Genomic DNA, 56,603 nt, shown 5'->3' with positions numbered 1-56,603 from the left:
GACGTGAAGTCCGAGATCTGGATCGTCGGGCAGATCGCCAAGGCGACGCTGCAGGGCAAGGGCGCGATCGATTGGGACGCGTTCATCGGCAATTACGACCTGATCCGTGACAAGATCGAAGCGGTCTTCCCCGATTTCGCGGACTATAACCGGCGCGTGCGCGAGCCCGGCGGGTTCCACCTGCCCAACAGCGCCGCGCTGCGGATCTGGAACACCGACAGCAAGAAGGCGAACTTCTTGTGCACGCCGACGCTCGAGGACGATTCGACCAACGGCGACCCCAACGTCTTGCGCCTCACGACGCTGCGCGCGCACGACCAGTATAACACCACGGTCTACAGCCTCGACGATCGCTATCGCGGCGTGTTCGGCCGGCGCGACATCCTGTTCATGAACGAACGCGACATCGCGCGCATGGGCTTCGTCGAAGGCGACGTGGTCGATATCGCGACCGCACTCGATTTTGCGCGCGCAGATCGCGTGGTACAAAGACTTACAATCGTGCGTTACGCGCTGCCTGAAGGATGCTGTGCATCCTATTATCCGGAGACCCAGCCGTTGATCGCGCTCGAAGATCATGATCCGCAAAGCTTTACGCCGTCGTACAAATCGGTGCCGGTGACGGTCCGCGCAAGCGGGAGCGACCTCGGCGCCGAGCTGGGCGTAGTCCGCGCCGGCGTCGTCGGTCGATCGAAGCACGTCCCCGCGTGAGCTACGCCCCGACGATCGACACTTACGCCAGGCTCGCCGCGACCAAGGCGGCCGGGCTGCGGCAATCCCCGCTCGGGTTCTTCACCGGCGCGATGCTGGCGGGCACGTACATCGGCATCGCAATGATCCTCGCGCTCAGCACCGGCGCAGGGTTGCCCGCCGGAGTCCGCCCGCTGGTGATGGGCGGAACGTTCGGAATCGGGCTGATCCTGACGGTGTTCGCGGGCGCGGACCTGTTCACCGGCTACGTCATGTATCTCGGCTTCGGGCTCGCGCGACGGACGATCACGCTGTCGGAAGCGATCCAGATGATCGTCGTCGTATGGGTCGGCAATCTGGTCGGCGGGGTCATCCTGTCGCTGGTGTTCGCGGCGGGCGGCGGCGGGGCGATCTTCGCCAATGCCAATGCGATGTTCCACGCCTATGTCGCGCATAAGGTGGAGGCGAGCGCGCTGGCGCTGCTGGCGCGGGCGATCCTGTGCAACTGGCTCGTCTGTCTCGCGATCTGGACCGCGGCGCGGATGCAGGGCGATGCCGCCAAATGCATCGCGATGGCGTGGATCCTGCTCGCCTTCGTCGCCGCCGGGTTCGAGCATTCGGTCGCCAACATGACCGGGCTGACGCTCGGGCTGCTGGTCGATCACCCGTCGATCAGCATCGCGGGCATGGTACGCAATCTCGCGATCGTCTCGATCGGCAATGCGATCGGTGCGTTGGTCTTCGTCTGTGGCGGGTATCTCGCCGCGGCGCGGACCGACGTCGTCGCGATCGCCAAGTAAAGGAATTCCCATGTCCGGTCCCCGCCTCTTCGAACCACTGACGATCGACGGGCTCACGCTCGCCAACCGCATCGTCATCGCCCCGATGTGCCAATATTCCGCGGTCGACGGTTGCATGACCGACTGGCACCTGATCCATCTCGGGCAGCTTGCGCTGTCGGGGGCGGGGTTGCTGACGATCGAGGCGGCTTCGGTGCTGCCCGAGGGCCGGATCACCTATGGCGACGTCGGGCTGTACGACGATGCGACCCAGGCCGCGATGGCCCGGACGCTCGACAGCGTCCGGCGGCATTCGGACATGCCGATCGCGGTCCAGCTGTCGCACGCCGGGCGCAAGGCCTCGACCGACCTGCCGTGGCGCGGCGGTGCGCAGATCGCGCCAGGGTCGGACAATGGCTGGCAGACGGTCGCGCCGTCCGCGGCCGCGTTCGGAAAGGATGACACCGCACCGTTGGCGCTCGACCGCGATGGTCTGACGCGGGTGCGCGACGCGTTCGTCGCCGCGGCGAAGCGGGCCGCCGCCCTGGAGCTCGACCTCGTCCAGCTTCACGCCGCGCACGGCTATCTGCTCCACCAGTTCCTCTCGCCGCTGTCGAACCACCGCGACGACGCGTACGGCGGCAGCCTGGAAAACCGCATGCGCTTCCCGCTCGAAGTGTTCGACGCGGTGCGCGCCGCCTTCCCGGCCGGCAAACCGGTGACGATGCGCGTCTCGGGGACCGACTGGGTCGACGGCGGCTGGACCAGCGACCAGACCGTCGCCTTCGCCCAGGCACTGGAAGCGCGCGGCTGTTCGGCGATGCACGTGTCGAGCGGCGGTCTCGATCCGCGCCAGCAGATCCCGGTCGGCCCCAGCTACCAGGTGCCGCTCGCGCGCGCCGTCAAGCAGGCGGTCGGGATTCCGGTCGTCGCGGTCGGGCTCATCACCAAGCCCGAACAGGCCGAAGCGATCATCGGGACGGGCGACGCGGACATGATCGCGCTGGCGCGCACGATCCTCTACGATCCGCACTGGCCGTGGCACGCCGCCGCGGCGCTGGGCGGGACGGTGGTCGCCCCCAACCAGTATCTCCGCTCGCAACCGCGGCAGTATAAGGACCTGCTGCAGCCGCCCGCCGCGCGCTGACGCGCGCCCCGGCGCGGCGGTCGATTACTTCCGTGGCAGCAACTGCCAGACCTTGACCCGCCCGGTCGGATGCGGCGTTCCGTCGAGCCGGACCGCACGGCGGATCGACACCGGTTGGCGGAGCGTCTCGCCCTTCATCGGGCCTTCGCCGCCCTGGCTCGTCGGCATCGCGAGGATGCGCTTCACCACGTCCATCCCCGCGACGACCTTGCCGAACACTGCATAGCCGGGCGATCCCGGCCGCGCGTCCATGTTCGGGAACGGCCCGGACATCAGCGAGAAGTTGGCGGTCCCTGAATCGAGCGCATCATAGCGCGCCATCGAAATCACCCCGTCGACGTGCCGCAACCCGGTCTTGCTGGTCGGTTCGAGCGGCAAGGTGCCGAGCCGCCGACGCGCATCGGTGCCGATCCCGCCCTCGATGAACCCGAGCCCCGGCTTGCCCGGTCGCCGCGATGCGCGGAAGAAGGCGGTACCATCGAGCCGCTGGTCGTCGACATAGGCAAGGAAATTGGCGGCGGTCTTCGGCGCATGCCGCGTATCGACCGCAACGACGATCGGCCCCGCCGACGTTTCCAGCCGCACCCGGACCATCGGTGGCTCGGCGGGGGCCGCACCCGTCAGCAGCGCCAGCGCCACGATCCCCAATATCCACCGCATCCGTTCGTCTCCGTCAGTCCCCGCCTCCGCTAGGGGAAGAGGATGCCGCGCGGTATCCCCCACCGCCCAGCCGGGGACGTCGCACGATGAACCGAGCGCGCGAACCCCGGTTCCGCCATGACGCCCGCCCGATGGGCGCTGCGAACGTCGTCGCAGCATTGCGACCGATGGGCCGCCCCGCTCTCTATGATGGTGCAACGCCTGGCCGATGGGAGAAGCGCGTGCCGCCGGTTGCCGCCGTATCGAACCTGTCGTCCCCCGCCGTTGCCCCCGCTGCCGAACCCGGCACGGTTCCCGACGGCGCGTTCCAGCGCGCGCTGGGCACCACTCCAGACACCACGCCGGCCACGCTCCCCGTCCCAGCGCCCGTGACGGCGACGATACCCCCGCGCGACACCCCGCTAACGATCGCGGCGACGATCGCGGCGGCGGGAACGGAAACTGCCCGTGGGATCGGCACCGCGGTCACGCCACCGACGCCCGTTTCATCGCCCCCGCCTTCGGAAGACATCGCGCCGCCGTCGGGAGCACCCGCCGAAACCGGCGGTCCCGCGCGCGCGTCCGGCACCGATGGAGCTGTGCAGCCGGTCGTGCGGAATTCAACGGCGTCCCACTCCCCGGGAACGCCCGGCACGACGGACAAAACCGGCACCATCGCGAACGGAGCCGCCGCAACCGACGCAGCGCCACAAGCAGCAGACGCCACCACCCCCGCACCGGTCGATGCGGCGGCGCACGATTCCGCTGCCGCTCCACGGACGGCGGCGCCGCACCGCGCCAAATCGGCGGATACCGCGATCCCGGACGAGATCGCCCCCCCGGACTCCCCGCCGGTCGCGGTGCCAAATGCACCGATCGTCGCGCCGCCCCCGCCCGTTCCCGCTGCACCGGCCGACGCCCGGTCTCGCCCCCTGCCGGACACGACCGCCGCCATCGCCGCGCACCGCGGCGACTCGTCTGGCGGAATGCCCGCCGCGCTATCGACCTCACCCGCGTCGGCGACGGACGACACGGCGATGAAGGCCGATACCACCTTTCTAGCGAGCCCATCGGGGGATCAGCCGAGCAAGCCATCCCCCGCAGGATTGCCTGAGCCGCAAACCGCGTCACCACCCGCCCCCGCTGCCGTGAACACCACGCCAACGCCGCCAGCCGCGCCGGTGGTTCCGCCTGCCCAAGCCCCAGCGGCGCAACCCGGCGTCCCGCCCCCCGCCATCGCCTCACCGCGCCGGACGATCGATGCCGGCACCGCGCGCGCGGCGGTCATCGGGCGTGACGTCGCGCTGGCGATCGCGCGGCATGCCAAAAGCGACGGCGCGAATACGCTGACGATCCGGCTCGATCCGGTCGAACTCGGGCGAGTCGAGGTGCGGATGCAGATCGACGCAACCGGCAAGCTGACCGCTACCGTCTCCGCCGAACACGCGAGCGCGCTCGACCTGTTGCGGCGCGATTCCGCCATGCTCGCGCAAACGCTGTCGCAAGCCGGGGTGCAGGCCGACGCCGGCAGTTTCCGCTTCGACACCCAATCCGGCGGCAACGGTGCGGGTCCCGGCAGCGGCAGCGAACGCGGATGGGCGTTCGCCGCCCCGTCGCGCAGCCCCGACGACGAACCGGACGACAGCCGCAGCGCGCCGTCCCCCACACGCCCGGGCCTGCGCGCCAGCGGGCGGATCAACCTCGTAGCTTGAGGACGCCCCCATGACCACGACCACCGCCGCCACCGCCGCCGCAACCACCCCCACGGCACCATCATCCGCGCTGACGAAGCTGACCAACGATTCGACCACGTTCCTGAAATTGCTGACGACGCAGATGCAGAATCAGGACCCGCTCAAGCCGATGGACACGTCCGAATATACCCAGCAACTTGTCCAGTTCTCGCAAGTCGAACAGTCGATCCAGCAGAACCAGTCGCTGAAGGACATCCTTGCCAAACTGTCGTCCGCGGATCTGTCCAACGCCGCCGCGCTGATCGGCCATGTCGCGAGTTTCGACAGCAGCATCGCGGGGCTGGGTTCGACCGGCGACGCCACCTGGCGCTTCGCCGCCGACCGAACGCCACAAACGATGCTCGCGACGATCAGCGACGCCAACGGCAATACGGTCACGACGCAGCCGGTCGATCCCGCAAGCGGACAGGTCCGCTGGAACGGCACCGACAGCCACGGCGCACGTGCCCCGAACGGTACCTATACCTTGTCACTCACCGCAACCGATGCCGCCGGGTCGAGTATTCCCGTGACGATCGCGGCGGAAGGCATGGTGAGCGAGGTATCCGTCGAAAACGGCAAGCTTACATTACTGGCGAATGGTCAGCAGTACGCCGCCGACAGCCTCGCGCGTCTTGCGGCGACCAGTGGAGCTTAGACCTCCTCCGAATAGCTTACACTGTTCGTATCATAGATTTGCACTCTTTCGATCCGTATACATCGGGTGCGTCTTCGCTGTTCCCCTGTCTCCAGCACATATTGGCCGATCGTGATCATGTGGTCCGTAAAATCCGACGGAAAAAGGCTGTCCGGCCAATCCCGGCGCGATCCCGCACCGGACGACGGCCTTTGGCGACTCCGGCGCGAACCGGTGCCGCAACGACGGCTCCGGCACCGCCGTAGTCGCACCCGGCCACGGCCATGAAAACAGGACGTTAACGCCTATCGTTTAGCGGAATATGTGTCGGGGGTTTTTCGCAATGCCGTTTTCCAGGATCCATCTGCCGCCGGGCGAGCAACCGCTGGTCGTCGCGACGCTGCTGCACTTCCGCCGGCAAGTCCCGTGGATGTACACACTGCTGATCATCAACGCGGTTGCGTTGGCCTATACGCATGCGAACCTCGCCCCGCGGTGGCTGACCCACGCGATCCCGGCGATGCTGATCCTGCTGATCGCCTCGCGCCTGTTCCGCTGGCTGATGCCGCCGACCCCCGACATGCTCACCGAAAACGGGGCACAGCGGGTGATCCGGCAGTCCACCATCCTCGGGTCGGTCATGGCGGTCGCGTTCGTCGCCTGGGCGCTGTCGCTGGGCGCCTATGGCGGCCCGTATGAGCAAGGCCATGTCGTCGTGTTCGTCGGGACGACGGTGCTGTGCTGCCTGTTCTGCCTGACGCACCTGCCCGGGGCCGCCGCCGCGGTCGGCACGCTCGTCAGCCTGCCGTTGGTGACCTATTGCCTGGTCAGCGGGAATCCGGTGTTCGTCGCGGTCGGCATCAATCTCGCGCTGGTCACCGTGGTGTTCCTCGTCATCCTGCGGGATGCGCACAAGGTGTTCCAGGGCCTCGTCATGTCGCGCAATGCGCTGATCGTGGAACGCCAGCAGGCGCAGCGGTTGAGCGACGAGAACCAGCAACTCGCGCATACCGACCCGCTGACCGGGCTCCCCAACCGCCGTTTCTTCTTCGGAGCGCTGGAAGCATTACTGGCCGCACGCGGAACGGCGGCGGACTCGGCGGAAGCGCGCCCCTTCTGCGTCGGCGTGCTCGATCTCGACCGGTTCAAGGCGATCAACGACACCTACGGCCACGTCTATGGCGATCGCCTGCTCGATGCGATCGGGCATCGCCTGGCGTTGCGCGCGGGCAGCGCGGTGACGATCGCGCGGCTCGGTGGCGACGAATTCGGCGTGTTGTTCGACGGACCCGCCGAACAGGCGGAACCCGCGATCGCGGCACTGTGCGCGGCGATCCACACGCCCGTCGCGATCGACGGCATGGAAGTGACGCTCGGGTGTTCCGCAGGGATCGCGGTCTATCCCGAAGCGGGGACGACCGCGCATGCGCTGTTCGACCGGTCCGATTACGCCCTGTACCACGTCAAGGCGCATCATCGCGGCGGATGTGCGGTGTTCTCGCCCGAACAGGAAGCGCTGATCCGGGTCGAACAGCGCGTCGAGGCGGCGTTGCAGGTCGCCTCGCTCGAACGCGAACTGGAGGTCCATTACCAGCCGATCTTCGACACGCGCTCGATGACGATCAGCAGCGTCGAGGCGCTCGCGCGGTGGCGCTCCCCGGTCCTCGGCGAGATTGCCCCGGCCACCTTCATCGCGGCGGCGGAACGGATGGGGATCATCAACCGGGTCACGCTGATCCTGTTCGGAAAGGCCCTGGAAGGGCTGGCCGCGCTGCCCGATCCGATCGCCTTGTCGTTCAACCTGTCGGCGCAGGACCTGATGTCGCCCGCGACGATGCGCGAGATCGTCCGGATGATCGTAGCGACCAACGTCGCGCCGCGCCGGATCGTGTTCGAAGTCACCGAGACGTCGCTCGTCACCGACATGGCGACCGCGCGCGAGGCGTTGCAGCGGTTGCGCAGCTTCGGCGTGCGCACCGCGCTCGACGATTTCGGGACGGGCTATTCAAGCCTGTGTTCGCTCCACGAACTCCCGCTCGACATTCTGAAGGTCGACCGCACCTTCGTTACCGGCATGGCGACCGGATCGGGCCGCAACATGGTCTCGGCGATCCGCAACCTCGCACAGTCGCTGTCGCTCGAGTGCACGATGGAGGGGATCGAGACCGAAACCCAGCTGATCGAGATATCGCTCGCCGGCTACCGCTATGCGCAGGGGTTCCTGCTCGGCCGTCCGATGCCGATCGACGCGCTGTTGATGACGATGCGCGAGCAGACGATGCAACTGCCCGAAGCAACGCGGCTCGGCGTGCGCGGCGCCGCATAAGGTCGAACTGGGCTGCCCCTACTCTCTGCCCCTTACTGTCGAACCGCATCGCGCCGACCGCAGCGGCGACCCCCCTTGTTCACTCCGAAAAGAGGGCCGTCAGCGCGCCTGATCGAAAGCCGCGCATTCTCCTGTTGCACCGCACCGACATTTTCGTATACGTTATATAAAGTTCAAGCGAGAAAGGTCGAGACGCAATGTCGGTTGCATGGAAGGGTGTTTTTCCCGCGGTAACGACGCAGATCCGTGAAGACCTCTCGGTCGATTTGGCGGACACCCAGCGCGTCGTCGATGATCTCATCAAGGACGGCGTCACCGGCGTGATCGCGCTCGGCACGGTCGGCGAGAACAACTCGTTCGAATATGACGAAAAGGTCGAAGTGCTGACCGCAATCGTCGAGGCAGTCGCCGGGCGCGTGCCCGTCATCACCGGCGTTTCGGAATATGACACACGCCGCGCGGTGCGCTACGCCAAGGCCGCCGAAACCGCGGGCGCGGACGGGCTGATGCTGCTCCCGCCGATGGTCTATGTGCCCAAGCCGCACGAACTCGTCGCGCATTTCAAGGGCGTGGCGGAGTCGGTCGGCCTGCCGATCATGCTCTACAACAACCCGCCGGCGTACCGAACGCTGATCGACAATGACGTGCTTGCCGCCTTGGTCGATGTCGCCAACATCGTCGCGGTCAAGGAATCCGCCCCCGACACGCGCCGCTTCACCGATGTGAAGACCGCGTTCGGCGACCGCTACGTGCTCTTCGCCGGCCTCGACGACGTCGCGCTCGAAGGGCTGTATCTCGGCGCGCAGGGCTGGGTCTCGGGCCTGACCAACGCCTTCCCGCGCGAATCGGTCGAGCTGGTCAACGCCTTCGCACGCGGCGACCATGCCAAGGCGATGGAAATCTATCGCTGGTTCATGCCGCTCCTCCACCTCGATGCCGAGCATGACCTCGTCCAGTCGATCAAGCTCGCCGAGCAAGTGATGGGCCGCGGCTCCGAACGCGTCCTGCCGCCGCGCTACCCGCTGATCGGCGAACGCCGCGCAGAAGTGATCGCGATGGTCGAGAAGGCCGCCGCCACCCGTCCAACGCTTGCCCCCCCGGCACCCCTCGCGTCCGCGCACGCCGCCTGATAGCCTCCGCCGATGCGCCATACCTTCTTCTGCATCGACGGCCACACTGCCGGAAACCCCGTCCGCCTCGTCGCGGGCGGGGCACCGCTCCTGAAGGGCGCCTCCATGTCGGAGCGGCGGCAGGATTTCATGACTCGGTTCGACTGGATCCGCACCGGGCTGTGCTTCGAGCCGCGCGGGCATGACATGATGTCGGGCGGGTTCCTCTACCCGCCGACGCGCGGCGATACCGACGTCGGCATCCTGTTCATCGAGACGAGCGGTTGCCTGCCGATGTGCGGGCACGGCACCATCGGGATGGTGACCTTCGGGCTCGAACACGGGCTGATCCAGCCCGCCGAGCCGGGCCGATTGCGGATCGAAGTCCCTGCGGGCGTGATCGACGTCGCCTACGAGACGCAGGGTGACAAGGTCACCGCGGTGCGGATCACCAACGTCCCCGCCTATGTCGCGGCCAAGGGCATTCAGGTCGATGTCGACGGGATCGGACCGCTTACGATCGACGTCGCCTACGGCGGCAATTATTACGCGATCATCGAGCCGCAGGGCGACTACACCGGGCTCGACGCGATCGGCGCGGCGCGCCTGATCGACCTCAGCGGCAAGATCCGCGACGCGGTGCGCGCAGTCTACGAACCCATCCACCCGCTCGACCCGACGATCCGCGGCGTCAGCCATATCCTGTGGGCGGACGTTCCCCGCGAAGACGGCGCGGATGGCCGCAACGCCGTCTTCTACGGCGACAAGGCGATCGACCGCTCGCCCTGCGGGACCGGGACCTCGGCCCGGCTCGCGCATCTCGCCGACCAGGGCCGGCTCGCCCCCGGCGACCGTTTCGTCCACGAAAGCTATATCGGCAGCCGCTTCATCGGCCGGGTCGAGGCAGCGACCACGCTTGGCGACCAGACCGCGATCATTCCGTCGATCGAGGGATCGGCGATTGCCACCGGCTTCAACACGATCTGGATTGATCGCAGCGATCCGTTCTGGGAAGGTTTCCAGGTTACGTGAGCCGCGGCGTCGCCAGCAGCTTCGTCCCTTCCATCGGAGCTGACCGTTCATGAGCATCGTCGTCCGCACTCTGTCCGAACAGGTGTTCGAGATCGTCCGCGAGCAGATCGTTACCGGAAAGCTCGCCGGCCACACCCCGATCCGCCAGGACGCGCTGGCGAGCGAACTCGGTGTCAGCAAGATTCCGCTGCGCGAAGCGCTCGCGCGGCTCGAACAGGAAGGGCTGCTGACCAGCCATCCCAATCGCGGCTATGCAGTCCAGCCGATGTCGGCGGCCGAAGCCGACGACATTTTCGCGCTGCGCCTCAGCATCGAACCCGCCGCCGCTGCCTATGCCGCCACCGTCGCCACCGAAGCGGACCACGCGATCGCGCAGAGTGCCTTCGAGGAACTCGACAGCGCCGCGAGCGACCGGCTTGCCGAAGTGGCGATCCGCAACCGTGTGTTCCATACCGCGCTCGTCCGCCCGGGGCGCCGGTTGCTCACCACGCAAATGGTCGAGCGGCTCGCGATCCTCGCCGAACGCTATGTCGTCGCGCACCTCCAGCCCGCCGGGCGCGAGGATCGCGCGCATCTCGAACATCGTGGGTTGCTGGATGCCTGGCTCGCCCGCGATCAGGCGCTGATGACGACGTTGCTCGCAAGCCACATCCAGTCGACGCTGACCGATCTCCGGGGCCAGCTCGGCACCCAAACGAACTGACGGAGACTGGGGATGGGGACTATGTTCGGACCGCGCAAATCATTTGAGTCCCCCGTTTCCGACAAACATAGCCTCGCCAAGACGTTGAGCTGGCCGCATCTGATCGCGCTCGGCGTCGGCGCGATCGTGGGCACCGGAATCTATACGCTGGTCGGCGTGGGGGCCGAACGCGCCGGGCCCGCCGTCATTCTAGCCTTCGTCATCTGCGGGATCGTCTGCGGGTGCGCGGCGCTTGCCTATACCGAACTCGCGACGCTGATCCCCGCGGCGGGGAGCGCCTATACGTTCAGCTACACCGCGCTTGGTGAAACCGTCGCCTGGGTCGTCGGGTGGAGCCTGATCCTCGAATATTCGCTCGCTTGTTCGACCGTCGCGGTCGGCTGGTCGGGCTATCTCGTCGGCTGGATCGAGGCAGCGGGGGTGCATCTGCCGCACGCCTTGCTGGTCGGGCCGCATGGCGGCGGGCTGATCAACTTGCCCGCGGTCGGGGTTGCGCTCGCGGTGATGGGGATGCTGATCCTCGGCACGCGCCAGAGCGCGACGCTCAACATCATCCTCGTCGTAATCAAGCTCGTCGCGCTGACGCTGTTCGTGATCTACGCGCTGCCCGCGTTCAATAGCGCAAACCTGCATCCGTTCATGCCCTACGGCTTCGGCTCGATCGAAAGCGGCGGGCACAAGCGCGGGGTGATGGCGGCGGCGGCGATCGTGTTCTTCGCTTTCTACGGTTTCGATGCGGTCGCGACCTCGGCGGAGGAAACCAAGAACCCCAAGCGCGACCTGACGATCGGGATCGTCGGGTCGATGCTGGTCTGCACGGTGATCTACATGGCGGTCGCGATCACCGCGATCGGCGCGCTCCCCTTCACCGCGCTCGCCAATTCGCCCGAGCCGCTCGCCCTGGTGCTCCGGCAATTGGGCGAGCCGTTCGCCGCGCAGCTGATCGCGCTGGCGGCGGTCATCGCGCTCCCGTCAGTCATCTTGGTGATGATGTACGGGCAAAGCCGCATCTTCTTCGTGATGGCGCGCGACGGGCTGCTCCCGCGCGGGCTCGCGACGGTGAGCAAGCGCACCGGATCGCCGACGCTGATCACGCTCCTGACCGGCCTGTCGATCGCCGCGGTGGCTGGGTTCTTCCGGCTCGACGAGATCGCCGAGTTGGCGAATGCGGGGACGCTGATCGCGTTCATTTCGGTCGGCGTCTGCCTGATCGTGCTGCGCCGCACCGCCGCCGACATGCCGCGCGTGTTCCGCTGCCCCGCGGCGTATGTCGTGGGGACGCTGACGGTGCTGGGCTGCCTCTACCTGCTCGCGAGCTTGCCGACCTCGACGCTGGTGCGCTTCGTCGGGTGGAACGTGATCGGGCTGGCGCTGTATTTCATCTACGGGCGGCGCCAGAGCAATATCGCCCAAGGGAAGCGGGTGCCCGCGACGATCTGACCCGTGCTCCGGCGCAAGCCGGAGCCCAGGGTTACTGAGGATCGCGCTCCCCCCACACGCCCGTCATCCTGAGCTCGTTTCAGGATCCAGCCCTCCACGAGTCCGGACCAAGCCTGCCGCACGATGGATGCTGAAACAAGTTCAGCATGACGGCAGAAGGGGAGAGGCGAGCGCCAAGAACGATTCCGTTTCCGTGCAATAGCGACTAGGCCAGTCCCATGCCCGCGCAATTCCCCTGGCAATTCGGCTCCGTCCTCCCCTGGCTCGACCTGTTCGGGATCGCCGTCTTCGCGATCACCGGCGCGCTCGCTGCGATCCGGCATCGGCAAACGCTCGTCACCGCGACCTTCTTCGCGCTGATCACCGGCACCGGCGGCGGATCGGTGCGCGACCTGCTGATCGGCGCGCCGGTGTTCTGGGTGCACGACCGGCTCGTCGCGGGAACGTGCCTCGCGGTCGCGGTGCTGGTGTGGACCACCCCGCAACGCTGGTGGAAAGGCACCGCGCTCGACTGGCTCGATGCGGTGGGCTTGGCGGCGTACGCGGTGTTCGGCGCAGCCAAGGCGCTCGCGTTCGGCATCCCCCCCGTCCCCGCCGCCTTGATGGGCGTGGTGACGGCATGCATCGGCGGCGTTATCCGCGACGTGCTCGCAGGCGAACCGTCGATCCTGATGCGCCCCGAACTGTACGTGACCGCGGCGGCACTCGCCGCAGGGTCCTATGTCGCGCTGGTGATGGCAGGCGTATCCCCCAATCTCGCCGCCCCGATCGCCGCAGCCTGCGGCTTCGCACTGCGCGCGGCGGCGATCCGCTTCAAGCTCGCGCTCCCCGCCTATGGCGACCGCTAGCGCGTTTCCTGCGGAACCCTCGTAACCGGCCGCGCGCTTTCCTATTTCCCACTCTGGCGCTCCCATCAGAACAGAAGTAGAACTCGCCTTATGCTGACTCATATTTCCGTGCGCGGCGCGCGCGAGCACAATCTCAAGGACGTGTCGGTCGATATCCCGCGCGATACGCTGACGGTCATCACCGGCCTGTCGGGGAGCGGCAAGTCGAGCCTCGCGTTCGACACGATCTACGCCGAGGGCCAGCGCCGCTACGTCGAATCGCTCAGCGCCTACGCGCGCCAGTTCCTCGAGCTGATGCAGAAGCCCGACGTCGACCATATCGAGGGCCTGTCGCCAGCGATCAGCATCGAGCAGAAGACCACCAGCCGCAACCCGCGCTCGACCGTCGCGACCGTCACCGAGATTTACGATTACATGCGCCTGCTGTGGGCGCGCGTCGGCATCCCGTACTCCCCCGCGACCGGCGAGCCGATCGCCGCGCAGACCGTCAGCCAGATGGTCGACCGCGTGATGGCGCTCCCCGAGGGCACGCGGCTTTACCTGCTCGCCCCCGTCGTGCGCGGACGCAAGGGCGAGTATAAGAAGGAGCTGCTCGAATGGCAGAAGGCGGGGTTCACCCGCGTCCGCATCGACGGCGAGATCCACGAGATCGACGAAGCCCCCGCGATCGACAAGAAGTTCAAGCATGACCTCGAGGTCGTCGTCGACCGCCTCGTCATCGGTCCCGACATCGCGACGCGCCTCGCCGAAAGCTTCGAAGCCGCGCTGAAACTCGCCGACGGGCTCGCCTATGTCGACCCCGCCGATCCGGTCGAGGTCCATACCCCCAAGCAGGAAGTGCTCGGCGACAACGCGCCCCCCGGCCGCATCGTGTTCAGCGAGAAGTTCGCCTGCCCGATCTCGGGCTTCACCATCGCCGAGATCGAACCGCGGCTGTTCTCGTTCAACGCCCCACAGGGCGCGTGCCCCGCGTGCGATGGCCTCGGCGAAAAACTGCTGTTCGACGAGGATCTCGTCGTCCCCAACCATGCGCTCAGCATCAAGAAGGGCGCGGTCGTGCCGTGGGCGAAGTCCAACCCCCCGTCGCCCTATTACATGCAGGTCCTCGGCAGCCTCGCGCGCGAATTCGACTTCAGCCTCGAAACCCCTTGGGAAGACCTGCCGGACGAGGCGCAGCGCACGATCCTCCACGGCACCAAGGGCAAGCCCGTCACGCTGACCTTCATCGACGGCAAGAAGTCGTACGACGTCAAGAAGCCGTTCGAAGGCGTGATCGGCAACCTCAACCGCCGCATGCTCTCGACCGAGAGCGCGTGGATGCGCGAGGAACTCAACAAATATCAGAGCGCCGCCCCGTGCGAAGTCTGCCACGGCGGCCGCCTCAAGCCCGAGGCGCTCGCGGTCAAGATCGGGATGCGCGACATCTCGAGCGTCACGCGGCTCTCGGTCGTCGATGCGCTCAAATGGTTCGAGCAAGTCCCCGCCGACCTCAGCGACCAGCAACGCGCGATCGCCGAGCGGATCCTCAAGGAAATCCTGGAACGCCTCGGCTTCCTCAACAACGTCGGGCTCGACTATCTCAACCTCGATCGCACCTCGGGCACGCTGTCGGGCGGCGAATCGCAGCGCATCCGGCTCGCGTCGCAGATCGGCAGCGGGCTGTCGGGCGTGCTCTACGTGCTCGATGAACCGTCGATCGGGCTTCACCAGCGCGACAATGACATGCTGCTCAAGACGCTGCGGCGTCTGCGCGATCTCGGCAACACCGTGCTGGTGGTCGAGCATGACGAGGATGCGATCCGCACCGCCGATTATGTGATCGACATGGGGCCGGGCGCGGGCGTGCGCGGCGGGCATATCGTCGCGCAAGGCACGTTCGAGGAAGTCCTCGCCAACGAGAACAGCATCACCGCCGATTATCTGTCGGGCCGGCGCGAGGTCGCGGTGCCCAAGACCCGGCGCAAGGGCAATGGCAAGAAGATCACCGTCCACAACGCCACCGCCAACAATCTGAAAGGCGTCACCGCGAGCCTCCCGCTCGGCACCTTCACCTGCATCACCGGGGTCAGCGGCAGCGGCAAGTCGAGCTTCACGATCGACACTTTGTTCGCCGCCGCATCGCGCACCCTGAACGGCGCACGGATCGTCCAGGGCAAGCACGACAAGATCACGGGCTTGCAATATCTCGACAAGGTCATCGACATCGACCAGTCGCCGATCGGCCGCACCCCGCGCTCCAACCCCGCGACCTATACCGGCAGCTTCACCCAGATCCGCGACTGGTTCGCCGGGCTCCCGGAATCGCAGGCGCGCGGCTACAAGCCCGGGCGGTTCAGCTTCAACGTCAAGGGCGGCCGCTGTGAGGCGTGCCAGGGCGACGGGCTGCTCAAGATCGAGATGCACTTCCTCCCCGACGTCTATGTGACGTGCGACGTGTGCCACGGCGAACGCTACAATCGCGAGACGCTCGAGGTGAAGTTCAAGGGCAAGAGCATCGCCGACGTGCTCGACATGACGGTCGAGGATGCGGTCGACTTCTTCAAGGCGGTCCCGCCGATCCGCGACAAGATGGCGATGCTCGAGGAAGTCGGGCTCGGCTACGTCAAGGTCGGCCAGCAGGCGACGACGCTGTCGGGCGGCGAGGCGCAACGCGTCAAGCTCGCCAAGGAGCTTTCCCGCAGGGCGACGGGGCAGACGCTGTACATCCTGGATGAACCGACGACGGGGCTGCATTTCGAGGACGTGCGCAAGCTGCTCGAAGTGCTCCACCAGTTGGTCGAGCAGGGGAATACGGTGGTCGTGATCGAGCACAACCTCGATGTGATCAAGACCGCGGACTGGGTGCTGGATCTTGGGCCTGAGGGTGGGGTCAAGGGCGGGGAGATCGTGGCGCAGGGGACGCCGGAGGTTGTGGCTAAGGCTAAGGGAAGCTTTACGGGGAAGTATTTGGCGCCGTTGTTGAAGGAACGGAAACAACAGCCGAACTGATAATATACCCTTTGGTATATTCTAGCTGCTCGGATACTCTTTCGGGCTAAGGGGCGGATGATGAGCGAATTAGAGTCGGACGAGTTTCTGTTTAGTCTTGCGGGTAGAGTCCGTAATCTGGGTTTCTCACCGTCCCCTATAAACGCACTGTTTCCGTTATTTGAAGCTATAGCAAACGCATTTCATGCTGTCGAAGCTAGGTTTGGCAGGGAGGCACCAAAGCTTGGTCGCATCTCCGTTAAGGTAATAAGGTCGGATAGCGAAGACGAGAATCCGCCAATCCAAGGTTTTGTAGTTGAAGACAATGGCATTGGACTGAATGCAGATAATTGGCGCGCGTTTCGAACTGCTGACACCTCTTCAAAGATAGAGCGAGGCGGCAAGGGCGTTGGTCGCCTATCGTGGCTTAAGGTTTTTGAAAACACTATCGTTTCAAGCGTATTCAGCTCAGATGATATTGTCTTTTCTAGAACCTTTGAATTCCGCGTAAGCGACGATACGGCGGGACCAGTAATCAACCACGCCGTACGCAACGCTGGTGAATTAGGCCAGATTGGGACTAGGATCCATTTGGAGCCATTTGCACCAGACTATATCGCGCACTGTCCAAGAAAGATTGAAACGATAGCGTCGCATATCGTCGGACATTTTTTGAAGAACTTTGTGTCTTATGAAGTACCACTGTTTACTTTAGGGGACAGGGACAACCACATAAAGCTTCTTGAGTTCTTTAGCGAAAACATCGTATCTGAAAAGCATGTAGAGCTAGATGCTGCGCTGTCAGGCGGATTAGAACCAGTAAGCGTTGATGTATATCATATTCTAATCAAAAAGGCTTTGAAGTTCCACGACAGTGGGAAGCATTGGCTTGTTTTTGTGGGCGATGGCCGGGTGGTTCGGCAACAGAAAGTTGATAACCAGCTGGGTTTGGGATTTGTTGGAGATAATCAAGATTGTATTTATGTAGGTTTGGTATCGGGACCATACTTGGACCAACACGTAAATCAGGAACGCACCCGCTTCACCTTCCCTGATGAGAATTTTAAAATGCTGCACACAGCAGCTCTCAACTCAGCAAAAGAACACCTTTCCGATTACATCTCTGCCGTGAGAGCCAAGCAGGCAGAAACTACGCTAGACGTTATTAAAGAAAATCCACAGTTTCTCTCGGTAACGAGAGACGTAAATAAGTTCGTTAACGAACACCTCTCTCTGAATGCCCAGGATGATGAGGAAATATTTCTTGAGTTAAGTCGGCAGCGCCGGCGTCAACGCCGTGAAACGAAACGAGATATCCGCGATTTGGCGACTGGTCCGTCTGAGAGCCTTGCTGAGCGCGTACAAAAAATCGCAGATGCGATAAATGCCGATAAAAAGGGATCTCTTGCAGAGTACGTTGTTAAACGAAAAGAGATTTTAGATCTTCTCGATAAGTCGATATCGTATGCTGATCCGGAAAAGAGAGACTATCTTCGAGAAGAAATTGTTCATGATATCATTATTCCAATTCGCTCTGACAGCGAAGCATTGGAATACGAAGACCACAATCTATGGCTCCTTGACGATAGATTAGCATTCTATAGTTATTTTAAGTCTGACAAGCCTTTTAAAACGTTTTTAACTGAATCAGATAGCGGCAAAGAGGCTGACGTTGCCGTTGTGTTTGACCGATCGTTAGCGTTTGATCGTGAAGGGACGGACGAGCCTGTTGTCATTATTGAATTCAAAAGGCCTGGCAGAAAGGCCTACGCGCCTGGCGATGACCCAGTAAAGCAAGTCTTAGACTACGTTAAAATATTCAGAAAAGGCGGCAATTTTGTCGATCGAACAGGTAAAGTCCGAAAGCCAATTCCTGTTTCGACGCGCTTCATATGTTTCGTTGTTGCCGACTTCACCGACAATCTGGTGGACATTCTAGAGACCTCAATTGCCCAACATCGCAGCACTGACGGTGAAGGCTTTTTCGGCTTCTCTTCACCTCATAACGCATATGTTGAAGTTATTCCGTATTCAAAAATGCTTCACGACGCGAGACTTCGCAATGAGGCGTTTTTTGCAAAGCTGGGACTTCTGTAATTACTTGATGCGGAATAAACCGCGACGCTAACGTTCCAAGAGCGGCGAACCGAAACAAGTCTCGAACGTCACGATCGGGCGCTCAAACGTCTCCTACAACCCCGCCGCCTTGCGCAACACCGCATTCACCCGCCCCTGCCACCCCGGCCCGTCGGCGCGGAAGCGGTCGATCACGTCGAGGTCGAGCCGCAGCGTCCCTTACAGCTAGTCGACCGTGCGCTGCGCCGGGCGGCCGCGCACGACGCCGTGCGGCCCGAGATACCCCGTCGCCGGGCGAATCACCGCCCCGCCGACCGACACTTCCGCCACGTCGAGGAGATCGTCCGTCAGCTCGGGCGCATCGTCCGCGGGGTCAAGCCAGCCGGGATCGGAATGTCGCACGCTCTCGGTCATTGGCCTTCCTTATCATAAGGAGCCGGCGTCCGCGCGGAGGAAGCAACGCCACGACTTCGGGGCGCACGCCCTCCCACCCCCGCCGTCACCCTGAACTTGTTTCAGGGTCCACCGCTCCACAGGGACGGTCCGAGCGTGTTGCGCCGTGGATGCTGAAACGAGTTCAGCATGACGGAAGAAGGGGGATCAGCGCCGTCTCGGCAAAGTCGCGCCCGCGCGCGCGCGGCGTGGCGTCGCGCCTGGCCGGGTCGAAGCTGATCTCCACCTGCCCTTCATGGAACTCCGCAAAGGCGCGAGTCAGCCGACCGCGCACCCTTCGCCCCAGACGTTCTCTCCCGTATCCGCGCCGCGCCTCCGCCGCTGTCCTACACGCCCCCGAAAGCCTAAGCTCCCGCCCGCTCTTTGACAGCGTCGCACCCCAAGGTTTCGCCCGACCCACCGGGCGATCCGCACCCCACGTCCGTCCGACGCCTACCCTTCCGAAGCGCCCGCCGCCCCCGTCGCCAGCACCGACCGCCGCCGCGAATAGCCGAAGTACAGCGCCGCCGCCCCGCCCAGCCACACCGCGAACAGCAGATACGTGTCCTTCGGCAACCCCGCGATCAGGTACAGGCAGAAGGCGGCGCTCGCGATCGGCAGAACAGGGTAGAAGGGCACGCGGTAACCGCGCGGCAGGTCCGGGCGGCTGCGGCGGAGCAGGATCACGCCGATCGACACCGAGGCGAAGGCGATCAGCGTCCCCATGCTCGTCAGATTGACCAGCACGTCGAGCGGCACCAGCGCGGCGAGCAGCGCGACCCCACCCGCGACCACCCAGGTGTTCTGCCTAGGCACCTGCCGCACCGGGTCGACCCGGCGGAAGAAGGCGGGGAGCAGCCCGTCGCGGCTCATCGCATACAGGATCCGCGTCTGGCCGTAGAGCACCACCAGCGTCACGCTGAAGATCGACGCGATCGCGCCGAGCGACAGCGCGAGCGCGGGCCACGCCGCTCCGGTCAGCGTCTGGAGGATCACCGCGAGCCCCGCTTCCTGCCCCTTGAACGCGGTCCACGGCTGCGCGCCGACCGCGGCGACCGCGACGAGGATATAGGCGGCAGTGACGATCAGCAGCGACAGGATGATCGCGAGCGGCAGGTTGCGACGCGGATTGTCGACCTCCTCACCCGCGGTCGAGACCGCGTCGATCCCGATGTAGGAGAAAAAGATCGACGATGCGGCCGAGCCGATCCCGATCAGCCCCTTCGGCGCGAACGGGTGGAGATTATCGACGTTGAAATGCGCGAAAGCGACGCTGACGAACAGTAAAAGGACGGCAAGCTTGAGCAAAACCAGCACCGAATTGACGCGAGTCGACTCCTTTGCGCCCCGCAGCAGCAGCGTCAGGCACAGTCCGACCAGCACCACCGCGGGCAGATTGACCACCCCGCCCGCCCCCGGCGGCCGCGCGATCGCATCGGGAATTTTCCAGCCGGTGGTGAGGCTTAGCGCCTCGTTGCAATACTGCCCCCACCCCACCGCAATCGCCGAGGCCGACACGCCATATTCGAGCAACAGGCACGCGCCGATCAGGAAGGCGGCCAATTCTCCCATCGTTGCATAGGCATAGGAGTAAGAAGACCCCGCCACCGGCACCGCCGACGCCAGCTCGGCATAGCAAAGCGCGGTCAGCGCAGCGGTGATCCCGGCGATCACGAACGAAACGCTCACCGCCGGCCCCGCCTCGGGCACCGCGGTGTTGAGCGCGACGAAGATCCCCGTCCCGATCGTCGCGCCGACGCCCAGCATGGTCAGCTGGAACAGCCCGAACTTCCGCCCGAGGCCGTGGCTATGCCCTTCTCCTGCCACGACAAAGTCGGCGACGGGCTTGCAGCGGAACAGCGTCGTCCACAGCGATGGGTTGGTCAAGGCGGCGGTCCTTCATGCCCGGGCTGGGATGCCCAAGCCGCTCGCATAGAAGCGTTTTCCTCGCCGCGAAAGCGCGCCGCCGCTACCCCCGCTTCGCCGCGATATAGCGGTTCACCTGCTCGTCGAGCACGTCGAGCGGCAAGGCGCCCTGGCTCAGCACCGCCTCATGAAAATCGCGAATATCGAAGCGCGGCCCCAGCGCCTTTTCCGCGCGCGTCCGCAGCTCGGAGATTTTTAGCTGGCCGATCATGTAGCTAGTCGCCTGCCCCGGCCAGTTGAAATAGCGATCGACCTCGCGCGCGATGTCCTTGTCCGCCACCGAACTGTTCGCCTTGAAGTACGCGATCGCCTGTTCGCGGGTCCAGCGCTTCGAATGGATCCCCGTATCGAGCACCAGCCGGATCGCCCGCCACACCTGCAGCGACAGCATCCCGAACCGCGCATATGGATCCGTATAGACCCCCATCTCGTCCGCAAGCCGTTCAGAATACAGCCCCCATCCCTCGCCATAGGCGCCGTAGAAGCCGAACTTGCGGAACTTCGGCAAGCCCGTCAGCTCCTGCTGCCGCGCGAGCTGGAAGTGATGCCCCGGCGCGCCCTCATGCGCCGCGATCCCGGCGACCTGCACCTTCTGCGTCTGGTTCATATCGACCAGATTGACGTAATAGATCCCCGGCCGCGACCCATCTGCCGAGGGCGGGTTGTAGAAGGCGGTGGACGCGGTTCCCTCGCGCCACTTTTCGACCGCGCGCACTTCGAGCGGGATCTTGGGCAAAATGCTGAAGTAGCGCGGCGCGACTTTCATCACCGATGCGATCACGGCGCGCGCATCGGCAAGATAGGTTTCGCGCCCTTCCGCGGTGTTGGGATATTTGAACCGGGGGTCGGTGCGGATGTACGCGAAGAACTGTTCGAGCGTCCCCTTGAAGCCGACCTCGCGCTTAACCGTCTCCATCTCCTGCCTAATTGCCGCGACCTGGCGCAGGCCGAGGGTATGGATCTCGTCCGCGGTCAGGTTGGTCGTGGTCGAACTTTTCAGCTGATCGGCATAATAGGCCGCGCCATCGGGCAAGCTCCACGCACCGAAATTGCCCTTGGACAGCGGCTCGATCGCGTCGAGCGCTGCGAACAGCGTGTCATACCCCTTGCGAAACGGCCCAGTCAGCGCCGCAGTCGCGTCGGCAATCAGTTTCGTCTTGGTCTCGGCGGGCGCATCGAGCGCGCCGACCTTCTTGCGGAAGTCGGCGAGCAGCGTGGAATCGGGCCCACTGTCGAACGGCGCTCCGGTAATGACCGCACGCGCATCCGCCCGCGCAGGCGCGAAGTTGACCTTGTTGGGAATGATCCCGGCGGCCGCCTGCGCGCGCATCGTCGCCGACACTTCGCGCATCACGCGCTCGGTCTCGCGTAGCCGGGCGATGTAGGCCTGCGCGTCGGCGACAGTATCGACCTTGTGGTTGTTGATCAGCAAGACGGGGATGTCGCCCGCCGGGCTGCCATTGGTCGAGACAGGAAAGCGCAACTTGCGGAATTGGAACGACTCCCGCCCCCGCGCGACCTGATATTCGAACAGGCGATAGCTCACCCGCGCGCTCTCGCCGAATTGATCGGGGCGGAAACGGGCATGGAGTTCCTGCAACTGCCGTTCGGATAGCGCCTGCGCGCGCACCGCGGCCGCGTCGGTATAATCGTCGAGGCGATCGTTATGCGTCTTGAGACCGAGCTGGGTCAGCGATTCCGGGCTGAGATCGAGTTGCGCGTCATACGCCTGGTCGAGGAATTGCAGCAGAGCCGCGTCCTGCACCTGCGTCGCCGCCGGGGCCTGTACCGGACTGGGCGCTTGCGCCTGGATCAGTGGAGCGGCGGACAACAGCATGACTGCAAGGGCAAGACGCATCGAGATTTTCTCCTGAGGACGCGCCTTGTCGCGCGCGGTGATCGCGGCGCAATCGGCCAACACCGATGCCACTGGCGTTGGACGCCCCTTAAAGCATCGTGCGTTCGACTGCCTTGCGCCAGCCGGCGATGAGGTCGGTCCGCAGGCCGTCGTCCATCGTCGGCACGAAACGGCGCTCGCACGACCAGGTGCTGGCGATCGCATCGAGATTTTCCCAAACGCCCGTGGCGAGCCCAGCCAGGAAGGCCGCACCCAGCGCGGTCGTTTCCACGCCGACCGGGCGTTCGACCGGTGCGACCAGCACGTCGGACAGGAACTGGCACAGCCAGTCGTTGACCGCCATGCCGCCATCGACGCGCAAAGCTGGTGAATCCGGGTGCGCGTCCGCGCGCATCGCCTCAATCAGGTCGCGCGTCTGATAGGCGACTGATTCGAGCGCGGCGCGCGCCAGATGCGCCTCGGTCGCATCGAGCGTGAGCCCGCAGATGAGACCGCGCGCATCCGGATCCCAATGCGGCGCCCCCATGCCGACGAAGGCCGGCACCATGTAGACACCGTGGTTGTTCTGCACCCGCAGCGCCATGTCATGCGTGTCGGACGCGCGCGTGATGATCCTGAGCCCGTCCCGCAGCCATTTGACCGCGGCCCCGGCGACGAAGATCGCCCCCTCCAGCGCATAGGTCGGCACCCCGTCGAGCCGGTACGCCGTGGTCGTCAGCATCCGGCTCTTCGATCGGATCGGCTCGGTACCGATGTTCATCAGCGCGAAGCAGCCGGTGCCATAGGTCGATTTGGTCATCCCCGGCTCGAAACACGCCTGGCCGAACAACGCCGCCTGCTGGTCGCCCGCCATCCCGCCGATCGGGATCGCGCGCCCGAGGATCGACGGGTCCATTTCCCCGAAGATGTGCGCATTGTCGAACACGTCGGGCAGCAACGGCGCCGGGATGCGGAACAGCCGGAGCAATTCGTCGTCCCATCGCTGCGCCGCGATGTCGAACAGCAAGGTGCGCGATGCGTTGGTGGGGTCGGTCGCATGCACCTTGCCGCGCGTGAGCCGCGACAGCAGGAACGTGTCGATCGTCCCGAATGCCAGATCGCCGCGCTCCGCCGCATCGCGCGCGCCCGAAACATTGTCGAGGATCCACGCGAGCTTGGTCGCGGAGAAATAAGGATCGATCAACAAACCCGTCTTTTCGGTCACCATCGCCTCGGCCCCGTCGGCCTTCAGCTTCGCGCAGACGTCGGAGGTACGCCGATCCTGCCACACGATCGCGCGGTGGACCGGCGTGCCGGTCTTGCGATCCCACAGCGCGACGGTCTCGCGCTGGTTGGTGATACCGAGCGCCGCAATGTCGGCAACGTCGATCCCCGCCTTGGCGACCGCCTCGCGCAGCATCGCGACCGAATCGCGCCAGATATCCTCGAGATCATGCTCGACCCAGCCGAGCGCGGGATAATGCTGCGCGAACTCGCGCTGCGACACGGCGATCGGGGTCGCGGTCGAATCGAACACGATGCAGCGCGTCGAGGTCGTGCCCTGATCGAGCGCGACGATATAGGGGGACGTCATGCGATGCTCTCCATGGCTCGTTCGTATCAGTGTGGTTGGTCCATCCGGGTCCAGGCCGGATCCGGCACTGGCGTGGCGGCGACCTGTCGCGACGGAAGGAACGGGCGGATCAACCACTGGTAGACACTGGCGCCCGCAACGCCGCCGCAGAACGGACCCGCGATCGGCACCCACCAGTAATTGAGCGGTGCGGGAAAGGCGGCGGATCCCCATCCCGTGAAATAGCAGAACAGCCGCGGACCAAAATCACGCGCCGGGTTGATCGGCCAGGCTTCGAGATAGCCCCCGGCGCCCCCGATCATCGCAACGAGCAAGCCAATGATGAGCGCACTCGAATCCGCGCGCGGCGCTTGGGTGTTATATTCCTCGGTCACTGCGAAGATGCCCAGGACGAGGATACCGGTCAGCACGATCTCGTTGAAGAACGCGCGCACCGGAGTGATACCGTCTCCGGGATGCGTGAAGAACACGCCAGCGGCACCGCCCACCTCGCGCGTCAGGCCGTGAGACTGGTTGAAGCTGTCGATCACCGGCCCGTACATCATGTAGACAAGCGCCGCACCGATGATCGCGCCGATCACTTGCGCCACCCAATAGGGCACGATCTTGCGTTTCGGAAAATCACGATAGATCGCGAGGGCCAGCGTGACCGCGGGATTGGCATGCGTGCCGGACACGGCTCCGGTGACGTAGATCGCGATCGTGACCGCCAGCCCCCAGGTGATGCAGACGCCCCAATACGCCGTCTTGTAGGGGCTTGGATCGTATAAAGTGAACATCGCGGCGGCCGAGTTGCCGATCGTGATGATGATCGCAACTGCGATGCATTCCGAGATCAACTCGCCGATAAAGGCCTTTGTCACAGCCATTGTCCCCTCCCAAGGACCTGCTGTGTCGCTGCATATCGCCGCGCCGTCAATCGCATCTGGCCCGGCGCGGTGAAATGGCGTTCGTTCTCTGGGGACCAGCGCCGGGCTGGTTCGCATTCGTTTCAATGTCGCACCATGCTGGACGTCGTATTGCGAGCATCATCGACGCCCCCGACACTGGCGTTCCGTTCTCCCGAGACGATCGAAATCGCCCCCCCTAAGTAATTTCCGACGCTGATATCAGACTGCGCCCTCGCCTATTTCACAATGCCGATCCAGTCGAAGGCATTCGATTGGACGACCATAACCGCATTTCGCGAAGGATGCGGGATCAGCAGCGTGCGGACCGATGGAGGCGTTTGTGAATAAAGATGTCGCCGGGAGGAGCTCCGAAATTCGCGTTAGAAAGGCTGTATTTTCATGACCTATCAAAGCGTCAATCCGTTCGACGGCAAGCTCGTCCAGACGTTCGAAGATCTCGAAGACGCCGAGGTCGAACGCAAGATCGCTGCGGCGCATGCGTGTTTCCAGACGTGGCGCAACACGTCCTTTGTGGACCGCGCGAGGATCATCGCGAAGGCTGGCGAAATCCTCCATACCCGCGCCGACGCGTTGGCCCGGATCATGACCGGCGAGATGGGCAAACGCATCGGCGAAGCGCGCGGCGAGGTCGAATTCAGCGCGCGGATCATGGCCTATTATGCCGCGAACGCGGAACGCTTCCTCGCCCCGGTCAAGCTTCATCCCACCAATGGCGAAGCGCATATGGAGAGTAGCCCGATCGGTGTGATCTTCTGCGTCGAGCCGTGGAATTTCCCCTATTACCAGCTCGCCCGCGTCGCCGGGCCGCACCTGATGGCGGGCAACACGATGGTCGTGAAACATGCCGCGATCGTACCGCAGTGCGCGATCGCGTTCGAACAGGTGCTGATCGAAGCGGGCGCGCCGGTCGGACTCTATACCAATCTGCTGATCAGCCATGCCCAGTCCGATACCGTCGTCGATGACCTTCGGATCAGGGGCGTCGCGCTGACCGGGAGCGTCGGGGCGGGGCGCAGCGTTGCAGCGCGCGCGGGCAAAAACCTCAAGAGCTCGTCGATGGAGCTTGGCGGCAGCGACGCCTTCATCGTGCTGGAGGATGCCGATCTCGACGTGACGATTCCGTGGGCTGTGTGGGGCCGGATGTATAATACCGGCCAGACCTGTTGCGCGGCCAAGCGCTTCATCGTGGTCGAAAGCATGGCCGACGCGTTCCTCGAACGGTTCACGGCGGCGCTCGCCGCGCTCGAGGCAGGCGATCCGCTGGACGAGAAGACGACGCTCGGTCCGCTGTCGACCGAGCAGGCGCTGCTCGATCTGGTCCGCCAGGTGGACGGCGCGGTCGCGCACGGTGCCAAGCTGGCGCTGGGCGGCAAACGGATCGATCGTCCCGGGTCGTACATGGCACCGACCATCCTGACCGATATCGCACCGGACAACCCAGCGTTCCGGGAGGAATTTTTCGGGCCAGTCGCATCGTTCTTCCGCGTGAAGGACGAGGAGGCCGCGATCGCGCTGGCCAATGATTCGGACTTCGGCCTCGGCGGATCGGTGTGGACCAAGGATGTCGTGCGCGGTCGGCGGGTCGCCAGCCGGATCGAAACCGGCATGATGTTCATCAACAATCTCGACTGGACCGACGCCGAACTGCCCTTCGGCGGGATTAAGGATTCCGGTTACGGGCGCGAGCTAGGCGACATGGGCATCCAGCAGTTCGTCAACAAAAAGCTGGTCCGCACGCACGACGTCAAGGCGCCTGCCTGACCGCCCCCGCAGGACACCTTCCCCTTCGACCGTCAGCGCCGCCGGAAGGCGACCGAGGTCCTCCCGTTCTGGAAAGAGATGCTATGATCGCCAAGACCATGCACGCCGCCGTCGTCACCGCCTTCGGCAAGCCGCTGGAACTGCAGGAATGCCCGGTCGCCATGCCGGGACCCGGCCAGATCCTGGTCAAGACCGAAGCCTGCGGTGTCTGTCACACCGATCTCCACGCCGCCAAAGGCGACTGGCCGGTCAAACCCAACCCGCCCTTCATCCCCGGCCATGAAGCGATCGGCATCGTCGTCGCGCTCGGCGCCGGAGTCACGATCGTCAAGGAAGGTGACCGGGTCGGCGTGCCGTGGCTCTATTCCGCCTGCGGTCACTGCGAGTATTGCCTGTCGGCGTGGGAGACGGTCTGCGCCGAGGCGCAGTTTGGCGGCTACACCAAGAACGGCGGCTTTGCCGAATATGTACTGGCGGACCCGAACTACGTCGCGCACATCCCCAAGGGACTGAGCGCGACCGAAGCCGCACCGCTCATCTGCGCGGGCATCACGACCTACAAGGGCCTCAAGGAAACCGAAGCCAAGCCGGGCGAGTGGGTCGCGATTTCGGGCTGTGGCGGGCTCGGTCATCTTGCCATCCAATATGCCAAAGTCATGGGTCTCAACGTCTGTGCGGTCGATATCGACGACGGCAAGCTCGATCATGCGCGGCGGCTCGGTGCGGACCTTGTGGTCAACGCTAAAACCCAGGATCCCACCGCGATGCTCGCCGACGCGATCGGCGGCGGGGCGCACGGCGTATTGATCACCGCGCCGTCGATCACCGCCTTCAAGCAGGGCATCGCGATGACGCGCAAGCGCGGCACGTGCGTGTTGGTCGGCCTGCCACCGGGCGAGTTTCCGACGCCGTTGTTCGACGTGGTCGCCAATTGCATCACGGTTCGCGGATCGTTCGTCGGGACGCGCAAGGACATGGCCGAATGCCTGCAATTCGCCGCCGACGGCAAGGTCAAGGCGGACATCGAATTGCAACCGCTCGCCGCGATCAACACCGTCTTCGACCGGCTTGAAAAGGGCGACGTCCCTTCGCGCGTTGTCCTCGACTTCCGCGGCGGCTGACCCGCCCAACGAGACAGCGACACTCTGAAAAGGCATTTTACATGAGCACCCATATTTTCGTCGGTGGCGGCATTGCCTCGGTCGCCGGTGCCGTCATCCTGATCCGGGACGGTAACGTTGCCGGCAAGGATATCGTGATCCTTGAGGAAAACCATCATATGGGCGGCGCGTTCGACGCGCACGGCAACCCCGAAACCGGCTACTTCATGAGCGGCAGCCGCATGTTCGAGGCGATGTACCGATGCACTTTCGATCTGTTCGGCTCGATCCCCTCGGCAACCGACCCGACGATTTCGGTGACCGAAGAAACCAAGCGCGCCGCTGCCAGGATTCCGTGGGACGCCAAGACCCGCTTGGTCAACCGCGACGGCAGCATTCCGGACGCGCATACCATGGGGTTTACCGAACATGACCGGATCAACCTCGTCACACTGATCGGCGAACCCGAAGGACTGCTCGACGGCAAGCGCATAACGGATTGTTTCACGCCCCATTTCTTCGAAACGAATTTCTGGCTGGAATGGTGCACGTTGTTCGCGTTTGAACCCTGGCACAGCGCAATAGAGTTCCGCCGGTATCTCCGCCGCTTCGTTCACCATTTCTCGACGATCGACGTGCAGCACGACATCTACCGCACCGCGTACAACCAATATGACAGCATGATCGCCCCCGCGATGACATGGCTGGCGGCGCACGGTGTACAGGTCCGCCACGGCGTGCGCGTCGAGGATCTTGGTTTCGCCGCGGGCGGCGACGCGATCACCGTTACGAGCATCGCGACGCTCGGTGCGGACGGCCCTGGGGCAATTGCGATCGCTCCAGGCGATCGGGTATATGTCACGAACGGATCGATGACCGCGGACAAAACCTTCGGATCAATGACCGCCGCACCAGGGATCGACACAAGCAACCATTCAGGCGCGTGGAATTTATGGGAGAAACTTGCGGAAGGGCGGTCCGCCTTCGGCAACCCTGCTGTGTTCAATGGCGATATAGCCGAAAGCGCCTGGATCTCGTTCACTGTCACGGTGCGCGATCCGCTCTTTCTGGAGTTGATGGAACGGTTCAGCGGCGGACCGGCTGGTACTGCAGGGCTGATCACGTTCAAGCAATCGAGCTGGTTGCTCACATTGTCGATCTATCATCAGCCGTTCTTTCCGGACCAGCCCAAAGACGTCGCAGTGTGGTGGGGGTACGGCCTCTTCCACGATCGCCCGGGAGATTTCGTGAAGAAGCCTATGGCTGACTGCAGCGGTGCGGAGATTTTGGAAGAAGTGCTCGGCCATCTCCGTTTCGCCGCCACGGACAGTGCCGCAGTGCTTGCGGCGTCGATCTGCATTCCCTGCGCGATGCCCTATATCACCAGCCAGTTTAGGGTCCGCAAGGCGGGCGACCGGCCATTGGTCGTGCCGGAAGGATCGACCAATCTGGCATTCATTGGGCAATATGCCGAGCAACCGGATGATGTCGTTTTCACCGTCGAATATTCTATCCGCAGCGCAATGACCGCGGTCTACACCCTCCTCGGCCTCGATAGGGCTCCACCCCCGGTATACAAAGGTTTGCATAGTCCACAGGTCATTGTGGACGCGATCCGGACGTTGCATCGGTAACGGCACCCGTTAGAGGCACCGTGCTATCCGCAATAACGCGGTACCTCTTACGGCGCCCGAAATAGACTGGCGCCGTTTCTTCGAGACCTCTCGTCATCTCGCATTTCGGCAAAGCTGGTGTCGGCGTAGGGCATCGCTATAGACGGACATCGGACGTTTGGAGGTTCAGATCGAAGCATGGGCCGCAAGCATTCAAGACATGAGCCCTATGGCGATGAGGATCACGCGGCCGAGGACGCGTCGGCGGCGGCGACCATCTGCTGGCTGTGCGGCCGGCCGACGGGCAAGACCATCGTCTGGCACCATCCCGTACCCAAAAGCCGCGGCGGGCGGGACGTCGTTCCGATGCATGCGATCTGCCAACAGACGCTGACGGCAAATTTCACCAACGCCGAACTCCAGCGCGCCGGGATGGACGTGGAAACCCTGTTGGCGAACCCCAACGTGCGCAAGTTCGTCGACTGGGTGGCGAAAAAGGACCCGGACTTCACCGCGACCATCGCCAAGAAGCAGCGATGAGCGACGCTGCGAAACCGTGGGACGCGGCACTGGTGCGGCAATGGCTGGAAAGTCGGTTCGACGCGGCCAAGCTGGATCAGGCCGCCGCGGACCGGCGCGGCTACGACGCGCAGGACGATTACGACAAGGCGGCCGCCGAGGAATGGGTCTGCCGCACGCTGAAAGCCGATCTTTGCGTGAACGACCAAGCCGCACTGGCGGCCCGAGTTAAACAGCTGATCGCACAGGACGAATACCGCACGACCGGCATTTACGACGACGTGCGCTTCGAACGCAACGTTCGCGGAACGCTCCGCAAGATCGCGAAGATGACCAAGAGCAACAGCGGCTTCGACAACCGGCTACGCTACCAATAAGCGCCGTCGGCGAAACCGTTCCTAGCGCCGTCGTTTGGGATAGACCGGTGCGACCACATTCTCGGACGCCAGCTGCCGCCACCGATCGAACCGCTCTACGGTAAGCGTCCCGTCCGAGATCCCTGCCTGCACCGCGCAGCCAGGTTCCCCGCCATGCGCGCAGTTCGAGAAACGGCAGTCCTGCGCCGCGAGGATGAAGTCGTCGAACACTTCGGCGATGCCGTCTTCCGCGTCGGCCAATTGCAGCGCGCGCATTCCGGGCGTGTCGAGCAGCCACCCGCCCTGCTCCAGCCGATGCATCTCGCGGACCGTGGTGGTGTGGCGGCCAGTATCGTCGCTGGCGCGGATCGCCTGGGTGGCGATGCTGTCCGAACCACGCAAGGTGTTGACGATCGTCGATTTCCCGACGCCGGACGACCCGAGCAGCGCGACCGTCTGGCCGATGCCGCAATAGGCGGCGAGCCGCGCCGCGTCGGCGGGTTCACGACCGTTGACGGTTTCCACGCGCAGTCCCGGCTCGATCGCACGGGCCGCCGCCGCATATTCTTCCGGGGTTTCGGTCAGGTCGGTCTTGGTGAGCACCACGACCGGTGCCACGCCGACTTCACGTGCCAGCACAAGATAGCGTTCCAGGCGCGCAACGCTGAAATCCTGATTGCACGAGGCGACGATGAACACGGTGTCGATATTCGCCGCAATCATCTGCTCCTTGCGCGGGTCACCCGGCGCACGTCGTTTGAACAGGTTCATTCGCCGTAGCACGCGGACCGTATCCGACGTAGCGTCATCGACCAGTACCCAGTCGCCGACCGTCGGGTGATCGTCGGACGGCAGGGCGCCAGCGATATAGGGCGTGATCGAACGCTGTCCGACCGCGTCAGCGACGACGATCTTGCCGCGGTGGACCGCCATCACACGGGCGGGATGACAGAGTTCTGCTTCCGCATCCGAAACTTGCTCGCTAAAAAACCGAGTCCAGCCGAGCACCTCCAAAGTCTCATCCATCGATGTCATATCGCAGCGGCAGCATCTTTCTCGCTAACCCGTAAAGCGGGGTTGGGGCGTGGGGGAAGTGGTAGTCTCCGCTACCACGGTAGGCCATCAGATCCTACCAAGCTCGTACGCTGTCCGACGCGACTGTCCGTCGTTTGCAATCGCGCAGTCTCGTATTCCTCTAGGATCGATGCGGAACGGTAGCGCTGCAGCGGGCATGCTCATGCGGTGAATTACGCGATCGAGTGCCGCTCCAGATGCTCAAGGGGAAAGATGTTTCTTGAAGCCGCCCCCGCTCCGTTTTGCTCGACGCTGCAATGCACGACGTATGGCCAACACAAGTTTGACAATCAAAACAGCCCATTAGGCAAGCCCGACCATTCGTTAGTATGATAATTATTAATTAAATTGCGAAAAATAGCTTTAGCGCGTTACTGTTTCTATCACTGCGTACCCAAGCGTATTTTTTGGAAAAACCATGCGCTACCGTGACGCTTTGAAATTTAGCCACAATCGAAATTCAGTTTCTTTTACGAAGAGGGAAAACCCCCTCGACGAAAATGGCGTTTTGCAAAACAGTGTCTCGCTTCTTTTACTTTTAGAAATATTCTACAGCATTCTGGTATTGCTCAGTGGTTTTACTGATAGAATAGATATCGAATTTTTAGCTCGCTACGATTCTTTGGCACACCCCCTAGCAACGCTCGGTTACGCTGCGATGTCTGCAGCGCTTTTATCAGAAATACGATCTAGGCATCAGATTTCTAACGTTTTTGTTATCGCAACAGTAGCCGTACTGGTCCTGATCGCCATCGAAGATAGCACCGGCATCTCGGTCCGCATCGATCCAGGGAAGTTCCCGGAAGCGGTCGCGACAGTCGAAGCCAGTCCCGGTGGCGGACCCTATATCGTGACCGTTGCACCATTAATCTTATTGGCCATCGCCACTGCAATGGCTTGGCGCCGGGGTCGGCGCGCGACACAAATCGTCATCACGACGGCCAGCATCGTCCTGGGCATCTCTATCCTTGCCGTTTGCATTTCCGTCCTGGGAAGCGTTCGAACCGATCCCGTGGCGGTCCGTTTCCTGCCCTCCGTACCGGCTGCCGTTCAGGCGAGTTTCCTGGCGATCGCGCTCTTGCTGTGGCGGGGAAGATTCGGATGGTCGGATCTGCTCAGTCTGGACTCGGCGCAGGCGGGAACAATGCGACGCGTGTTCCCGTACGTCATCCTGATTCCTGCCTTGACGGCGCTTGTCGAAATTACGCTCGATCATAGTGGAACCGTACCGCCAATCGTGCTCGATATTGCGGGCGCTGCTGTCAATATCTTCGTACTGGCGCTTTTGATCTTCTGGTCGATGTCTCGCATCTCGGCGGAGCATGAAGCCCTTGCCGAAATCACCCACGCCATGGCCTCTGCCCCCATCGCACTGACGTCGCTGACTGGCGAGATTCTTCATTGGTCGCGGGGTTGCGAGGAATTATATGGCTGGTCCGGCGAGGACATGATCGGTCGCTGGAAATACGAAGCGTTGCAATCGGTCGATACAAAACGCGCCTCTTCACTTCGCCCGGAAGATCAGCACGACGCGGAGCGGGAACTCGTCGAGCGTCGCCGCGACGGATCGGCCGTTCATGTCATCGAGCGGGTTCGGCGCGTTTGCGTTCCAGGACGCGCGCCGATCTGGGTCCAGTCGATGACCGACATATCGGCGCGCGTTGCGGTCGAAGCTGCACTATTCAAGAGCGAGACGAACTTGAATCTGGCGTTAAGCGCACACGAAATCGGGGCATTCGACTGGGAAATGGCGTCAGGAAAAGTCACTTTTTCGCCCGGCGCGGAACAGCGGCTCGGCTTCAACCCAGGTGAAATCGAAACGCTGGCGGGGTGGGCAGCACGGGTCGATCCCATCGACATGGCCGCAATGTCCGAAACGATCGCCAGCGCTGCCAGGACTCATGAGGAGCGAGTCAGCTTCCACTACCAAATCCACATCCCAAATGGAGGGGTCCGCGCGATCGAGGGGTCCTCTCGCTGCCTGTATGATAAAGACGGTCGCTTGGAACGGACGATCGGCGTCCTGCTCGATGTGACCGATCGCGATGAGCGCGAAAAGGCCCTGCGCGCGCAGGAAGACCAGCTTCGCTCGGTGCTGGAAACCGTCCCCTCGCCCATGGTGATCTTCGACGCGGCCGGGACGATAAAGGCCTTCAGCGCCTCTGCCGAACGCATGTTCGGCTATCCCGCCGGAGAAGCAATCGGCCTCAATGTCGAGATGCTGACGTCAAGTTCGCTGGGCGATCAGCAGGAAGGCCTGATCTCTCGCTATCTGGCCACGGGAGAAAAACCCATCCTAGGCGAACCGCGCGTGCTGTGGGTGCTGCGGCGTGATGGGACCCCGGTACCGGTTGAATTGTGGCTCGGGGAATCTCAAGGTGGGCAGCAGCACCTGTTCACCGGCTTCTGCAAGGATCTTTCGGAGCGGTACGCGGCCGAGGAAGACATGTCGGATATGCGCGACGAGCTGCTCCATATATCGCGCGTGAGTGCGATGGGCGAAATGGCGACCGGCCTCGCTCATGAATTGAACCAACCGCTGGCCGCCGCCGTCTACTTCCTGGCATCGGCTGATCTGCTGCTCGCTGATTCAGCCAATATCGAACGCGCGCAGGCGTTCATCCGGATGGCCAGCGAGCAGGCGCTCCGGGCTGGCGAGATCATCCGACGCATGCGGACTTTCATGAGCAAGGAAGATGTCGATGCGCAGATGGTCGATGCCAACGCGATCATCGAGGATGCGGTTTCTTTGACACTGGCCGCCGGCAGGACATTCGGCATCCGGTTTCAATACGAACTCGATCCCGCAGCGACGACTGTCCTGGCGGATCGCGTGCAAACGCAACAGGTTCTCGTCAACCTGTTGCGCAATGCCATCGAGGCGTTGGCTAAATCACCCATAGGCCAGCGCATCATCACGATCACTACCGCTCTGGTGGATCCGGACATGGTCGAGTTCAGTGTCGCCGACACTGGCCCGGGCATGAGCGCGGCAGTGCTTGATCGCCTGTATATGCCGTTCGTTTCGACCAAGGGCGGCGATGGCATGGGCGTAGGCTTGTCGATCTCCCGTCGCATCGTCGAGGCACATCGCGGCACTTTCAGCGCGGAAAACCAGGCCGGCGGTGGCGCAATCTTTCGATTCACGCTTCCGAGAATAAGCCAACACAGCAGGGGCGATGCATGACGACACGTAGCATATACATTGTCGACGATGACGATTCCGTCCGTGCCGGGCTGCAAGGCCTTCTATCGATGCAATCCGACGTCCTGCTTCTTCCCTATCGCTCGGGTGACGCCTTTCTGGCCGACATCGACACGATGCAGCCCGGGTGTATCCTGCTGGACTATAATATGCCGGGTACCGATGGCCTGGGTGTCCTACGCCAGATCCAGCATCTGAAACCCAAATTCGGGGCAATCATTTTGACGGGCCAAGGAGCGACCGCGATCGCGGTACAGGCCTGGAAGCTGGGTGCGCTCGACTTTCTCGAGAAGCCGTGTGATCCGACCGTCCTGCTCGATGTGGTCAAAAGTGCGTTTGCGACGTTGGACCACGATCAGCATTCGGTTGCGCTGGTCCAGACCGCACAGGCGTCTATTGCGAAACTGACGACCCGAGAGAAAGAGGTCCTCGCCCGACTGGTCGAAGGCTGCGCCAACAAGGTCATTGGCCATGAACTCGACATCAGCCCACGCACGGTAGAAATCCACCGCGCCAACATGATGGACAAGCTCGGCGTGCGCAGCCTTTCGGAAGCGCTGCGGATCGCTTTTTCAGCGGGCCTTATTCCTGCCGACTGAGGAAGTTGACGGGTTTCGCCTGCCACTGCCGAATAAGGTCGGGAACGGCCCAAACCGCTTGGTCGCGACCGACAATGGCAATACCGTCGGCTTCACACGTGCCGTGGGGCATCTGGCCGAACGGCATGGCATCGACGATGATGATCAGTTCGCTGGACCAACATTGATCCCGGAGTGTCTCCGCCCATTCCCAAGGCTGGGTTGCAATGAGCACTTCACCAATGACGAGAATCGCAGCCCGTCGCACCGCTTCACTCAAGGCTGGATCACGATGATCTGCACAAATGATAGGCATCTCGCCAATCATTGCGAGTTGAGCCGACAACAAGCTGCGCAAACCCAAATCACCCATCGCAAGGATCAGTGGTCGCCGAGGATGTTTCAAAAAACGATTTTCATCAAACGGTCCATTTGCGGAGATTTTTTATTTGACCGGCCTCAGACCGTCCCTAAGGGAAAGTACATAAGCGGTTGAAGGTATCAGGCTGGCGGTGCTGTGTCTTCCTGGGGGGCATCCAGCACCCGTCCTAGAATTCGGTGGCAAGATCGAAATAGGCATAGTGCGTGCTTCCGGTCGAAGGAGCATTCGAGGCCTGATGCAGGAACCGCCCCTTCGCGAGCAGCGCAACGCCGGTATCCATGCGGAGCCGCTTAGGCACGACCCAATAGCGCACCCGCCCCTCGATCTGAACACCGGCATGCCGGCCTGATTGGCCGCTTCGATCGCGCACCCCGGTCGAGGAGAAACTATCGTTAGCGCTGTCCAGCCATAGTTCGCGTAGCATCACGAAACTGTCCAGTCGGCGCGACGGCTTGGCCTCCAGTCTGATGCCTGGCGACACAAGGTTGCTCCGCCCGATCGGGCCGTAAAGGTCGACCGGCCCGAAATCGGCACGGCGCGCGCCGAACAAGGCATCGAAACGGCCATATTCACCCGGCGCGCCGCGGTCACCGCTCGCGCGATCGAAATGGAGCGAGACGCGCGGACTCCAGCCTATAACGAACGTTCGGCCGAACTCGGCGTGTACGAAATAGGCCGACACGGAGAGATCACTGCGGTCGGTGGCGGCAATGGTCGCTCGCGCCTTCCCAAATTGATAAGCGCCCTCAACATCGACATCGAACTGGCCGCCAGGGATACGCAGCAATCGCCCCCCGACCGTGATCAGACGACGATTGCGCGTACTCAAATTTGGAGAGTCCCGCTCGGCCAGCCGGTAGCCGTACAGCTCGCCGCTGACATCATGCCGGAGTCGCCCCTTGACGTAGCTTGCCCCAAAGAATTGCTGATCGGTGCTTTCCCGGTCCCAGCGGATCGCATTGTCGTGGATCGCGACGGTTTCGGTTTGGCAGCCTCGTTTGGGGCATTGACCAGAACGCGACCAAACGATCCTTTCCCGCCCCATGCCAGTCGAAGTTGAGCCCGGTATAGGAATTGACGGTATTGGGAAAATCGGTGCGGCCCACGAGACGGCTCGACCCGATATCGAGCGTGAAGCGCCCCCCGGTGAGCGCCGCCTTCGATCCAAGTCCGAAACGACCGTCCATCCCGACCGCCACGAACGCCTGCGCCAGTTCGACCGCATCGACTTCCGTACTACTTGTAGAAGACGTGTTTTTCTCACCGTAACCGCGGGCATCGATGATTTCCCCGCCGATGCGGATCGGACCACGCTTGTAAGCAGCGAACAATGTCGTTCGCATTGACCACAGGAAGTCCGAAGTGGCGCGCGCCGGTCGGAACTGACCGTCGATCGCCTCGACGCGGGACCGGACGGATCCACTTATCTCCAGGCTGGCAGGTGCACCAAGGGCGGTCAACAACGGGCCGGGCGCGGTGGGTTTGGCCGCACAAGGCACTGCCCATACCATGCCAGCTGTAGCGAGCAGCCAAACGGACCGGCGACAGCGCATTGGCTCATAGTGCGCAATCCGAAATTGGAACATCTCTTGGTCGCCTCGATACAATGAACACAGTCCATTATAGGACGGGCATGAACGCATTCGATGCGTCCACATTTTAGTCCTTGACATTCGTCCGCATGCTACCAGCCAGCAGTCACGGCCACGGCTTGGCAGATACGGGTTCTCGGTGTCAGCGCAGCGCCTTCCGGCCTCAGTAGAACGCAGGCGATCCCCGACGTAATACTAGATACCCGGGACAACCCGCCGTCGGCACGCAGAAATTATCCAGCGGCAAACTGCGAGTAGGACAGATCATCCTACAATGAGTGATCCGCTCGTGGGGTCCGCCCGTGGGCTGATACGATTGCTCGGTCGGAGACCTGTATGTCTTTCACGCCTTTTTTCGGAGCACCGATTCGATTCCGGCAAGGTGTGCCGCGACCACGACGCTCATGACGGCATCACGACCGGGACCGACGACTGGATCGTGGTCCCATCGCAAAGCCGATCCTCCTCTCGACGTGCCCGGCACCGCCTGCTGCCAGATCTCAAGGAATGCTTCATGAAACTGTTAGAGAACACCAGAATCACGACCAAGATCGTCGCCATGCTGGCGATGCTGGGTTTGTTGACCATCGCCGTGGCGTGGGTCGGCTCAAGCCAGATCCGCAATACCGATGCCGTCTATTCGGCTCTCACCAAGCAGTTGACGGCAACAATTAAGCTGACTCAGGTCAACCGGCGCCTCTCGGTGATGACCGGCTCCGCGTATCAGTCGGTGGCGTACGATGGCGCCAGCGTACTGGCGAAGGCAGCCGGGGTAGCCGAGAAGGAAGCGTATGAAAGTGCGCTGCCGCGGATCGCCTTTGCCGAAAAGATTTTCCCGGACAAAGCGGCTGATTTGGCCGATTTCGGCTCTGAACTATCAGCCCTCCATCAACTGACCAACGAAGCGGTCGCGCTTGGCATGGCGAATAAAAACGACGCTGCGCTTAAGGTGGTGCAACAGGCCGATATCGTTGCAACCCGGTTTTCCAAGAAGCTCACCGCGTTCAACGAAGCCCTTATTGCCTCTTCCACGGCGACGTCCGATAAACTCAGCAACACTGCACTGGCAACCTCGTGGATGGTGATGGTCGCCAGCATCGTCGGCACAATCGTCGTCATGGGCTTCAGTTTCCTGGTAGCGCGCGCCGGAATTACCCGCCCGCTCGAAAATCTGCGCGGAACCATGGCGCGTCTCGCCACGGGGGATACGAACATCGAGGTGATATGTGCCATCCGCGGTGACGAAGTCGGCGAGATGGCCAAGACCGTTGTCGTCTTCCGTGACGCTGCGCGCGACCAGGAAGCGGCCGCCGCTGCCAAGCTCGAAAACGAAGCCCAGCAACGCGATGTCGTCGAAACCGTATCGGCCAGCTTGGCAAGCCTTTCAGATGGTGATCTCACCGGCGATATTCACAAGCAGTTTCCGCACAATTTCGAAGACCTGAAAACCAACTTCAACGGTGCTCTGCTCAAGCTGCGCGGGTTGATCGGCGGCGTGACGCAAAGCGCTGATGGCATCCGCACCGGATCGAACGAGATCGCTCAGGCATCCGAAGATCTGGCGCGTCGCACCGAAGGCAATGCCGCCAGCCTGGAGGAAACGAGTGCCGCGCTCGTGCAGATCGATGGCCGGCTGAAGGCGACCGCTTTGTCCTCGACGCAAACGGTCTCACGGGCAGACCAGGCGATTGCCACGGTGGGCGGCGGTCGCGCCACAGCCGAGGAAGCGGTACAGGCGATGGGTCGCGTCAGTGACAGCGCCAAGGGCATCGACAGCGTGATCGAGGGACTCGACAAGATCGCGTTCCAGACACGCGTCCTTGCAATGAACGCTGCCGTCGAAGCGGGTCGTGCCGGTGACGCCGGTCGCGGTTTCGCGGTCGTGGCCGATCTGGTCTCGGCGCTGGCGATGCGTGCAGAAGAGGAAGCCAAGCGCGCTCGGGATCAGCTCACGCTGACACAGACGGACATCGTCACTGCGGTTCAGGCTGTACAGCGGGTCGACGGTGCACTTGCCAATATCTCGAGCGATGTCGGCGAAGTCCACAAGTTGCTCGGCACGATGGCGGACGATGCCGCGGCGCAATCCTCGGCGATCACGCAAATCTCGGCGGCGATCGGCGCGATGGACCAGTCGACTCAGCAGAATGCCGCGATGGTTGAGGAAACATCCGCCGCTGCCCGGAACCTTACTACCGAAGTCACCGCACTGTCCGATCAGGCCGCGATGTTCACAGTCGACAGTGGCTCGTCCGGACGTCGACCGCAGGTGAGTCAGGTCGTCCAGCCGATGCCATCCAAACCCAAGAAAACGGCCTCGGCGCCCTACCGCTCCCCCGTTGCCGCGCTTGCGGCGAATGGGAAGCACAGCGCGCCAGTCTCGGCCGGTGCGGATGACTGGAACGCGTTCTAAAGGAAAGGACGCCCGCCCCAGCGACGTGGCGGCAGGCACTCAAGTGCGACAATCGTACTGCAAAAACGCCCCATCTTCGCAGAAGATGGGGCGTTTTTGCGTTATCGAAAAACTATAGTATCGGACTTGTACCGGGCAAACAGCGTAGCGTGCCTGTGTGCCCCCCCCCGAAGACTCAACCCGGGTTGCAGGGCGGATGACCCACGTCCGATCCGGGGGATCTCGCCGTCGACGGTAGCGCAAGACACTACCCAGATCCCGCCGATTACAGATCAGCAATCAAGGAACGGCGGCGATCCATGCCATCGCACCGTACCGACCTCCCCCCCGTCGAGGCGCCGCGGCGCGGACATGTCGGCAGCCATGTGCGCTGAACAAAGAAAAACCGGAGGCCGCATAGCGACGTCCGGCTTCTAGATTGATCAGAAAAATGGAGGACGGGCGTCGCGAGTCCATTTCGGACGACAGCGTTGGCTCCAACGGTCAGCGGAAACGATCAGTCAAACCGCCCTTATCGCCGCAAACACTTGGGGTGCGGCGGGCCCTCGATACGGGCTACACTCGCACGCCCAACCACGAAGGCCCGGGGTCCGGACCATGACTCCTTCGGTAAAAGCGCGGGACAAGGCTCAGTTTGGAGCGCCGACGCCTGTCAGCCCGTCGATCATGTCACGGTTGACCGCAATCAAATCATCGATTGATTCCCGACCAGCAACGACGTCGCTCGTGAACTGGTCGACCCAGAGCGCGAGCGAGATGATGCTCGCGCGCAAACCATCGGGCAGCGTGTTTCCGACCGTTCCACACACTGCAGCAAACGTCCCCCACACTTCACGATTGCGATGCAGAGCGGGCATCAACGCGCCCCGTACTTGCCCTGCATCCCTCGCCCGGATCATGTCACTGGTAATTTCCAGCATCAGCCGGCGTTCCGCCTGGCGAGGCGTTTCCACGATGGTACGCGCGCGGTGATAGGCGTGGAGCGACATAGCAATTCCTCTAGCTGATCCCCTATTTTAGCGGATTTTCAGCAGAAACCATATCCATGCACTGCTGAACTCTATCCTATAATGACAGGGACGCTGGTGCCGTATCGGGCGACCGGCACTGGCAGGAAGTCTATTGCATGAACGACACGATCCTTGCCGGCGATGTAGCACGCGCGCTCGATGGCCGGCCGGACATCCAGGTCCTGTCGCTCGACTGTTTCGATACGCTGCTGTGGCGAGACACCCACGCCCCGAGCGACGTTTTTCGCGCGCTCGACGGCCCCAACCCGATGCAGCGGATCTGGGCGGAGCAGCGAGCACGTACGGCGTCCTTGCTGCGGCATCGCCGGACCGAAGTCGGCATTGCCGAGATTTACGCCGAACTGCTGCCGAATGCCGACATCTCGGAGCGCGCGGCAATGGTTGCGCAGGAACTTGCTGCGGAGGCGCGGCATTGTTTCGGCTTCGCACCGGTCATCGCGCTGATGCGAACGGCCCGGGCGCGCGGACTGACGATCGTCATTGTCAGCGACACGTATCTGAATTCGACACAGCTCGGCACGTTGATTGCGCAAGCCGCCGGCGAGGAAGTGCGCGCGCTTATCGATCGCATTTTCTGTTCATCGGAGTTGGGCGTATCGAAGGGTGACGGCCTGCTGGATCGCGTGGTCCAGCAATTGGGTGTTTCACCACAGCACATCCTGCACATCGGCGACAACCGCAACGCTGATCTCATCGGGGGGCAGAAAGCCGGCGTACAAGCGCTGCATCTCAGGCAATTTACCGCGACGACCGAGCAGCGTCTTCGGCTCGAAGCCGCGACCGGCGCGCTGATCCACGTCGGCACAACGGCCGAAGACAGGAACAGCCAGCCGCACCGCGCGACGATCGCGATCGGCGAACCTGGCGTCAATGATCCTGCCGAGCGGCTCGGCTACACGACCATCGGTCCACTGCTTCATGGCTTCGCGCATTGGATTGCCAGCGAAGCGGATACGCTGCGCGCAACGACGTCTGGCCAGGTGCATATGCTTTTCCTGATGCGCGACGGGCATCTGCCGAAGCTCGTATTCGACGTAGTTCACCCGGATGGAACCGTCAGCCACGCGACTGAGATTAGCCGGTTTACCGCAACCGCCGCGTGTTTCCGCAGCGAAGCCGATGTATTGCGTTACCTAGAAGCGGAGATCGTGTCGGATACCGAAGCGGTCCTGAAGCAATTGCTGTTCACCTCGCACGAGATTGTCGCGATCCTGCGCGACCTCCCGACCGGCGCCGGCGTTCCTGCGCTGGTCCGTGTCATCCGTACAGCCCCGCGCATGAAGCGCATCCTCGAGCGGTCGCGTGCCTTTGCAGACCGATTGATCCGATACCTGCGCGTCACCGTCGCCCCGACCGAGGGCGACGTGCTGATGCTCGTCGATCTCGGCTACAACGGATCGGTCCAGAACAAGATCGACGAGATGTTGCGTGCAAGGCTCACGGTCGGGGTCGCTGGCCGCTATCTGCTGTTGCGAGAACAGGACATGCCGGGGCTGGACAAGAGGGGTTTCATCGCTGCGGACCATTACGATGCCAACACGCTGGAGGCGCTGTCGGGCAACGTCGCCGTACTCGAACAGCTCTGCACCGCTGCGCAAGGTTCGGTGATCGATTATACGGTCGATGGCCGTCCCGTTCGCGCCGCCAACGCAATCAAAGGCGCGCAAAGCGCGACTCGCGACGCGGTCCAGCAAGGTACGATCCGCTACGCACGCGATAGTGCCGGGGCGATCGTAAGGCGGACCGATACGGTCGACATGGCGAGCTTGCGCAGTTCTGCTGTCGCCGTGCTGGCACGTTTGATGTTCCTGCCGATGCCGGAAGAACTCGCCGTGCTGGCGCGATTCCAGCATGATGTGAACCTCGGGATCGACCATGTCGTTCCGCTGTTCGATCCCGACATCGCCAGGCGCGGTCTGCGCCAGCGCGGCCTGTTCTACATGCGCGGTGCGGAACGGATGTATTTACCCGCGGAGCTGCACGGCGAGGGGCTCGCCGTCAAACTGACGTTGCTGGCGCACAAGCGCTTCGGCCTCGGTCTCAAATACGCCGATTTCATCGACCAGACGATCACCCTTCCCATCCTGATCGCAGATGGCCGAACGGTTGATACCGCCACGATCACCGCGACACCAACGCACGACGGCTATTTCGTTGCGCCGATCCCGATCGACGACTGCCGCTTTTCGATCGGGCTGCAATTCGGCCGGCTCTACGAATGGCTTCAAGTCGACAGCGTCGTGTTCATGCCGGTGGACCGGTTCCTCAGCGAGCAGCAGCGTTCCGGACTGGAGGAAGTTGTCGCCGTGCCCACGCTCGAAGGCATGGAGCAGGCCGCTCCGCATCTGTATCGATGTGAGGACGACGCGGCGTTCATGATGATCCCGCCGCCGCCGCGCCGCGATGCCCGCGCGATGATGCTTGCGGTCGTATTCCGCCCGATCGCGCCCCGCGCCGCCGCATCCCCCCTTGCAGCGACACCTTCCGCTGTCCTCACACAGGCTATTTCATGAGCAATTTGCTGATCCATTCCATGTCGGAATTTTCTGACCTGATCCTCGGTAGCCTTACGATCGCCGGGGCGAAGCACATCGTCGAGATTGGCGCGGAATTTGGCGGCATGTCGCAACGGCTTGCCGACCATGCCGCCGCAGCAGGGGGTCGGCTCACGAGTGTCGATCCCGCGCCGCGCGCCGAATTCATTGAATGGGCGCGGACCGCGCCAGGCGTGACCCATCTTGCTGCGCCGAGCCTCGATGTCCTTCCCAACCTGCGCGACGTCGATGCCTGGGTAATCGATGGGGACCATAATTACTTCACGGTTTTGCACGAACTCGAGGCGGCTGATGCTGCCAGCAAGCGGGACGAAAAGCCGCTGCTCGTATTCCTACACGACGTAAGCTGGCCCGCCGCGCGGCGCGACATGTATTATGCACCCGAGCGGATCCCCCAGGCCTTTCGTCATCCGCATACCTTCGGTGCCGGCACGATGCTGGATCGCGCCGACCTCGTTCCCGACCGGGGATTTCGCGGCGGCGAGGGCTGGGCGATGGCTGACCATATGGGCGGTCCCCGCAACGGCGTGCTGACGGCGATCGAGGACTTCCTTGAAGGGGCACGATCGACTGGTCGAAGCCTCGCATGGGCGCATGTCCCTGCAGTCTTTGGCCTCGGCATGGTGTTCGATGGCGATGCGCCGTGGAGCGCTGCCGTCGCGGAACTGGTTGCGCCGTTCCACGACAACACGTTGCTCGCCGCAATGGAGCTCAACCGGCTGCGCAATTACATGAAGGTCATCGAATGGCAGGATAACGCGCCATAGGCCGCGTGCCAGATAGAATTGTCCGCACCACACGCCTCACCACCCGCCTCTCCTATAATAAATATAGATATTGGCTAGTTCGGAGTGTCTCAGCGCGTCATGTTCAACGGTGTCGGTTTTCTTCTCATCCTAGGATGTGTCTTCGGCAGCTTCCTGATGTCGGGCGGCAAGATGGCCGTAATTCTGGAAGCATTGCCGCATGAATTGCTCGCCATTGTGGGCGCTGCGATCGGTGCCTTCATCGTCGGTAATTCCATGGCGACGGTGAAGCAGGCGGGCAAGGGCATCTTGCGCGCGTTCAAGGGCTCGCGCTGGAAACAAAGCGATTATCGCGACCTGCTCACGATGTTGTTCGGATTGCTCAGCACCTTCAAGAAAGGCGGCGCAACAGGGATTGAACCCCACCTCGACAACCCCGCCGAGAGCAAGCTGTTCATGCCGTATCCACGCCTTCTGGCCGACCATCATCTGATCGAGTTCATCTGTGATTACTTGCGGATGATGACCATTAATTTCGAGGATCCGCACCAATTGGCGGAGGCGATGGAAAACGATCTCGAGAAGCATCACGCCGAAGAACTGATGCCGCAGCTAGCGCTGCAGACGATGGCCGACGGCCTTCCTGCAATCGGCATCGTCGCCGCGGTGCTGGGGGTAATCAAGACCATGGCGTCGATCGATCAGCCGGTGGAAGTGCTCGGCGCGATGATCGGTGGCGCACTGGTCGGCACCTTCTTGGGCGTGCTGCTCGCTTACTGTCTGGTCGGACCGCTCGCCTCGAAACTGCTCAGCATCGTGGACGACGACTGCAAGCCGTTCACGATCGCGAAGACCGCAATCCTCGGCCATGCCCACGGGCTCCCAACTCAGGTCGCCATCGAGTGCGCACGGCGGATGGTCCCGTCGGACTTCGCACCTTCTTTCCAGCAACTCGAGACCACACTCGATGAGGCAAAAAATGACCTTAATGCTTTCCCCGCCTGACCCCTCCCTCGAGGTCGATGCCGAACCCGGCGTGATCATCCTGACCGGCCACGGCACCACCGTAACCGCCGACGCGCTGCGCACCCAATTCGTGATCGCGTCCGATTGCGCCGCGACGACCACGATCGACGCATCGGAAATGCTGAGCGTCGGCCAGGCGGTGTTGCAATTGCTCATCGCCGCACGCCGCGACGCGGCGCTGAACGACCACCCGTATCATTTCACCGCCGCCAGTGCGGCTTTCACCGAACGCGTGCTCGGCTGTCAGCTCGCCGATGCAATCGGCCTCGATGCCGGAAAGGACATTTCCCTGTGAGCAAGCTCATCCTCACCGTCGATGACTCGGCCAGCATGCGAATGCTGCTCAAGACGTCGCTTACCGCGCAAGGCTTTCGGATCGAGAGCGCCAATGACGGCGCACACGGGCTGGAACGGATGCACGATGTGGTCCCCGACCTGTTGATCACTGACATCAACATGCCGAAAATGGACGGCTTCGAGCTGATCGAAGCGGTTCGCGCGGTCGCGCAGTTCCGTGGCACCCCGATCCTGGTGCTGTCGACCGAATTCTCCGACGAGAAGAAAACCCGCGCACGTTCCGCCGGGGCGACTGGCTGGATCACCAAGCCGTTCGATGCCGAAAAGCTGGGGGCGGCGATCCGCCGCGTGTGCCCGTGAACGACGAACTCGACGAAATCCAGGCAATCTTCTTCGAAGAATGCACTGAGGGGCTGGCGGTCGCTGAACAAGGACTGTCCGCCATGGCCGCCGGTGACGTCTCGAAAGAGGTGATTGCGGGTGTGTTTCGCGCCGTCCATTCGATCAAGGGCGGTTCCGGCGCGTTTGGCCATGCCGCCTTGCTGGCCTTCTCGCACTGTTTTGAAAACGTGCTGGACGAGGTCCGCAGCGGCAAGATTCCAGCGACCCCAGACGTCACCAAGGTGATGCTGACCGCGTTCGATATCCTGGCCGATCATGTCGCGGCCGCGCAGGGCACTGCGCCAACCCCAGCCGACGGCGCGGCGCTGGCCTTGCTCGAGGAAGTACTTGCCACCAAGGCAGGCGCGGTACCGCCTGTCGCCGCCACCGCGGTCGTACCCGAGCCCGCAAGCGATCAGTTCGGCTTCACGCCCGTCATCGCACCGATCGAGGATTTCGATCCGTTTGGGTTCGAGCCGGTCGAAATGGTGCTGGACGATCTTGAAGACGCCGCACCGTTACCCTGGACGGTACGGTTCGGTCCATCGCGTGCTGCGCTTGCCAACGGCGCCGAGCCGTTGCTCAGCGTCCGTGAAGTCGAACGCCTGGGCGGCGCGATCGTCTCGGTCGACAGTTCGGCGCTCCCGACGCTGCGCGAGCTCGATCCGGAAGACAGTTATCTCGTCTGGATCCTGTCCGTACCGGGCACGATCGAGGAAAGCGCGATCGCCGAATGCTTCGATTTCGTAGCACCGGATTCGCTTGTCGAGATTACCCGTGATCTCGCGCCCGTCGCGGCAATCGTGGAAGCGCCCACAAAGGTCGAGACACCCCGCCTGGTCCTGGTGGAAAAGGTCGACGTGCCGGTTGCGATGGCGACCACCGCCGCGCCACCCGAAGCACGCCCGATGGATGCAATCCAGCAAACCATTCGCGTCGACCTCAACAAGCTCGACATGCTGCTCAACCTGGTCGGCGAACTGGTGATCCGCGGGTCGATCCTGTCGGATCGGTTGTCGCCGGTCGATCAGGAACGAGTCGAACTGCCAGAACTGGCCCGGCTGACTCGCGAGATCCAGGACAATGTCATGTCGCTGCGCGCGCAGCCAATCCGACAGGCATTCTCGCGTGTGCCGCGCATGTTGCGCGATCTGGGCGTCGAAACCGGCAAGCAGGTGATCCTGGAGATCAGCGGCGAGACCACGGAAGTCGACAAGGGCGTGATCGAGAAGATCGGCGATCCGTTGACCCATATGATTCGCAACGCGGTCGATCATGGAATCGAAAGTCCAGCTGAACGGATCGCGGCGGGGAAACCTCCTGAAGGACTGATCACCCTGTCCGCCGAGCAGAAAGGTGCGCGCATCTTCGTGCGCGTCAGTGACGACGGCAAGGGTATCGATCGCGTCCGCGTCAAAGCGAAGGCAGTCGAAAAGGGCATTATCCCGGCCGATGCCGTCCTGTCTGACGAAGAGATCGATCAGCTGATCTGCGCGCCCGGTTTCTCCACGGCGGAAACCATCTCGAGCATTTCTGGTCGAGGCGTCGGGATGGACGTGGTGCGATCGAACGTCGAAGCGTTGGGCGGCCGGGTGGACATCACCTCCGTACCGGGCGCCGGTACCAGCTTCACGATGATCCTCCCGCTCACGCTTGCAATCCTCGACGGGATGATCGTGCGCCTGTCCGGACAACGCTTCGTCCTGCCGCTCGCCAATGTCATCGAGACGGTCCGGCCCGAACCCGGCCAAGTCCGCGCAATGACGCCGAGCAGCGAAGTGATTGAACTGCGCGGCGCCTATCTCCCCGTCAAACGCCTGACCGATCTGTTCGGTTTTGTCGGCGAAGACCGGCGCAGCCCGGAGGAATCGCTCGTCATCATCGTCGAGAGCGAGACCGCCGGGAATGTGGGCCTGATGGTCGATACGATCGACGACCGGCGCGAGGTGGTGATCAAGAGCCTTGAGCAGAACCTCCACCCGATCCGCGGTCTCGGCGGCGCCACCATCTTGGGGGACGGCTCGATCGCGCTGATCCTCGACATCGACGCGCTGGTGTCCTCGCCAGGACAAATGGTTTCGAAATTCCCCCTGAAAGGATTGGCGGCATGAGCACTCTAAACACTCCCGACGAACGCAAGATCGTCACCTTCTCGCTTGGGCAGCAGATGTTCGGCATCGACATGAAGGCGCTGATCGAAATTCGCGAATGGGAAGAGCCCACCCCGCTCCCCAGCGTGCCGGCCTACATCAAGGGCGTTACCAACCTGCGCGGCACGGTCGTTCCCGTGGTCGGCCTGTCCGAGCGTCTCGGGTGGACGCCCAGCGTACTGCATTCACGCTCCTGTATTCTGGTCGTAACGATCGCGGGCAAGCAGGCCGGCTTCCTGGTCGACGAAGTCGCCGACATCATCTTGATCAAGGCGAGCGAAATCCAGCCGGCGCCCGAAGTCGAGATCGGCGAACAGAACGTCATTGCCGGTCTGATCCAGGTCGCGCCGCGGGCGCAGGAAGGCGCCACGATCGTCGAGGGTGCCGACATGGTGCTGTTGCTTGATCTCGATGCGCTCAACCTGACGCGTCACCTCGATCTGGCCGCGTGATGCAGGACGTCGCGCCACGCGTGGATCCCGGTGGGCTGAAAGCGTCGGTCTCGGCCGAACTCGGCAGTGCCGAGTTCGCCGTGATCGCCCGGATCATGCAAACCGATGCCCGCATTCACTTGACGACCGCCAAGAGCACGTTGGTTCAGTCGCGATTGAGCCGTCGGCTTCGCGACCATGGGCTGACGACCTTCCGCGACTATGTGCGCCTGGTCGAAGCGGATGCCACCGAACGCGCGGCAATGATTGTCGCACTGACCACCAATCACACGCATTTCTTCCGCGAAAATCATCACTTTGAACATCTCCGCAACACCACGCTGCCATGGCTGCAGGATCGTGCGCGCCGTCAGCCCGTTCGGATCTGGTCAGCAGGCTGCTCCAGCGGCGAGGAAGTCTATACGATCGCGATGTGCCTGCTCGGGCAGGATCGCAACACGGCGGGCTGGTTGCGCCAAGGCGACGTTCGCCTGTTGGCCACCGATCTGGCGCCACATGTCGTCGAAAGCACGCAGCGCGGCGTCTATTCCGCCGAGACGGTCGAGCCGGTCCCGGCGGCTTATCGCACGAGCTGGATGCGCCCCCACGGCGCGGACTTCGTGATGGCGGAAGACGCGCGGGCGCTCGTGACGGCGCGCGTTCTCAACCTCTTCCACGAGTGGCCGATGCGACAGCAATATGACGTCATCTTCTGTCGCAACGTGATGATCTATTTCGACGATGCGGCAAAGGCCGAGCTAGAGGCGCGCTTCGTGTCAATGCTTGCCCCCGGTGGGTATCTCTACATCGGCCATTCGGAACGCCTGATCGGTACCGCCGCAAACGGCATGACCAATTGCGGCCAGACGATTTACGTCAAGCATGGAGGAACGGCACAATGAGCGGTCCTCCCGTCAGAGTCCTGATCGTCGATGACAGTGCATCGATGCGGGCTGCGCTCAATCGTATTCTGTCCTCCGACCCCGAAATCGAAGTGGTCGGCCTTGCGCCCGAACCGAGCGCAGCGCGCGCCATGATCAAGGATCTCAACCCCGACGTTCTGACGCTCGACATTGAGATGCCCGGGATGGACGGCCTGTCCTTCCTCGAACGGATCATGCGGTTGCGGCCAATGCCGGTAGTGATGTGCTCGACGCTGACCGCCCGCGGAGCCGAAGCGACGATCGAGGCGCTGCGGCTGGGTGCGGTGGATTGCATTGCCAAACCAACCGGCAACCCGCTCGAGATCGCCCGCGACTCCGCGCGACTGTGCGCGACGGTAAAGGCCGCCGCGCGATCGACCGTGCGACGGGCACCAGACGCGATCGTCCCGGTCACGTCGGGCGCTCCGGGATCGCTACGCGATGTCGTGATCGCAATCGGTGCATCGACCGGCGGAGTGGAGGCGCTCTTTTCGATCCTCAAGGCCTTGCCAGCCGATTTTCCGCCGATTCTCGTCGTCCAGCATATGCCGGCGGCGTTCACGCCGGGCTTCGCGGCGCGTTTGCACAAGGAATGCGCGCTGCGCGTCACCGAAGCGCAGGACGGCATCGCGGTCGAGCGCGGCAACGTTTATATCGCCCCAGGCGGGCTGACGCATATGGAGCTCATGGGCGGCGTTCACGGTCGCATAAAGCTTCGCGCGACCGATCCCGTGGGCGGGCATCGCCCTGCCGTGGATGTGTTGTTCCGCTCGGTCAGCCAGATTGGCGCCGCCGCAATCGGGGTGGTGCTCACCGGAATGGGTGCGGATGGCGCCGAGGGGTTGCTCGCGATGCGCACCGCCGGTGCCCGCACGCTCGGCCAGAGCAAGGAAACCTGTGTCGTCTACGGGATGCCCCGTGCTGCGTTCGCCTTGGGCGCGGTCGGGCGCGAAGTCGACCTGTCCGCAATGCCCGAGGCTATCCTCGGCGCTTGCCGCAAATAAGTTTGGGAGCGATCAATGCCAGCCGCAGCTGCAATCAAGGTGATGGTGGTCGACGATCAGACCAGCATGCGCGCAATGATCCGTCGGACCCTTCAGGATCTGGGGTTCAAGGATATCCGCGACAAAGCGGGGCCCGTCGAGGCGCTCGGTGCGATCCGCGCCGACCGCGTCCACCTGATCATATCCGATTACAACATGCCCGACATGGACGGACTCCAGTTCCTGGAAGAAGTCCGCAAGGATCCGGTGATCGGCAAAACCGTGTTCATCATGCTCACCGGCTCTGCCGATCGCGAGATCGTGCAGAAAGCGGCGGTGCTGGGGGTCAACAATTACGTCGTAAAGCCATTCTCCGCTGCCGCGCTCAAGGAAAAGATCGAGCGCGTCTTCGGCGAGCTGACCTGATCCGATGCGACGCGTCTCCATCATCCAGGGTGAAAATCACGTTTCCGGAGAACCCGACGTCGTCATTTCGACGTTGCTCGGGTCGTGCGTCGCAGTGTGCCTGCAAGACCCGGTCAACCGGGTCGGCGGAATGAACCATTTCCTGCTCGGCGAACCGGGCAAAGACGATATGGTCCACCACCGCGACATGGCCCGCTACGGCGTGCACGCGATGGAATTGCTGATCAATGAACTCATGCGCCGTGGGGGCATACGGTCGCAGTTGCGCGCGCACCTGTACGGCGGTGCCAACATCATCGCGGGACTGGGATCGATCGGCAGCAGCAACGCCGCCTTCGCGCGGCGTTTCATGGAAACCGAAGGCATCGCCATCGGTCATTGCGATCTCGGCGGCACCCAGGCGCGCAAGGTCGAATTCGTACCCTACGAAGGTAAGGCGCGATCGCGATCTGTCGCGGAAATCCCCAAGATCATCGCGGCGCCAGTCATCCTTGCCAGCAACGATGGCGATCTCGAACTCTTCTGATGCCTTCGCTGTCCCCCATCCCTTTCCATACTCCCGAACAGGCCCTTTAGAGCATGGCACATATCGATGACCTCGCCGCTTCGCTCTACGTCGCGATCGCGGCCGAAATCCGGGACATGCGCGTGCTGATCGAGCATCTCGCGGACACCCTCGTGTCCGACGAGGCGTTTGCCATGGCCTATATGGAGCAGCTCCAGACTTTTGATCTGGTGATTCAGCGGGCCGACGAAAGCGCCGATCTCATCGACCGCATGGCGGGTGGATCGGGGTCGCTGGATGCGATCAGCAAGGTCCGCCTTGGTGCGGTGCAGGAAAAGCTGCGTTCCGCGCTGTCGATCGCCGCCTGATCCGCGATGGCCATTCCTCCCAAGGCGAACCAACGCCCGATCATCATCCGCAAGGTCAAGAAAGGCGGTCATGCGGCGCACCACGGCGGCGCGTGGAAGGTTGCCTATGCCGATTTCGTGACGGCGATGATGGCGTTTTTCATGCTGCTCTGGCTTCTCGCCAATCCCGACAAGGAACGTTTGAAGGGCTTGGCCGAATATTTCTCGCCCGCCTCCGCCAACAGTTCCCCCTCGACGACGCTGACCACGAACCCGGGCGACCAGCCCGGCCTCGGCGGTCGCACGCGGCGCGCGCAGGCCGATAGCAAGGCCACAACCGGCCAGCCCTCCGCCGAAAGCGCCAAGAGCGGGATCTCGCGGGGCGGCACCGCCAACATTCCGGACGCCTCGATGCGCGTGATGGCGCAGGAAATGCGCGTCGCGCTCGAGGCGGCGCCGGCGGCACAGGATGCCAAGGACAGCATTCGCGTAGAACCCGAACGCGACGGGGTTCGCATCAGCTTGATGGACACCGCGCAGCGATCGATGTTCGTCGGCGGCACGGCAGTGCTCAACCCGTTCGCCAGCGCGATGCTCGGGGAGGTCGCCCGCAAACTTGCGAAATCCGGCGCGCAGATCGCGATCGAAGGCCATACAGATTCGCTCGGAGGCCAGAGCGCGATGAACTGGCGGCTATCTGCGGACCGCGCACTGGCCGCACGGTCGGCGATGCTCGCGGCGGGGCTCACCCCGGACCGGTTCGCCGAAGTCGTCGCCTTGGCGGGGACACAACCGATCTATCCCGGTGAACCCGGCCGAGCCGAAAATCGCCGCATCACGATCGTTGCGCTGGGGGCGGCACCGACGCTGCCCAGCGATTCCAGCTTCAAATTCTGATCGGAACGAAGGTGAAAGCGGCTTTCCTCATCCCCTTGCTCCTCGTGGCCGGCGTCGGCCTTGGCGGCGGGACCGCTTTCGGCGTCCACCAGTTGCTGCCGTCTCCGGCGACGGCGGCCACCGCGCCGGTGAAAGCCGCCCCGGTGTTCGTACCAACGGGAAAGATCCTTGCCCCGCTGGTCTCCACCACGGGGCGCTTGTCCGGCTACGTCTCGTTCGAGGTTCAATTGGAAACCGAAGAAAGCGACGCGGCTTTCGTAACGGCACGTCTGCCGCTGCTGCTGGATGCGATCAACATGCGCACCTTTCGAGCACCGATGGCGAGCGGGCCGGACGGCATGCTTCCGGATCTCGCGGTGTTCCGCAAACTGGTGACGGCTTCCGCGAGCGAAGCCTTCGGCATGAACAAAGTTCGCCGCGTCGTGATCATGCAGGCCACACCAGCGTGATTGCTCACCTTGCCAGCCATCATGACATGACGGGGAGGAATTCAGAGATGATGGATACGCCGCGACCGGCCCCAGCCGACTTCCCGAAACGCGATGATCGGCTGACGACGATCCTGCTCGTCGCACGGCTGTCCACCGAAAATTGGGACGATCTGTGTCGCATTCGGAACGTCTCGTCCGGCGGCATGCGGCTCGAGACCCGGGCGGCACTCGTGACGGGCGAGCGCGTGGGCATTGACTTGAAAAACGGGAACGCCGTCGCTGGCGTCGTTGTCTGGACCGATCGTTTTGAAGTTGGCGTGCAGTTCGATCAGCCCGTCGACATCGTTGCGCTGCTGGCGCCCACCGCACAATCGCCTCGGTCGCTGCGCCTGTCCGCGCGGTGCCCGGTCGTGCTGCGACTGGACGGCCATATCGTGCCAGGTCTGCTGCAGAACATTTCGCAGGGCGGCACGCGGGTCGTTCTGGCTCCTCCCGCTCGACTCAACGATGGCGTGGTTGTCGTCATTCCCGGGCTGAAGTCACAACGCGCGTCGGTGCGCTGGGTCGCACCGGGAACGGTCGGCCTGGCGTTTTCGGAAACGGTGGCGTTCGCCGAACTGTCGCACTGGCTGGCACAGCAGCACCGCTTCAGCGCCACCAGTTCAGCGCCGCTTAGCCCGAACCGCCAAAGCTCCTGATCAACGACCCGGCGACCAGCGCCCATCCATCGACGAGAACGAAGAAGATGATCTTCATCGGCAATGCGATCGTCGGCGGAGGCAACATCATCATCCCCATCGCCATCAATACAGCGGATACGGCGAGATCGATGATCAGGAAGGGCAACAGCAGCAAGAAGCCAATCTCGAACGCGCGCCGCAATTCCGAAATCATGAACGCCGGCATGAGCGTCGTCAGCGGCACTTGCGCGCGCGCGACCGGTGGCTTGCCCGACAGGTCGGCGAACAGCTGGAGGTCGTCGTTGTGGACGTGCTTCAGCATGAACTGGCGGAACGGTTCGGACGTCCGCACAAACGCCTGTTGCTCGGAAATTCGACCGTTGGTGTATGGGTTGACCCCCTGCTCCCAGGCTTGTTGGAAGGTCGGTGCCATCACGAAGAAGGACAGGAACAGCGCGAGACTGATCAGCACCGGATTGGGCGGCACACCGGGCGCGCCGATACCGGTCCGCAGCAGCGACAGCGCCACCACGATCCGTGTAAACGACGTGACTGTCATCAGGATGCCAGGCGCTAGGCTCAGTACGGTCAGCATCATGACCAGCGTGATCGCCTGACCGGAGACCGACCCCTTGCCCATCGTGACCGATGCGGTTTGCGCAAGCGCGCTGGACGGGATCGCGACGGTCAGCGCGAATAGCAGGAGAGCGACTTTACGCATGGGATTTGTCCAGGGGCGTCAGGGGGAGCTCGGCGCGGGGCGGAGCCGGGTCGTCCGGCGGGGAAGCGACGTGGGGTGTCGGCGTGACGGCGCGGCGGATCATCGCCTTCAGCGCGGCGCCCTTCGGCGCGGCGTGATCCCGGACCCGTTCGACCAATGCCGCAAAGCTTTCCCCGGCGGCGGCCACCTCGGCACTAAACTGCGGCGGATCGTGCGGCAAGGCGGACACCGCCGCCTGATGTGCCGCGAGATCGACCGCATCGCGCACGAAGCCGCTTTCGAGCATCACATGGCTTTCGGGTGAAATCAGAATGAGATGTTCGTGTCCGTCGCGGCGCAACAAGATGACAGAGCGACGTGCGTCGATCGGCAGCTTTTCGACGAGTTCGAGCCGACTGACCCGCATCATTCCGGTGCGGCCAGGCAAACGGATGTCATAGCGGCGGACCAGCCAGAGCGCACCGGCAAGCGCCCCCAGCACCGTTCCGAGCCCGCCCAAAGTGCGCAACAGCGCGAGCAAGTCCATCAGCTCCGGACCCGCTGAACGACATCGGTGATCTCGAGCGACATCTGGTCCCCTTCGACCAGCACCCGTCCCTTCGCGACCAGCGCGTCGTTGACATAGACCAGCGTCGGATCGTCATGCCCGCAATCGAGCGGAATCATGGCGCCACGCCCCATCTTCAGAATCTGGCGGATCGGCACCTGAGCGGAGCCCAGCACGATCGACATATCGACGTAGATGCTTTCGAGAACGGACATACAACGACACTCCTTTCTCTAACTTATAGGAAAATCTTTCCGGTTATCCGGGTAGCTAGGCAATTTTTGCCTATAACGAAAAGGAGGCCGACGGGGCCGCCGGAGCTGAACCATGAACTTGAAGTCGTCTATGGAGGTGTCCGCATCGGGACTGCGCGCGCAGTCGCTACGCATGCGGGTCATCGCGGAAAATCTCGCGAATGCGGACTCGGTGTCGCGCACCGCCGGCGGCGATCCCTACCGTCGTCGGCTCCCCAGCTTCAAATCGGAGGTCGACCACGAGACCGGCGCAGCCGGCGTGCGGGTCCAATCGATCCAGTCGGACAAGAGTGCGTTCCAGCGTGTCTATCAGCCGGGCAGCCCGGCCGCCGACGCGACCGGTTACGTCAAGATGCCCAACGTCAACGCACTCGTCGAGAGCGCCGACATGAAGGCCGCGCAGCGCTCCTACGAAGCCAATCTGAGTGCGATCGAAGCGGCCAAGAGCCTGACGATGCGCACCATCGACCTTCTCAAATAAGGAATTGATTCATGTCGATCGGAGCATTTGACGCAACCTCGGCCTATGGCCGCGTCCTTGGCGCGACCAAGCTACCCAAGATCACCGAATCCGAAACAACCCCGGGCACCGGCAGCGGTTTCGGCGGGATGATCGAGAAACTCGTGACCGACGCAGCGGGCAACATGCGCAGCGCCGAGAGCGCCAGCGCCAAGCAGGTTGCGGGCAAGGGTGACCTGATCGACGTGGTGACCGCCGTCGGCGCCGCCGAAACCGCGCTCGACACTGTGGTCGCGGTGCGGGACCGGATGGTGAATGCCTATTCCGAAATTATGCGCATGCAGATCTGATCCGCCATGACGCCGTTCGACGCGATGGAACTGGCGCAAGCCGGGATGATCCTAGTGCTGACGATCGTCGGCCCGATGCTGCTCACCTCGCTGGTGGTCGGTGTCGTGGTCGGCCTGTTCCAGGCGCTGACGCAAGTTCAGGAAATGACGCTGACCTTCGTCCCCAAACTGCTGGCGATCGGCATCGTAATGCTGCTGTCGTTGCCGATGATCGGCCATGCCTTGTCCACGTTCATGGCGCAGCTTTGCGACCACATCGTCAGCGGCTGAGATGGAGGGGTTTCCCGCCGAGGCAAGCGCCTTCTTCATCCTGTTCGCGCGCGTCGGCGCAGTGCTGATGCTATTGCCGGTGTTTTCCGAAGACGCGATCCCGGGCAAGATCCGGCTGATGCTCGCGCTGGGCATGACCGCCGGTCTGTGGAGCCTGCTCGGCTCACGGATCGCGCCGATCGCGCAGCACAGCACCGCCCTGCCCGGCATTCTCATTGCCGAATTGCTGACCGGCCTTGCGATCGGCATGATCATCAAGATCATGTTCCTCGCCGCCGCTATGGCGGGGTCGATCATCAGCCTCCAGGTGGGATTGTCGTCGGCGCTGATCAACGATGCCGCGCAAGGTGGACAAGCGTCGGTCCTGTCCAAGCTGATGAGCGTTGCCGCTGCGGTCGTCTGCATGGGCATGGGCGTGCACCATTTGTGGATCACCGCAATCGTCCACTCCTACACCGTATTTCCCGTCGGCGGCCTGCCACCGGCAGCCGATTTCGCGCAGCTTGCGATTCTCACGATCGGCCGATCGATGACGCTCTCGATCAGCCTCGCGGCGCCGCTGTTGATCTATGGAATCGTGTTCAACATGGCGCTCGGCCTCTCGGCAAGGCTGGCCCCTGCGATCCAGATCTTCTTTATCGCACAGCCGCTCAACCTGCTGCTCGGCATGGCGCTGTTCGCGACGCTGATCGGTTCGATCCTGACCGCCTTTTCAGCCGCGATGGTCGCTTGGCTTCACACGGGTTGGGTCTGAGCCGTGGCGGACAAGGATC

General features: G+C 63.1%; 56 protein-coding genes (2 of these 56 running past the window's edge). 41 read left to right on the top strand and 15 right to left on the bottom strand.

Annotation, left to right across the window (positions count from 1 at the left end; genetic code table 11):
• The 3 genes in view from ABIC16_RS03440 to ABIC16_RS03430 are tightly spaced (at most 10 nt apart) and all read left to right on the top strand, a layout consistent with a single transcriptional unit that may run on beyond the window.
• Nucleotides 1-711 carry the 3' portion of an FdhF/YdeP family oxidoreductase gene (locus ABIC16_RS03440; protein WP_354290041.1) on the top strand. 1,668 nt of this gene lie to the left of the window's left edge, so 711 of the gene's 2,379 nt are visible here — the last part of the coding sequence; the start codon falls outside the window, past its left edge; its stop codon occupies nt 709-711.
• Complete coding sequence (locus ABIC16_RS03435; protein WP_354290040.1) at nt 708-1,490, top strand: formate/nitrite transporter family protein; 783 nt, start codon at nt 708-710, stop codon at nt 1,488-1,490. Before ABIC16_RS03440 ends, ABIC16_RS03435 begins: the two co-directional genes overlap by 4 nt.
• Before the next feature lie 10 nt (nt 1,491-1,500).
• Nucleotides 1,501-2,616 (top strand): NADH:flavin oxidoreductase/NADH oxidase, encoded by a 1,116-nt coding sequence (locus ABIC16_RS03430; RefSeq protein ID WP_354290039.1) that lies wholly within the window; start codon nt 1,501-1,503, stop codon nt 2,614-2,616.
• Nucleotides 2,617-2,640: 24 nt separating this feature from the next.
• Here the strand turns inward: ABIC16_RS03430 and ABIC16_RS03425 are convergent, their stop codons facing one another.
• Nucleotides 2,641-3,276 (bottom strand): peptidylprolyl isomerase, encoded by a 636-nt coding sequence (locus ABIC16_RS03425; RefSeq protein WP_354290038.1) that lies wholly within the window; start codon nt 3,274-3,276, stop codon nt 2,641-2,643.
• Between the two features lie 167 nt (nt 3,277-3,443).
• On the opposite strand from ABIC16_RS03425, the gene ABIC16_RS03420 reads away from it, so the two are divergent.
• The 10 genes from ABIC16_RS03420 to ABIC16_RS03375 all read left to right on the top strand — a co-directional run bounded on the left by ABIC16_RS03420 (nt 3,444) and on the right by ABIC16_RS03375 (nt 18,147).
• On the top strand, nt 3,444-4,967 hold the full coding sequence (locus ABIC16_RS03420; protein ID WP_354290037.1) for a flagellar hook-length control protein FliK: 1,524 nt from the start codon (nt 3,444-3,446) through the stop codon (nt 4,965-4,967).
• 10 nt (nt 4,968-4,977) lie between these two features.
• Nucleotides 4,978-5,646 carry a flagellar hook assembly protein FlgD gene (locus ABIC16_RS03415; protein WP_354290036.1) on the top strand — a complete coding sequence of 223 codons (669 nt, stop codon included), beginning with the start codon at nt 4,978-4,980 and terminating at the stop codon, nt 5,644-5,646.
• A 322-nt stretch (nt 5,647-5,968) separates the two neighbouring features.
• Nucleotides 5,969-7,951: a putative bifunctional diguanylate cyclase/phosphodiesterase gene (locus ABIC16_RS03410; RefSeq protein WP_354290035.1), complete on the top strand. Its 1,983-nt coding sequence runs from the start codon at nt 5,969-5,971 to the stop codon at nt 7,949-7,951.
• 197 nt (nt 7,952-8,148) lie between these two features.
• On the top strand, nt 8,149-9,081 hold the full coding sequence (locus ABIC16_RS03405; protein WP_354290034.1) for a dihydrodipicolinate synthase family protein: 933 nt from the start codon (nt 8,149-8,151) through the stop codon (nt 9,079-9,081).
• A 12-nt stretch (nt 9,082-9,093) separates the two neighbouring features.
• Nucleotides 9,094-10,092, top strand: coding sequence for a 4-hydroxyproline epimerase (locus ABIC16_RS03400; protein ID WP_354290033.1), 999 nt, complete (start codon nt 9,094-9,096; stop codon nt 10,090-10,092).
• A gap of 49 nt (nt 10,093-10,141) precedes the next feature.
• Nucleotides 10,142-10,795, top strand: coding sequence for a GntR family transcriptional regulator (locus ABIC16_RS03395; RefSeq protein ID WP_277969493.1), 654 nt, complete (start codon nt 10,142-10,144; stop codon nt 10,793-10,795).
• A 12-nt stretch (nt 10,796-10,807) separates the two neighbouring features.
• Nucleotides 10,808-12,235: an amino acid permease gene (locus tag ABIC16_RS03390; RefSeq protein WP_502958278.1), complete on the top strand. Its 1,428-nt coding sequence runs from the start codon at nt 10,808-10,810 to the stop codon at nt 12,233-12,235.
• A gap of 218 nt (nt 12,236-12,453) precedes the next feature.
• A complete protein-coding gene (locus ABIC16_RS03385) occupies nt 12,454-13,083 on the top strand; it encodes a trimeric intracellular cation channel family protein (protein ID WP_354290032.1) in 630 nt (209 codons plus the stop codon).
• Between the two features lie 90 nt (nt 13,084-13,173).
• The gene (gene uvrA / locus ABIC16_RS03380; RefSeq protein ID WP_354290031.1) at nt 13,174-16,071 is read left to right on the top strand and encodes an excinuclease ABC subunit UvrA; all 2,898 of its coding nucleotides are present in this window, start codon (nt 13,174-13,176) and stop codon (nt 16,069-16,071) included.
• A 60-nt stretch (nt 16,072-16,131) separates the two neighbouring features.
• Nucleotides 16,132-18,147, top strand: coding sequence for an ATP-binding protein (locus ABIC16_RS03375; protein ID WP_354290030.1), 2,016 nt, complete (start codon nt 16,132-16,134; stop codon nt 18,145-18,147).
• Between the two features lie 93 nt (nt 18,148-18,240).
• Here ABIC16_RS03375 and ABIC16_RS03370 read toward each other — a convergent pair whose 3' ends face one another.
• The 6 genes from ABIC16_RS03370 to ABIC16_RS03345 all read right to left on the bottom strand — a co-directional run bounded on the left by ABIC16_RS03370 (nt 18,241) and on the right by ABIC16_RS03345 (nt 24,784).
• On the bottom strand, nt 18,241-18,339 hold the full coding sequence (locus ABIC16_RS03370; RefSeq protein WP_354292251.1) for a BrnA antitoxin family protein: 99 nt from the start codon (nt 18,337-18,339) through the stop codon (nt 18,241-18,243).
• A gap of 12 nt (nt 18,340-18,351) precedes the next feature.
• Nucleotides 18,352-18,540, bottom strand: coding sequence for a hypothetical protein (locus ABIC16_RS03365; protein ID WP_354290029.1), 189 nt, complete (start codon nt 18,538-18,540; stop codon nt 18,352-18,354).
• 471 nt (nt 18,541-19,011) lie between these two features.
• A complete protein-coding gene (locus ABIC16_RS03360) occupies nt 19,012-20,445 on the bottom strand; it encodes an APC family permease (RefSeq protein WP_354290028.1) in 1,434 nt (477 codons plus the stop codon).
• Nucleotides 20,446-20,527: 82 nt separating this feature from the next.
• Complete coding sequence (locus ABIC16_RS03355) at nt 20,528-22,342, bottom strand: DUF885 domain-containing protein (protein ID WP_354292250.1); 1,815 nt, start codon at nt 22,340-22,342, stop codon at nt 20,528-20,530.
• An 88-nt stretch (nt 22,343-22,430) separates the two neighbouring features.
• The gene (glpK, locus tag ABIC16_RS03350) at nt 22,431-23,915 is read right to left on the bottom strand and encodes a glycerol kinase GlpK (RefSeq protein WP_354290027.1); all 1,485 of its coding nucleotides are present in this window, start codon (nt 23,913-23,915) and stop codon (nt 22,431-22,433) included.
• A gap of 26 nt (nt 23,916-23,941) precedes the next feature.
• On the bottom strand, nt 23,942-24,784 hold the full coding sequence (locus tag ABIC16_RS03345; RefSeq protein ID WP_354290026.1) for an MIP/aquaporin family protein: 843 nt from the start codon (nt 24,782-24,784) through the stop codon (nt 23,942-23,944).
• A 420-nt stretch (nt 24,785-25,204) separates the two neighbouring features.
• Here ABIC16_RS03345 and ABIC16_RS03340 point away from each other — a divergent pair, with 420 nt between their 5' ends.
• The 5 genes from ABIC16_RS03340 to ABIC16_RS03320 all read left to right on the top strand — a co-directional run bounded on the left by ABIC16_RS03340 (nt 25,205) and on the right by ABIC16_RS03320 (nt 30,196).
• Nucleotides 25,205-26,587: an NAD-dependent succinate-semialdehyde dehydrogenase gene (locus ABIC16_RS03340; protein ID WP_354290025.1), complete on the top strand. Its 1,383-nt coding sequence runs from the start codon at nt 25,205-25,207 to the stop codon at nt 26,585-26,587.
• A gap of 86 nt (nt 26,588-26,673) precedes the next feature.
• The gene (locus ABIC16_RS03335; protein WP_354292249.1) at nt 26,674-27,708 is read left to right on the top strand and encodes a zinc-dependent alcohol dehydrogenase; all 1,035 of its coding nucleotides are present in this window, start codon (nt 26,674-26,676) and stop codon (nt 27,706-27,708) included.
• The gene (locus ABIC16_RS03330) at nt 27,705-29,321 is read left to right on the top strand and encodes an oleate hydratase (RefSeq protein ID WP_354292248.1); all 1,617 of its coding nucleotides are present in this window, start codon (nt 27,705-27,707) and stop codon (nt 29,319-29,321) included. The genes ABIC16_RS03335 and ABIC16_RS03330 overlap by 4 nt, the downstream gene beginning before the upstream one ends.
• Nucleotides 29,322-29,498: 177 nt before the next feature.
• Nucleotides 29,499-29,840, top strand: a complete 342-nt coding sequence (locus ABIC16_RS03325; protein WP_354290024.1) for a hypothetical protein — start codon at nt 29,499-29,501, stop codon at nt 29,838-29,840.
• Nucleotides 29,837-30,196: a hypothetical protein gene (locus ABIC16_RS03320; RefSeq protein WP_354290023.1), complete on the top strand. Its 360-nt coding sequence runs from the start codon at nt 29,837-29,839 to the stop codon at nt 30,194-30,196. Before ABIC16_RS03325 ends, ABIC16_RS03320 begins: the two co-directional genes overlap by 4 nt.
• A 21-nt stretch (nt 30,197-30,217) precedes the next feature.
• Here the strand turns inward: ABIC16_RS03320 and rsgA are convergent, their stop codons facing one another.
• Nucleotides 30,218-31,201, bottom strand: a complete 984-nt coding sequence (gene rsgA / locus ABIC16_RS03315) for a ribosome small subunit-dependent GTPase A (protein WP_354290022.1) — start codon at nt 31,199-31,201, stop codon at nt 30,218-30,220.
• A 466-nt stretch (nt 31,202-31,667) separates the two neighbouring features.
• Between rsgA and ABIC16_RS03310 the strand changes: the two genes are divergently transcribed.
• Entirely contained in the window at nt 31,668-34,436 is a 2,769-nt protein-coding gene (locus ABIC16_RS03310; protein ID WP_354290021.1) for a PAS domain S-box protein, read from the top strand.
• The gene (locus tag ABIC16_RS03305; RefSeq protein ID WP_354290020.1) at nt 34,433-35,053 is read left to right on the top strand and encodes a response regulator transcription factor; all 621 of its coding nucleotides are present in this window, start codon (nt 34,433-34,435) and stop codon (nt 35,051-35,053) included. Before ABIC16_RS03310 ends, ABIC16_RS03305 begins: the two co-directional genes overlap by 4 nt.
• Here ABIC16_RS03305 and ABIC16_RS03300 read toward each other — a convergent pair.
• From ABIC16_RS03300 to ABIC16_RS03290, 3 genes are all read right to left on the bottom strand, one after another.
• Nucleotides 35,037-35,405 (bottom strand): hypothetical protein, encoded by a 369-nt coding sequence (locus ABIC16_RS03300; RefSeq protein ID WP_277969508.1) that lies wholly within the window; start codon nt 35,403-35,405, stop codon nt 35,037-35,039. The two genes, ABIC16_RS03305 and ABIC16_RS03300, sit on opposite strands and share 17 nt — an antisense overlap.
• Nucleotides 35,406-35,580: 175 nt before the next feature.
• Nucleotides 35,581-36,369, bottom strand: a complete 789-nt coding sequence (locus ABIC16_RS03295) for an alginate export family protein (RefSeq protein WP_354292247.1) — start codon at nt 36,367-36,369, stop codon at nt 35,581-35,583.
• Complete coding sequence (locus ABIC16_RS03290; protein WP_354290019.1) at nt 36,296-36,877, bottom strand: alginate export family protein; 582 nt, start codon at nt 36,875-36,877, stop codon at nt 36,296-36,298. Before ABIC16_RS03290 ends, ABIC16_RS03295 begins: the two co-directional genes overlap by 74 nt.
• 403 nt (nt 36,878-37,280) lie before the next feature.
• On the opposite strand from ABIC16_RS03290, the gene ABIC16_RS03285 reads away from it, so the two are divergent.
• Entirely contained in the window at nt 37,281-39,419 is a 2,139-nt protein-coding gene (locus ABIC16_RS03285) for a methyl-accepting chemotaxis protein (RefSeq protein WP_277969510.1), read from the top strand.
• Between the two features lie 629 nt (nt 39,420-40,048).
• Here the strand turns inward: ABIC16_RS03285 and ABIC16_RS03280 are convergent.
• Nucleotides 40,049-40,408 (bottom strand): flagellar biosynthesis regulator FlaF, encoded by a 360-nt coding sequence (locus tag ABIC16_RS03280; RefSeq protein WP_277969511.1) that lies wholly within the window; start codon nt 40,406-40,408, stop codon nt 40,049-40,051.
• Between the two features lie 137 nt (nt 40,409-40,545).
• Here ABIC16_RS03280 and ABIC16_RS03275 point away from each other — a divergent pair, with 137 nt between their 5' ends.
• The 15 genes from ABIC16_RS03275 (at nt 40,546) to ABIC16_RS03205 (ending at nt 53,246) form a co-directional block, all read left to right on the top strand.
• Nucleotides 40,546-42,963, top strand: coding sequence for an HAD family hydrolase (locus ABIC16_RS03275; protein ID WP_354290018.1), 2,418 nt, complete (start codon nt 40,546-40,548; stop codon nt 42,961-42,963).
• On the top strand, nt 42,960-43,772 hold the full coding sequence (locus ABIC16_RS03270; protein WP_354290017.1) for a class I SAM-dependent methyltransferase: 813 nt from the start codon (nt 42,960-42,962) through the stop codon (nt 43,770-43,772). The genes ABIC16_RS03275 and ABIC16_RS03270 overlap by 4 nt, the downstream gene beginning before the upstream one ends.
• 99 nt (nt 43,773-43,871) lie before the next feature.
• The gene (motA, locus tag ABIC16_RS03265) at nt 43,872-44,756 is read left to right on the top strand and encodes a flagellar motor stator protein MotA (protein WP_354290016.1); all 885 of its coding nucleotides are present in this window, start codon (nt 43,872-43,874) and stop codon (nt 44,754-44,756) included.
• The gene (locus ABIC16_RS03260) at nt 44,731-45,072 is read left to right on the top strand and encodes a hypothetical protein (RefSeq protein WP_354290015.1); all 342 of its coding nucleotides are present in this window, start codon (nt 44,731-44,733) and stop codon (nt 45,070-45,072) included. Before motA ends, ABIC16_RS03260 begins: the two co-directional genes overlap by 26 nt.
• Nucleotides 45,069-45,434, top strand: coding sequence for a response regulator (locus ABIC16_RS03255; RefSeq protein ID WP_277969515.1), 366 nt, complete (start codon nt 45,069-45,071; stop codon nt 45,432-45,434). The genes ABIC16_RS03260 and ABIC16_RS03255 overlap by 4 nt, the downstream gene beginning before the upstream one ends.
• Nucleotides 45,431-47,566 carry a chemotaxis protein CheA gene (locus ABIC16_RS03250; protein ID WP_354290014.1) on the top strand — a complete coding sequence of 712 codons (2,136 nt, stop codon included), beginning with the start codon at nt 45,431-45,433 and terminating at the stop codon, nt 47,564-47,566. Before ABIC16_RS03255 ends, ABIC16_RS03250 begins: the two co-directional genes overlap by 4 nt.
• On the top strand, nt 47,563-48,057 hold the full coding sequence (locus ABIC16_RS03245) for a chemotaxis protein CheW (protein ID WP_277969517.1): 495 nt from the start codon (nt 47,563-47,565) through the stop codon (nt 48,055-48,057). Before ABIC16_RS03250 ends, ABIC16_RS03245 begins: the two co-directional genes overlap by 4 nt.
• The gene (locus tag ABIC16_RS03240; RefSeq protein ID WP_277969589.1) at nt 48,057-48,938 is read left to right on the top strand and encodes a CheR family methyltransferase; all 882 of its coding nucleotides are present in this window, start codon (nt 48,057-48,059) and stop codon (nt 48,936-48,938) included. The genes ABIC16_RS03245 and ABIC16_RS03240 overlap by 1 nt, the downstream gene beginning before the upstream one ends.
• Nucleotides 48,935-49,963 (top strand): protein-glutamate methylesterase/protein-glutamine glutaminase, encoded by a 1,029-nt coding sequence (locus tag ABIC16_RS03235; protein WP_277969518.1) that lies wholly within the window; start codon nt 48,935-48,937, stop codon nt 49,961-49,963. Before ABIC16_RS03240 ends, ABIC16_RS03235 begins: the two co-directional genes overlap by 4 nt.
• 15 nt (nt 49,964-49,978) lie before the next feature.
• Entirely contained in the window at nt 49,979-50,368 is a 390-nt protein-coding gene (locus tag ABIC16_RS03230) for a response regulator (RefSeq protein ID WP_277969519.1), read from the top strand.
• 4 nt (nt 50,369-50,372) lie between these two features.
• Nucleotides 50,373-50,894 carry a chemotaxis protein CheD gene (locus tag ABIC16_RS03225; protein WP_277969520.1) on the top strand — a complete coding sequence of 174 codons (522 nt, stop codon included), beginning with the start codon at nt 50,373-50,375 and terminating at the stop codon, nt 50,892-50,894.
• A 53-nt stretch (nt 50,895-50,947) separates the two neighbouring features.
• Nucleotides 50,948-51,241, top strand: a complete 294-nt coding sequence (locus ABIC16_RS03220) for a hypothetical protein (protein WP_277969521.1) — start codon at nt 50,948-50,950, stop codon at nt 51,239-51,241.
• A gap of 6 nt (nt 51,242-51,247) precedes the next feature.
• Nucleotides 51,248-52,117 (top strand): flagellar motor protein MotB, encoded by an 870-nt coding sequence (locus ABIC16_RS03215; RefSeq protein ID WP_277969522.1) that lies wholly within the window; start codon nt 51,248-51,250, stop codon nt 52,115-52,117.
• A 44-nt stretch (nt 52,118-52,161) separates the two neighbouring features.
• Nucleotides 52,162-52,566, top strand: coding sequence for a hypothetical protein (locus ABIC16_RS03210; RefSeq protein ID WP_354292246.1), 405 nt, complete (start codon nt 52,162-52,164; stop codon nt 52,564-52,566).
• A 47-nt stretch (nt 52,567-52,613) separates the two neighbouring features.
• The gene (locus ABIC16_RS03205) at nt 52,614-53,246 is read left to right on the top strand and encodes a PilZ domain-containing protein (RefSeq protein ID WP_354290013.1); all 633 of its coding nucleotides are present in this window, start codon (nt 52,614-52,616) and stop codon (nt 53,244-53,246) included.
• On the opposite strand, the gene fliP is transcribed toward ABIC16_RS03205, so the two are convergent.
• Genes fliP through ABIC16_RS03190 form a run of 3 tightly spaced genes read right to left on the bottom strand, consistent with a single transcriptional unit; the run spans nt 53,221 to nt 54,711 of the window.
• Nucleotides 53,221-53,949, bottom strand: coding sequence for a flagellar type III secretion system pore protein FliP (fliP, locus tag ABIC16_RS03200; protein WP_354290012.1), 729 nt, complete (start codon nt 53,947-53,949; stop codon nt 53,221-53,223). The two genes, ABIC16_RS03205 and fliP, sit on opposite strands and share 26 nt — an antisense overlap.
• On the bottom strand, nt 53,942-54,475 hold the full coding sequence (locus ABIC16_RS03195; RefSeq protein ID WP_354290011.1) for a flagellar biosynthetic protein FliO: 534 nt from the start codon (nt 54,473-54,475) through the stop codon (nt 53,942-53,944). The genes fliP and ABIC16_RS03195 overlap by 8 nt, the downstream gene beginning before the upstream one ends.
• On the bottom strand, nt 54,475-54,711 hold the full coding sequence (locus ABIC16_RS03190) for a FliM/FliN family flagellar motor switch protein (protein WP_277969527.1): 237 nt from the start codon (nt 54,709-54,711) through the stop codon (nt 54,475-54,477). Before ABIC16_RS03190 ends, ABIC16_RS03195 begins: the two co-directional genes overlap by 1 nt.
• 112 nt (nt 54,712-54,823) lie before the next feature.
• On the opposite strand from ABIC16_RS03190, the gene flgC reads away from it, so the two are divergent.
• The 5 genes in view from flgC to flhB are tightly spaced (at most 11 nt apart) and all read left to right on the top strand, a layout consistent with a single transcriptional unit that may run on beyond the window.
• Nucleotides 54,824-55,231: a flagellar basal body rod protein FlgC gene (flgC, locus tag ABIC16_RS03185; protein WP_277969528.1), complete on the top strand. Its 408-nt coding sequence runs from the start codon at nt 54,824-54,826 to the stop codon at nt 55,229-55,231.
• 11 nt (nt 55,232-55,242) lie between these two features.
• Nucleotides 55,243-55,560 carry a flagellar hook-basal body complex protein FliE gene (gene fliE / locus ABIC16_RS03180; RefSeq protein ID WP_354290010.1) on the top strand — a complete coding sequence of 106 codons (318 nt, stop codon included), beginning with the start codon at nt 55,243-55,245 and terminating at the stop codon, nt 55,558-55,560.
• A gap of 6 nt (nt 55,561-55,566) precedes the next feature.
• Entirely contained in the window at nt 55,567-55,830 is a 264-nt protein-coding gene (locus tag ABIC16_RS03175; RefSeq protein ID WP_354290009.1) for a flagellar biosynthetic protein FliQ, read from the top strand.
• A 1-nt stretch (nt 55,831) separates the two neighbouring features.
• Nucleotides 55,832-56,584 (top strand): flagellar biosynthetic protein FliR, encoded by a 753-nt coding sequence (gene fliR, locus ABIC16_RS03170; protein WP_354290008.1) that lies wholly within the window; start codon nt 55,832-55,834, stop codon nt 56,582-56,584.
• Nucleotides 56,585-56,587: 3 nt separating this feature from the next.
• A protein-coding gene (gene flhB, locus ABIC16_RS03165) for a flagellar biosynthesis protein FlhB (protein WP_354290007.1) crosses the window boundary here: on the top strand, nt 56,588-56,603 show its start. Its footprint extends 1,046 nt past the window's final position; only the first 16 of its 1,062 coding nucleotides appear in the window; it begins with the start codon at nt 56,588-56,590; the stop codon falls past the right edge of the window.

It is taken from the genome of Sphingomonas sp. PvP055, from assembly GCF_040546365.1.
GTDB lineage: Bacteria > Pseudomonadota > Alphaproteobacteria > Sphingomonadales > Sphingomonadaceae > Sphingomonas > Sphingomonas echinoides_A.
This window is presented reverse-complemented; position numbering and strand designations above follow the sequence as displayed.

What these genes read in the sequence shown, in the direction of transcription:
- ABIC16_RS03355 (WP_354292250.1), bottom strand. Translation starts at nt 22,342, where the DNA reads ATGCGTCTTGCCCTTGCAGTCATGCTGTTGTCCGCCGCTCCACTGATC.
- glpK (WP_354290027.1), bottom strand. Translation starts at nt 23,915, where the DNA reads ATGACGTCCCCCTATATCGTCGCGCTCGATCAGGGCACGACCTCGACG.
- ABIC16_RS03190 (WP_277969527.1), bottom strand. Translation starts at nt 54,711, where the DNA reads ATGTCCGTTCTCGAAAGCATCTACGTCGATATGTCGATCGTGCTGGGC.
- ABIC16_RS03365 (WP_354290029.1), bottom strand. Translation starts at nt 18,540, where the DNA reads ATGACCGAGAGCGTGCGACATTCCGATCCCGGCTGGCTTGACCCCGCG.
- ABIC16_RS03305 (WP_354290020.1), top strand. Translation starts at nt 34,433, where the DNA reads ATGACGACACGTAGCATATACATTGTCGACGATGACGATTCCGTCCGT.
- ABIC16_RS03285 (WP_277969510.1), top strand. Translation starts at nt 37,281, where the DNA reads ATGAGTGATCCGCTCGTGGGGTCCGCCCGTGGGCTGATACGATTGCTC.
- ABIC16_RS03240 (WP_277969589.1), top strand. Translation starts at nt 48,057, where the DNA reads ATGCAGGACGTCGCGCCACGCGTGGATCCCGGTGGGCTGAAAGCGTCG.
- ABIC16_RS03405 (WP_354290034.1), top strand. Translation starts at nt 8,149, where the DNA reads ATGTCGGTTGCATGGAAGGGTGTTTTTCCCGCGGTAACGACGCAGATC.
- fliR (WP_354290008.1), top strand. Translation starts at nt 55,832, where the DNA reads ATGGAGGGGTTTCCCGCCGAGGCAAGCGCCTTCTTCATCCTGTTCGCG.
- motA (WP_354290016.1), top strand. Translation starts at nt 43,872, where the DNA reads ATGTTCAACGGTGTCGGTTTTCTTCTCATCCTAGGATGTGTCTTCGGC.
- ABIC16_RS03245 (WP_277969517.1), top strand. Translation starts at nt 47,563, where the DNA reads ATGAGCACTCTAAACACTCCCGACGAACGCAAGATCGTCACCTTCTCG.
- fliP (WP_354290012.1), bottom strand. Translation starts at nt 53,949, where the DNA reads ATGCGTAAAGTCGCTCTCCTGCTATTCGCGCTGACCGTCGCGATCCCG.
- ABIC16_RS03195 (WP_354290011.1), bottom strand. Translation starts at nt 54,475, where the DNA reads ATGGACTTGCTCGCGCTGTTGCGCACTTTGGGCGGGCTCGGAACGGTG.
- flgC (WP_277969528.1), top strand. Translation starts at nt 54,824, where the DNA reads ATGAACTTGAAGTCGTCTATGGAGGTGTCCGCATCGGGACTGCGCGCG.
- ABIC16_RS03260 (WP_354290015.1), top strand. Translation starts at nt 44,731, where the DNA reads ATGACCTTAATGCTTTCCCCGCCTGACCCCTCCCTCGAGGTCGATGCC.
- ABIC16_RS03225 (WP_277969520.1), top strand. Translation starts at nt 50,373, where the DNA reads ATGCGACGCGTCTCCATCATCCAGGGTGAAAATCACGTTTCCGGAGAA.
- ABIC16_RS03215 (WP_277969522.1), top strand. Translation starts at nt 51,248, where the DNA reads ATGGCCATTCCTCCCAAGGCGAACCAACGCCCGATCATCATCCGCAAG.
- ABIC16_RS03390 (WP_502958278.1), top strand. Translation starts at nt 10,808, where the DNA reads ATGGGGACTATGTTCGGACCGCGCAAATCATTTGAGTCCCCCGTTTCC.
- ABIC16_RS03420 (WP_354290037.1), top strand. Translation starts at nt 3,444, where the DNA reads ATGGGCCGCCCCGCTCTCTATGATGGTGCAACGCCTGGCCGATGGGAG.
- ABIC16_RS03320 (WP_354290023.1), top strand. Translation starts at nt 29,837, where the DNA reads ATGAGCGACGCTGCGAAACCGTGGGACGCGGCACTGGTGCGGCAATGG.
- ABIC16_RS03205 (WP_354290013.1), top strand. Translation starts at nt 52,614, where the DNA reads ATGATGGATACGCCGCGACCGGCCCCAGCCGACTTCCCGAAACGCGAT.
- fliE (WP_354290010.1), top strand. Translation starts at nt 55,243, where the DNA reads ATGTCGATCGGAGCATTTGACGCAACCTCGGCCTATGGCCGCGTCCTT.
- ABIC16_RS03395 (WP_277969493.1), top strand. Translation starts at nt 10,142, where the DNA reads ATGAGCATCGTCGTCCGCACTCTGTCCGAACAGGTGTTCGAGATCGTC.
- ABIC16_RS03230 (WP_277969519.1), top strand. Translation starts at nt 49,979, where the DNA reads ATGCCAGCCGCAGCTGCAATCAAGGTGATGGTGGTCGACGATCAGACC.
- ABIC16_RS03275 (WP_354290018.1), top strand. Translation starts at nt 40,546, where the DNA reads ATGAACGACACGATCCTTGCCGGCGATGTAGCACGCGCGCTCGATGGC.
- ABIC16_RS03385 (WP_354290032.1), top strand. Translation starts at nt 12,454, where the DNA reads ATGCCCGCGCAATTCCCCTGGCAATTCGGCTCCGTCCTCCCCTGGCTC.
- ABIC16_RS03325 (WP_354290024.1), top strand. Translation starts at nt 29,499, where the DNA reads ATGGGCCGCAAGCATTCAAGACATGAGCCCTATGGCGATGAGGATCAC.
- ABIC16_RS03410 (WP_354290035.1), top strand. Translation starts at nt 5,969, where the DNA reads ATGCCGTTTTCCAGGATCCATCTGCCGCCGGGCGAGCAACCGCTGGTC.
- ABIC16_RS03375 (WP_354290030.1), top strand. Translation starts at nt 16,132, where the DNA reads ATGAGCGAATTAGAGTCGGACGAGTTTCTGTTTAGTCTTGCGGGTAGA.
- ABIC16_RS03430 (WP_354290039.1), top strand. Translation starts at nt 1,501, where the DNA reads ATGTCCGGTCCCCGCCTCTTCGAACCACTGACGATCGACGGGCTCACG.
- uvrA (WP_354290031.1), top strand. Translation starts at nt 13,174, where the DNA reads ATGCTGACTCATATTTCCGTGCGCGGCGCGCGCGAGCACAATCTCAAG.
- ABIC16_RS03280 (WP_277969511.1), bottom strand. Translation starts at nt 40,408, where the DNA reads ATGTCGCTCCACGCCTATCACCGCGCGCGTACCATCGTGGAAACGCCT.
- ABIC16_RS03300 (WP_277969508.1), bottom strand. Translation starts at nt 35,405, where the DNA reads ATGGGTGATTTGGGTTTGCGCAGCTTGTTGTCGGCTCAACTCGCAATG.
- ABIC16_RS03270 (WP_354290017.1), top strand. Translation starts at nt 42,960, where the DNA reads ATGAGCAATTTGCTGATCCATTCCATGTCGGAATTTTCTGACCTGATC.
- ABIC16_RS03310 (WP_354290021.1), top strand. Translation starts at nt 31,668, where the DNA reads ATGCGCTACCGTGACGCTTTGAAATTTAGCCACAATCGAAATTCAGTT.
- ABIC16_RS03415 (WP_354290036.1), top strand. Translation starts at nt 4,978, where the DNA reads ATGACCACGACCACCGCCGCCACCGCCGCCGCAACCACCCCCACGGCA.
- ABIC16_RS03345 (WP_354290026.1), bottom strand. Translation starts at nt 24,784, where the DNA reads ATGGCTGTGACAAAGGCCTTTATCGGCGAGTTGATCTCGGAATGCATC.
- ABIC16_RS03425 (WP_354290038.1), bottom strand. Translation starts at nt 3,276, where the DNA reads ATGCGGTGGATATTGGGGATCGTGGCGCTGGCGCTGCTGACGGGTGCG.
- ABIC16_RS03235 (WP_277969518.1), top strand. Translation starts at nt 48,935, where the DNA reads ATGAGCGGTCCTCCCGTCAGAGTCCTGATCGTCGATGACAGTGCATCG.
- ABIC16_RS03400 (WP_354290033.1), top strand. Translation starts at nt 9,094, where the DNA reads ATGCGCCATACCTTCTTCTGCATCGACGGCCACACTGCCGGAAACCCC.
- ABIC16_RS03175 (WP_354290009.1), top strand. Translation starts at nt 55,567, where the DNA reads ATGACGCCGTTCGACGCGATGGAACTGGCGCAAGCCGGGATGATCCTA.
- ABIC16_RS03340 (WP_354290025.1), top strand. Translation starts at nt 25,205, where the DNA reads ATGACCTATCAAAGCGTCAATCCGTTCGACGGCAAGCTCGTCCAGACG.
- rsgA (WP_354290022.1), bottom strand. Translation starts at nt 31,201, where the DNA reads ATGGATGAGACTTTGGAGGTGCTCGGCTGGACTCGGTTTTTTAGCGAG.
- ABIC16_RS03220 (WP_277969521.1), top strand. Translation starts at nt 50,948, where the DNA reads ATGGCACATATCGATGACCTCGCCGCTTCGCTCTACGTCGCGATCGCG.